The sequence below is a fragment of the Pseudomonas azerbaijanorientalis genome (genome assembly GCF_019139795.1).
In the GTDB taxonomy this organism is placed as follows: domain Bacteria; phylum Pseudomonadota; class Gammaproteobacteria; order Pseudomonadales; family Pseudomonadaceae; genus Aquipseudomonas; species Aquipseudomonas laurylsulfatiphila.
The window spans coordinates 1,705,854-1,763,524 of record NZ_CP077078.1 but is presented as its reverse complement, the minus strand read 5'-3'; the positions used below and the strand labels follow the sequence as shown (position 1 = coordinate 1,763,524).

General features: G+C 59.2%; 41 protein-coding genes (2 of these 41 cut by a window edge). 13 read left to right on the top strand and 28 right to left on the bottom strand.

What is annotated here, in order from left to right; genetic code table 11:
• From tviB to mtnA, 12 genes are all read right to left on the bottom strand, one after another.
• Positions 1–1,210 carry the 5' portion of a Vi polysaccharide biosynthesis UDP-N-acetylglucosamine C-6 dehydrogenase TviB gene (gene tviB, locus KSS91_RS07750; protein WP_217837515.1) on the bottom strand. The gene continues 68 nt to the left of window position 1, outside the view, so only the first 1,210 of its 1,278 coding nucleotides appear in the window; the start codon lies at positions 1,208–1,210; its stop codon lies off the left edge, out of view.
• Between the two features lie 472 nt (positions 1,211–1,682).
• Positions 1,683–2,723: an LPS O-antigen chain length determinant protein WzzB gene (locus KSS91_RS07745; RefSeq protein ID WP_217837514.1), complete on the bottom strand. Its 1,041-nt coding sequence runs from the start codon at positions 2,721–2,723 to the stop codon at positions 1,683–1,685.
• A gap of 413 nt (positions 2,724–3,136) precedes the next feature.
• Positions 3,137–3,451 (bottom strand): integration host factor subunit beta, encoded by a 315-nt coding sequence (gene ihfB, locus KSS91_RS07740; RefSeq protein ID WP_104448966.1) that lies wholly within the window; start codon positions 3,449–3,451, stop codon positions 3,137–3,139.
• A 150-nt stretch (positions 3,452–3,601) separates the two neighbouring features.
• Positions 3,602–3,883, bottom strand: coding sequence for a lipoprotein (locus KSS91_RS07735; protein ID WP_015093984.1), 282 nt, complete (start codon positions 3,881–3,883; stop codon positions 3,602–3,604).
• Positions 3,884–4,093: 210 nt separating this feature from the next.
• On the bottom strand, positions 4,094–5,785 hold the full coding sequence (gene rpsA / locus KSS91_RS07730; protein ID WP_007973639.1) for a 30S ribosomal protein S1: 1,692 nt from the start codon (positions 5,783–5,785) through the stop codon (positions 4,094–4,096).
• 120 nt (positions 5,786–5,905) lie between these two features.
• Entirely contained in the window at positions 5,906–6,595 is a 690-nt protein-coding gene (gene cmk, locus KSS91_RS07725) for a (d)CMP kinase (protein ID WP_015093983.1), read from the bottom strand.
• Positions 6,592–8,799, bottom strand: a complete 2,208-nt coding sequence (locus KSS91_RS07720; protein WP_263986911.1) for a bifunctional prephenate dehydrogenase/3-phosphoshikimate 1-carboxyvinyltransferase — start codon at positions 8,797–8,799, stop codon at positions 6,592–6,594. Before KSS91_RS07720 ends, cmk begins: the two co-directional genes overlap by 4 nt.
• A 28-nt stretch (positions 8,800–8,827) precedes the next feature.
• On the bottom strand, positions 8,828–9,940 hold the full coding sequence (gene hisC / locus KSS91_RS07715) for a histidinol-phosphate transaminase (RefSeq protein WP_095966352.1): 1,113 nt from the start codon (positions 9,938–9,940) through the stop codon (positions 8,828–8,830).
• Positions 9,941–9,952: 12 nt separating this feature from the next.
• Positions 9,953–11,047, bottom strand: a complete 1,095-nt coding sequence (pheA, locus tag KSS91_RS07710) for a prephenate dehydratase (protein ID WP_007939916.1) — start codon at positions 11,045–11,047, stop codon at positions 9,953–9,955.
• A complete protein-coding gene (gene serC / locus KSS91_RS07705) occupies positions 11,047–12,132 on the bottom strand; it encodes a 3-phosphoserine/phosphohydroxythreonine transaminase (protein WP_015093980.1) in 1,086 nt (361 codons plus the stop codon). Before serC ends, pheA begins: the two co-directional genes overlap by 1 nt.
• Positions 12,133–12,439: 307 nt before the next feature.
• Positions 12,440–15,094: a DNA gyrase subunit A gene (gene gyrA / locus KSS91_RS07700; RefSeq protein ID WP_126049925.1), complete on the bottom strand. Its 2,655-nt coding sequence runs from the start codon at positions 15,092–15,094 to the stop codon at positions 12,440–12,442.
• A 437-nt stretch (positions 15,095–15,531) separates the two neighbouring features.
• The gene (gene mtnA / locus KSS91_RS07695; RefSeq protein WP_015093978.1) at positions 15,532–16,608 is read right to left on the bottom strand and encodes an S-methyl-5-thioribose-1-phosphate isomerase; all 1,077 of its coding nucleotides are present in this window, start codon (positions 16,606–16,608) and stop codon (positions 15,532–15,534) included.
• 108 nt (positions 16,609–16,716) lie between these two features.
• Between mtnA and KSS91_RS07690 the strand changes: the two genes are divergently transcribed.
• The 5 genes from KSS91_RS07690 to KSS91_RS07670 all read left to right on the top strand — a co-directional run bounded on the left by KSS91_RS07690 (position 16,717) and on the right by KSS91_RS07670 (position 21,674).
• A complete protein-coding gene (locus KSS91_RS07690; protein WP_217837512.1) occupies positions 16,717–18,051 on the top strand; it encodes a TRZ/ATZ family hydrolase in 1,335 nt (444 codons plus the stop codon).
• Positions 18,052–18,109: 58 nt separating this feature from the next.
• A complete protein-coding gene (gene ubiG / locus KSS91_RS07685) occupies positions 18,110–18,808 on the top strand; it encodes a bifunctional 2-polyprenyl-6-hydroxyphenol methylase/3-demethylubiquinol 3-O-methyltransferase UbiG (RefSeq protein ID WP_007973655.1) in 699 nt (232 codons plus the stop codon).
• Positions 18,809–18,812: 4 nt separating this feature from the next.
• Positions 18,813–19,484: an N-acetylmuramic acid 6-phosphate phosphatase MupP gene (mupP, locus tag KSS91_RS07680; RefSeq protein ID WP_015093976.1), complete on the top strand. Its 672-nt coding sequence runs from the start codon at positions 18,813–18,815 to the stop codon at positions 19,482–19,484.
• A 155-nt stretch (positions 19,485–19,639) separates the two neighbouring features.
• Positions 19,640–20,380, top strand: coding sequence for a YciK family oxidoreductase (locus KSS91_RS07675; RefSeq protein WP_217837511.1), 741 nt, complete (start codon positions 19,640–19,642; stop codon positions 20,378–20,380).
• 367 nt (positions 20,381–20,747) lie between these two features.
• The gene (locus KSS91_RS07670; protein ID WP_217837510.1) at positions 20,748–21,674 is read left to right on the top strand and encodes a GGDEF domain-containing protein; all 927 of its coding nucleotides are present in this window, start codon (positions 20,748–20,750) and stop codon (positions 21,672–21,674) included.
• 135 nt (positions 21,675–21,809) lie between these two features.
• Here KSS91_RS07670 and KSS91_RS07665 read toward each other — a convergent pair whose 3' ends face one another.
• Positions 21,810–22,571: an iron-containing redox enzyme family protein gene (locus tag KSS91_RS07665; protein WP_437179729.1), complete on the bottom strand. Its 762-nt coding sequence runs from the start codon at positions 22,569–22,571 to the stop codon at positions 21,810–21,812.
• A 76-nt stretch (positions 22,572–22,647) separates the two neighbouring features.
• Positions 22,648–25,107: an EAL domain-containing protein gene (locus KSS91_RS07660; RefSeq protein WP_217837508.1), complete on the bottom strand. Its 2,460-nt coding sequence runs from the start codon at positions 25,105–25,107 to the stop codon at positions 22,648–22,650.
• A gap of 182 nt (positions 25,108–25,289) precedes the next feature.
• Here KSS91_RS07660 and KSS91_RS07655 point away from each other — a divergent pair, with 182 nt between their 5' ends.
• Positions 25,290–29,933 carry a deaminase domain-containing protein gene (locus KSS91_RS07655; protein WP_225923724.1) on the top strand — a complete coding sequence of 1,548 codons (4,644 nt, stop codon included), beginning with the start codon at positions 25,290–25,292 and terminating at the stop codon, positions 29,931–29,933.
• 2 nt (positions 29,934–29,935) lie between these two features.
• On the opposite strand, the gene KSS91_RS07650 is transcribed toward KSS91_RS07655, so the two are convergent.
• From KSS91_RS07650 to KSS91_RS07630, 5 genes are all read right to left on the bottom strand, one after another.
• Positions 29,936–31,753 (bottom strand): ABC transporter ATP-binding protein, encoded by a 1,818-nt coding sequence (locus KSS91_RS07650; protein WP_015093970.1) that lies wholly within the window; start codon positions 31,751–31,753, stop codon positions 29,936–29,938.
• Positions 31,746–32,348: a DsbA family protein gene (locus KSS91_RS07645; protein ID WP_217838369.1), complete on the bottom strand. Its 603-nt coding sequence runs from the start codon at positions 32,346–32,348 to the stop codon at positions 31,746–31,748. Before KSS91_RS07645 ends, KSS91_RS07650 begins: the two co-directional genes overlap by 8 nt.
• A 36-nt stretch (positions 32,349–32,384) precedes the next feature.
• Positions 32,385–33,326 carry an oxygen-dependent tRNA uridine(34) hydroxylase TrhO gene (trhO, locus tag KSS91_RS07640; RefSeq protein ID WP_015093968.1) on the bottom strand — a complete coding sequence of 314 codons (942 nt, stop codon included), beginning with the start codon at positions 33,324–33,326 and terminating at the stop codon, positions 32,385–32,387.
• Positions 33,327–33,497: 171 nt separating this feature from the next.
• Entirely contained in the window at positions 33,498–33,797 is a 300-nt protein-coding gene (locus KSS91_RS07635) for a BolA family protein (RefSeq protein ID WP_007973667.1), read from the bottom strand.
• A 12-nt stretch (positions 33,798–33,809) separates the two neighbouring features.
• Positions 33,810–34,334: a DUF2059 domain-containing protein gene (locus KSS91_RS07630; RefSeq protein WP_015093967.1), complete on the bottom strand. Its 525-nt coding sequence runs from the start codon at positions 34,332–34,334 to the stop codon at positions 33,810–33,812.
• A 191-nt stretch (positions 34,335–34,525) separates the two neighbouring features.
• Between KSS91_RS07630 and KSS91_RS07625 the strand changes: the two genes are divergently transcribed.
• Positions 34,526–35,920, top strand: coding sequence for a class II fumarate hydratase (locus KSS91_RS07625; protein ID WP_217837507.1), 1,395 nt, complete (start codon positions 34,526–34,528; stop codon positions 35,918–35,920).
• Between the two features lie 129 nt (positions 35,921–36,049).
• On the opposite strand, the gene KSS91_RS07620 is transcribed toward KSS91_RS07625, so the two are convergent.
• From KSS91_RS07620 to pap, 3 genes are all read right to left on the bottom strand, one after another.
• Positions 36,050–37,009 (bottom strand): DMT family transporter, encoded by a 960-nt coding sequence (locus KSS91_RS07620; protein ID WP_015093965.1) that lies wholly within the window; start codon positions 37,007–37,009, stop codon positions 36,050–36,052.
• A 232-nt stretch (positions 37,010–37,241) separates the two neighbouring features.
• On the bottom strand, positions 37,242–38,426 hold the full coding sequence (locus tag KSS91_RS07615) for a thiolase family protein (protein ID WP_217837506.1): 1,185 nt from the start codon (positions 38,424–38,426) through the stop codon (positions 37,242–37,244).
• A gap of 102 nt (positions 38,427–38,528) precedes the next feature.
• Positions 38,529–40,052, bottom strand: coding sequence for a polyphosphate:AMP phosphotransferase (pap, locus tag KSS91_RS07610; RefSeq protein WP_217837505.1), 1,524 nt, complete (start codon positions 40,050–40,052; stop codon positions 38,529–38,531).
• Between the two features lie 348 nt (positions 40,053–40,400).
• On the opposite strand from pap, the gene mnmC reads away from it, so the two are divergent.
• From mnmC to KSS91_RS07585, 5 genes are all read left to right on the top strand, one after another.
• The gene (gene mnmC, locus KSS91_RS07605) at positions 40,401–42,380 is read left to right on the top strand and encodes a bifunctional tRNA (5-methylaminomethyl-2-thiouridine)(34)-methyltransferase MnmC2/FAD-dependent 5-carboxymethylaminomethyl-2-thiouridine(34) oxidoreductase MnmC1 (RefSeq protein ID WP_217837504.1); all 1,980 of its coding nucleotides are present in this window, start codon (positions 40,401–40,403) and stop codon (positions 42,378–42,380) included.
• Positions 42,381–42,550: 170 nt separating this feature from the next.
• Positions 42,551–44,323: an N-acetylglutaminylglutamine amidotransferase gene (locus tag KSS91_RS07600; protein WP_217837503.1), complete on the top strand. Its 1,773-nt coding sequence runs from the start codon at positions 42,551–42,553 to the stop codon at positions 44,321–44,323.
• Positions 44,324–44,326: 3 nt separating this feature from the next.
• Positions 44,327–46,075, top strand: a complete 1,749-nt coding sequence (gene ngg, locus KSS91_RS07595; RefSeq protein WP_217837502.1) for an N-acetylglutaminylglutamine synthetase — start codon at positions 44,327–44,329, stop codon at positions 46,073–46,075.
• A gap of 156 nt (positions 46,076–46,231) precedes the next feature.
• Positions 46,232–47,422 carry an osmoprotectant NAGGN system M42 family peptidase gene (locus KSS91_RS07590; RefSeq protein WP_217837501.1) on the top strand — a complete coding sequence of 397 codons (1,191 nt, stop codon included), beginning with the start codon at positions 46,232–46,234 and terminating at the stop codon, positions 47,420–47,422.
• A gap of 210 nt (positions 47,423–47,632) precedes the next feature.
• Positions 47,633–47,860: a YheU family protein gene (locus KSS91_RS07585; protein WP_003199186.1), complete on the top strand. Its 228-nt coding sequence runs from the start codon at positions 47,633–47,635 to the stop codon at positions 47,858–47,860.
• 4 nt (positions 47,861–47,864) lie between these two features.
• On the opposite strand, the gene csrA is transcribed toward KSS91_RS07585, so the two are convergent.
• From csrA to KSS91_RS07570, 3 genes are all read right to left on the bottom strand, one after another.
• On the bottom strand, positions 47,865–48,050 hold the full coding sequence (gene csrA, locus KSS91_RS07580) for a carbon storage regulator CsrA (RefSeq protein ID WP_104448987.1): 186 nt from the start codon (positions 48,048–48,050) through the stop codon (positions 47,865–47,867).
• Between the two features lie 154 nt (positions 48,051–48,204).
• Positions 48,205–48,537, bottom strand: a complete 333-nt coding sequence (locus tag KSS91_RS07575) for a YnfA family protein (RefSeq protein WP_008004345.1) — start codon at positions 48,535–48,537, stop codon at positions 48,205–48,207.
• 64 nt (positions 48,538–48,601) lie between these two features.
• Positions 48,602–49,417, bottom strand: a complete 816-nt coding sequence (locus KSS91_RS07570; protein WP_095966328.1) for an SDR family oxidoreductase — start codon at positions 49,415–49,417, stop codon at positions 48,602–48,604.
• 284 nt (positions 49,418–49,701) lie between these two features.
• Between KSS91_RS07570 and KSS91_RS07565 the strand changes: the two genes are divergently transcribed.
• On the top strand, positions 49,702–49,854 hold the full coding sequence (locus KSS91_RS07565; protein ID WP_018606531.1) for a DUF3309 family protein: 153 nt from the start codon (positions 49,702–49,704) through the stop codon (positions 49,852–49,854).
• 72 nt (positions 49,855–49,926) lie between these two features.
• Here the strand turns inward: KSS91_RS07565 and KSS91_RS07560 are convergent, their stop codons facing one another.
• The 3 genes from KSS91_RS07560 to KSS91_RS07550 form a co-directional block, all read right to left on the bottom strand.
• Positions 49,927–51,291: a DUF1552 domain-containing protein gene (locus KSS91_RS07560; RefSeq protein WP_217837500.1), complete on the bottom strand. Its 1,365-nt coding sequence runs from the start codon at positions 51,289–51,291 to the stop codon at positions 49,927–49,929.
• Positions 51,292–51,293: 2 nt separating this feature from the next.
• Positions 51,294–55,412 (bottom strand): DUF1592 domain-containing protein, encoded by a 4,119-nt coding sequence (locus tag KSS91_RS07555; protein ID WP_217837499.1) that lies wholly within the window; start codon positions 55,410–55,412, stop codon positions 51,294–51,296.
• Positions 55,413–55,856: 444 nt separating this feature from the next.
• Positions 55,857–57,671, bottom strand: the 3' portion of a protein-coding gene (locus KSS91_RS07550; RefSeq protein WP_015093954.1) for an LTA synthase family protein. It continues 279 nt past the right edge of the window; 1,815 of the gene's 2,094 nt are visible here — the last part of the coding sequence; the start codon falls outside the window, past its right edge — the gene reads right to left on this strand; it ends in the stop codon at positions 55,857–55,859.

The window sequence follows — 57,671 nt, the reverse complement described above, 5'->3', positions numbered from 1 at the left end:
TACCCAGGCTGCGAATTTGTTCAGCCCCCATCGCAGAGAACTCATTGTGTGCGACAGCCAGGATGATACCGTCGTAAGAATCGACCTGTGGTTGACCGATAGGAGTGATTGAATACTCGTGCATTGCTTCCGCCGCATCTACCCACGGATCATAAACGTCAACAACAATATTGAATTCAGCGAGTTCATTCACAATATCGATGATTTTAGTGTTACGCAGGTCCGGGCAGTTCTCTTTGAACGTCAACCCCATGATCAAAACGCGAGCACCATCAACATGAATCTTGCGCTTGAGCATTGCTTTGACAAGTTGAGATACTACATAGGCTCCCATGCTGTCATTCAAGCGACGACCCGCCAAAATTATCTCGGGATGATATCCGATGGACTGTGCCTTGTGAGTCAAGTAATAGGGATCTACACCGATGCAGTGACCGCCAACCAGTCCCGGACGGAAAGGCAAGAAGTTCCACTTTGTCCCCGCTGCCTCCAGAACCGCCTGAGTATCGATACCCATTTTATTAAAAATAAGTGCCAACTCATTGATCAGGGCAATGTTCAAGTCGCGCTGTGTATTTTCAATAACCTTTGCCGCCTCGGCAACCTTGATACTCTTGGCCTTATGAGTTCCGGCGACGATTATTGTATTATACAAAGCATCAACCAGATCAGCGACCTCAGGAGTGGATCCGGCAGTTACCTTCTTGATGGTAGTAACACGATGCTCTTTATCGCCAGGATTTATCCGCTCCGGGCTATAGCCTGCATAAAAATCGACATTGAACTTCAGTCCGGATACTTTTTCCAGCACTGGAACACAGTCTTCCTCAGTAGCACCAGGATAGACCGTTGACTCATAAATAACGATATCACCCTTTTTCAAAACACGCCCAATCGACTCACTGGCTTTAACCAAAGGAGTCAGATCCGGTCTCTTATGCTCATCAATAGGGGTTGGGACGGTAACAATATATATATTGCAGGCAGACAACTCGTCCAATACAGAGCTAAAACTTAAACCCAACGCAGAACGCAATTCAGAATCCGACACTTCGAGAGTAGCGTCATGACCTGCTTTGAGCGCTTCGATTCGACGCTGGCTGATATCAAATCCGACGACTTGCATTTTTTTGCCAAACTCAACCGCCAGCGGCAAGCCCACATAACCGAGACCCACTATGGCCAACTTCACATCTTCGAGTTTAAGCATTGTTTTCCCTTGCCATTCATCAATATTAAGTCGATCGTAAAAAGCGCGCCAAATCTTGCGCTTTAGAAACAAACATCACGGCCGCGTAAATTAGAAATTATACCGAAAGCGCCTAAGGGAGCCATAAGAATTTTCAGAAAGCCAACGACGAGCCCGAACGCCCTCCTTTCCACCTGCACACACTCAAAACCACGGCTGCAACGCAAGCCGCTGCAACGCAATTGCCAGTTTTTGATCGCACTCTGCCTAGCACGGTGCCGGGCACACATTCAACTCAGCACATGAAAAAATATGCAAAACCCGGAAAGCGGCGTTCAGCCTGTAAAAATCCCTGTCAGAACTGACAGCAGCAAGGTCACTGAAATCAATGTTCCAACCAGAACCCGACCCGTTTCGCCCAGACAGGCAGACAACCTGTTACTGACCCAAAGATAGAAATGCCCCCTCCCAAGGTGATTTCCTACAAACTCAGCTATTCCGGCCTCACGACAAACAGCCCGCGAAGCAATACGAAAGCAATGCCTGTGATCAGGCCAGTAATAACACCCAATACAAGGATCAGAGCCTTGTTAGGCTTCACCGGGTTATCTGGCAACTCCACAACCCCGTCTTGCCGATAGACGGATACCACCGCCGGCTCTGTTTTAAGCCCCTTGAAAAAGTTGTATCGATCCTGAAGATCACGCAAGTGATCCGTAAAAGGGTCATCGGACTCGCGAACCTTTAAACTTTCAATTTCCGCCTTTAGCGCTTTCGAGCCACGCATATACGTAAGCTGACCTGCCTCCCCACCCGCAATGACCGATTGACTCACCGTGATCGCCGGCGGCTTTTCAAGACCGATTGACTCGGCGATCCGCAGCGCCTCACTCAATCTGGCAATCGAATCTTCTCTGGCCCTGCTGCTTTTCTCTCTGGCGGAACTTATCTGCTGCTCCAAATTACGAGCCCGAACCTCAGACTCAATTGAAACGTTCTTGATCATTTCGTTCTTGGCCAACTCGCCAGCCTGAGCCACATATTCAGCAACCCACTCTTTGGCCTTCTCAGGATTGGTAGTCTGCACGACAACCGAATACCTGTCAGAGTTTTCCCTGAGCGGCGGAACCACACGCAACACCTCGGAAAACTTCGAATACAGGACATCCCGGGACTTTTTTTGCTCCTCCAGGGGCAAACTCGGCACATAAATCTTGCTAAAAAAATCTAGACGGAGAGACTCTGCCTGTAAATATCGAGTGTAAATATCATAGACATCCTTAACTGTGTAAGGAATCAACTCTGACTCTTTCATTCGACCGTAGTTAAAATTGGATATATCACTCTGAGACGGCGGCATCACAAAAGCTTTCGCCTCATAGACGGGAGAAGCCAGGAAAGCATAGCTCGCTGCAAGAGCAGCCCCCAAAACAGCAAAACCGACAACAACAAGTTTCTGCCTTAAAATCGCACGAACAAACCTTTGAAATTCAAAATCTTCCAGCCCATTATCTTTTTTTGAATCAACATGCATATATTGTTAGCCTTTTTCACTAAAGCGGTTACGTTAATTACATAAACCCGACCACTTGAGAAGAATCAACGTAAACCAGGCAGAAAAGAAGGAAACGCTCCCCCCCTTTTTCTCAACTCACGCAAAAATACTTTATTACATCTACGGGCGCGCAGATTAAAAACACCAGGCAAAATCAATGCTCGGCCTATCGTCCACGCCTCCTCCCCAGGAAATGAGCCACCACGACCCCGCCACCAAAAATCATCCCCATCAGGAACGAAGCAACTCCGAACATCGAGATCTGTAGCTGGGGCGACGAAAAACCGAAGAGGGAAACAACGACAAGCTGCTGGTTTTCCAGCACGAAGAGCAGGCTTGTAATTGATATTAACAAGACAAGCCCAGTGATCATGAATCGCTTGATGCGACTCTTATCTCGCCAACTCATCGCCACCTAAACCCTCCTCTTCCTCATTTACACGATCACGCAATTCTTTACCCGGCTTGAAATGCGGAACGAATTTGCCGTCGAGACTGACAGACTGACCGGTTTTCGGATTACGGCCAACCCGTGGAGCACGGTAGTGCAGAGAGAAGCTGCCAAACCCCCGGATCTCGATACGGTCTCCGGTAGCCAGACATTGGGACATTTGCTCAAGCATGGTCTTGATGGCCAGCTCCACATCCTTGGATGAAAGCAGCCCTTGATGGGTGACAATTCGTTCGATCAACTCCGACTTCGTCATATTTTTCCCTTCTTTTTCAAGCAGCTAGATCAGCGCTCCAAAGGTTTTAGCACGCCGGCATGATTTTGAACAGCCCGAGTTTTGCCATACATCCCACCACCCCGGAATGCCTGATTCCTGGACCGAGGAGACCTCCGGGCCATCACTGCCTCATCGGCAAATCACCAGCATAGTGCGCGTCAGGAAACCTGCGGGATTGAAGCCGAAGGGGAAGCCATCTTCCTCTTCCTTGACATCGTCAGACCTCGCCACCACTTTATAGCCCGCCCCCCTGCACTCCTTGGCCGCGCGTTTGTAACACTTATCCCATTTCGAACCGAGCCCCGAACAATCAACCTCAATGCCGCTCACCCCGCGCACTGCGTGAGTTTTGGCATTGGTGGCACAACCCGCTAGCGCCAGCACTGCTACTGCGACAATTAGCTTGTTCATTCACGTCCTTTTGCCAGAATGCACAATGGGCGATCATTAGTCTCAAGCTAAAGACTAGCCGCAAATAAGCACTTGATCCGACTAAACAATCAGACATTTTCTCAGCAGCTTTGGTTCACGACCCGAGCAACCAAAGCCGAGCGCGACTCACCAAATTCCAGGCAAAAAAAAGGGTGACCGAAGTCACCCTTTTTTAAAGAAAGCCAGAACTTAGTTCTGTTTTTCCATTTGTGCACGCAGCAGGTCACCCAGAGTGGTGGCCACAGGAGCATCAGTAGCTACTGGCTTGTCGCGCAGGCTCTGGATTGCTTCTTTCTCGTCTTCAACGTCTTTCGACTTGATCGAGAGCTGGATTACACGGCTCTTGCGGTCAACGCTGATGATCTTGGCTTCTACTTCTTCGCCCTCTTTCAGAACGTTGCGCGCGTCTTCAACGCGGTCACGGCTGATTTCGGAGGCTTTCAGAGTCGCTTCGATATCGTCGGCCAGAGTGATGATGGCGCCTTTAGCGTCAACTTCCTTCACGATGCCTTTAACGATGGCGCCTTTGTCGTTCTCTTGAACGTACTCGGAGAACGGATCGCTTTCCAGTTGCTTGATACCCAGGGAGATGCGCTCGCGCTCTGGGTCAACCGACAGGATAACGGTGTCCAGCTCGTCGCCCTTCTTGAAGCGGCGTACGGCTTCTTCGCCCACTTCGTTCCAGGAGATGTCGGACAGGTGAACCAGACCGTCGATGCCGCCGTCCAGACCAATGAAGATACCGAAATCGGTGATCGACTTGATGGTGCCGGAGATTTTATCGCCCTTGTTGAACTGGCCAGAGAAATCTTCCCATGGGTTAGATTTGCACTGCTTGATGCCCAGGGAGATACGACGACGCTCTTCGTCGATGTCCAGAACCATGACTTCCACTTCGTCGCCGACTTGTACGACTTTCGAAGGGTGGATGTTCTTGTTGGTCCAGTCCATTTCGGAAACGTGCACCAGACCTTCAACGCCTTCTTCCAGCTCAGCGAAGCAGCCGTAGTCGGTCAGGTTGGTTACACGAGCGGTAACGCGAGTGCTTTCCGGGTAACGAGCTTTGATAGCAACCCATGGATCTTCGCCCAGTTGCTTCAGGCCCAGGGAAACACGATTGCGCTCGCGATCGTACTTCAGAACCTTGACATCGATCTCGTCGCCAACGTTGACGATTTCGGAAGGATGCTTGATACGCTTCCAAGCCATGTCGGTAATGTGCAGCAGGCCATCGACGCCACCCAGATCGACGAATGCGCCGTAATCGGTGAGGTTCTTGACGATACCTTTGACTTGCTGGCCTTCCTGCAGGGATTCCAGCAGAGCTTCGCGCTCGGCGGAGTTCTCGGCTTCCAGGACGCTGCGACGGGAAACGACAACGTTGTTGCGCTTCTGGTCCAGCTTGATGACCTTGAATTCCAGCTCTTTGCCTTCCAGGTGCGTGGTGTCGCGCACTGGACGGACGTCAACCAGAGAACCTGGCAGGAACGCACGGATGCCGTTAACGTCGACAGTGAAGCCGCCTTTAACCTTACCGTTGATAACGCCCTTGACCACTTCTTCGGCTGCGAAGGCTGCTTCCAGAACAATCCAGCATTCAGCGCGCTTGGCTTTTTCACGGGACAGCTTGGTTTCACCAAAGCCGTCTTCAACCGAGTCCAGAGCAACGTGAACTTCGTCACCGACGTTGATGTTCAGTTCGCCAGCGTCGTTGTAGAACTGCTCAAGCGGGATGAGTGCTTCAGACTTCAGGCCAGCGTGAACGGTTACCCAGCGAGCCTGGTAATCGATATCAACGATAACACCGGTGATGATGGAGCCTGCCTGAAGGTTCAGGGTTTTTAGGCTTTCTTCAAAGAGTTCCGCAAAGCTTTCGCTCATTTTAATTCCTGTTGATGAGGGCGAAGAAAACGCCCATCTCCACACCCCAGACGGTGTGGGTTAGTTTCATTTAAAAGAAGCCACCGCAGGACTATGACTGGTCCCCTGCGGCCCTCTTGGTCACCCGGCGATATCGCGAATGGCGATCTCGCTCATGATGCGTTCCAACACCTGGTCGATGGACAATTCCGTGGAATCCAGCTGTATGGCGTCAGCCGCCGGTTTGAGCGGGGCTACAGCTCGCTGGGTGTCACGCTCATCGCGTGCACGTATCTCATCTAGCAGACTCGACAGACTAACACCCTCGACTTTGCCCTTCAACTGCAAATATCGACGGCGCGCCCTCTCCTCGGCACTGGCGGTCAGAAAAATCTTCAGCGGCGCATCAGGAAAAACCACCGTTCCCATGTCGCGACCATCCGCCACCAGGCCCGGCGCTTCCTGAAAAGCACGCTGGCGCTGCAACAGCGCCTCGCGCACAGCGGGCAACGCAGCCACCTGGGACGCGCCGGAACCGACGCTTTCGGTGCGAATGACATCGCTGACTTCATCACCTTCCAGAATGATGCGTTGCAGCTGACCGTCCGTCGCCGCGATGAACTGCACGTCCAGATGAGCGGCAAGTTTCTTCAGCAACTCTTCGTTGGTCAGGTCGACGCCATGGTTATGCGCGGCGAAAGCCAGCAGGCGGTACAACGCACCGGAGTCCAGCAGGTTCCAGCCCAGGCGCTTGGCCAGAATCCCGGCTACCGTGCCCTTGCCCGAACCGCTTGGCCCATCGATGGTGATGACCGGTGCAATGTTTTTCACGACTGCGCCTCTTGTGCCACACGAATGCCGACCTGCGCGCACAGCGCCAGGAAGTTCGGGAACGACGTCGCGACGTTGGCGCAATCATGAATGCGGATCGGCGCACTGGCGCGCAGCGAAGCAACGCTGAACGCCATGGCGATACGGTGATCACCATGACCGTGCACTTCACCGCCGCCGATCTGGCCGCCGTCGATGATGATGCCGTCCGGGGTCGGTTCGCATTTGACGCCCAGTGCCAGCAGACCGTCCGCCATGACCTGGATGCGATCCGACTCCTTGACCCGCAGCTCTTCGGCGCCGGTCAGCACGGTGCGCCCTTCGGCACAGGCAGCGGCCACGAACAGCACCGGGAACTCGTCGATGGCCAACGGAACCAGCGCTTGCGGAATCTCGATACCTTTGAGTTTAGCTGCCCGCACACGCAGGTCAGCCACGGGTTCGCCGCCGACTTCACGCTGGTTTTCCAGAGTGATGTCCGCCCCCATCAGACGCAGGATGTCGATCACACCGGTACGGGTCGGATTGATGCCGACATGCTCGAGCACCAGGTCCGAACCTTCGGCGATCGATGCAGCCACCAGGAAGAACGCCGACGACGAAATGTCGCCCGGAACTTCGATGTGGGTCGCGGCCAGCTTGCCACCGGACTCAACCGATGCCGTGGCACCGTCAACGCTCACCGGGTAGCCGAAACCGCGCAGCATGCGCTCGGTATGGTCGCGGGTCGGAGCCGGCTCGGTAACGGTGGTCTTGCCTTCGGCGTACAGACCGGCCAGCAGCAGGCAGGATTTAACCTGGGCGCTGGCCATCGGCATGGTGTACGTCAGGCCCTTGAGCTTGTTGCCGCCACGGATGGTCATCGGTGGACGACCTTCGGCGGCAGTCTCGATCACCGCGCCCATTTCACGCAGCGGATTGGCCACGCGATTCATCGGGCGCTTGGACAGCGAGGCGTCGCCGGTCAGGGTGCTGTCGAAGTTCTGCGCAGCCAGCAGGCCGGACAGCAGACGCATCGAAGTACCGGAGTTGCCCAGGTAGATCGGGCCCGGTGCCGGCTTCAGGCCGTGCAGGCCAACGCCGTGAATGGTCACGCGTCCGTGGTGCGGACCTTCGATGACCACGCCCATGTCACGGAACGCCTGCAAGGTCGCCAGGGCATCTTCACCCTCGAGGAAGCCTTCGACTTCGGTGACACCTTCAGCGAGGGAACCGAGCATGATCGAACGGTGGGAAATCGATTTGTCACCCGGTACGCGAATCCGACCGGACAGGCGGCCACCAGGTTGAGCCAGGAAAATCAGATCGTTGGAATTCATAGCGTCCACATAGGCCCTGCGGGCCAGGATTTTACTGAAATGCTCGCGGGCAACCCGGGCGCGAGTGAAAACGCCCAACAATTGGTGCCCATCCCCTGCATCGACCGCGTCGCGCAAGGCGTCGAGATCGCTGCGAAATGTATCGAGTGTGCGCAGGACAGCTTCGCGGTTGGCGAGGAATATGTCGTGCCACATGACCGGGTCGCTACCGGCGATTCTTGTGAAATCGCGGAAACCGCCCGCAGCGTAACGGAAGATCTCAAGATTTTCATTGCGCTTTGCCAACGAATCGACCAGGCCGAACGCCAGCAAGTGTGGCAGATGACTGGTTGCGGCCAATACTTCGTCGTGACGTTCGACTTGCATGTGCTCGACATCGGCACCCAGCGCGCGCCACAAACGGTCGACCACTGCCAAGGCTGCCGGATCGGTCTGATCCAGCGGCGTCAGGATCACCTTGTGCCGACGGAACAGCTCGGCGTTGGAGGCCTCGACCCCACTCTGCTCGGAACCGGCAATCGGATGCCCCGGCACGAAGCATGGCGGCATCTTGCCAAATGCTTCAGTGGCAGCGCGCACCACGTTGCCCTTGGCGCTACCGACATCGGTCAGGATCGCCTGCCCCAGGTCCATGCCAGCCAGGCGCGCGAGCACTTTCTCCATGGCCAGGATCGGCACCGCCAGCTGAATGACGTCGGCGCCCTGACAAGCAACGCCCAGGTCTTCTTCGCAGCGATCCACCACACCCAACTCGACCGCGAGCTTGCGCGATTGTGCATCGAGATCGACCCCGACCACTTCGCGACACATCCCGCTTTCGCGCAACCCCTTGGCAAACGAACCGCCGATCAACCCCAGACCGACCACCACCAGGCGACCGATCATAGGTTCAGCAGATTGCAGTGCAGTGACATCAACCACGAGCCAGAACCTTGGTCAGCGCATCCAGGAAGCGGCTGTTCTCTGCCGGCAGACCAATGGTGACGCGCAGGTGATTCGGCATGCCGTAGTTGGCCACCGGGCGTACGATCACACCTTCACGCAGCAAGCCCTGGAACACCGGGGCCGCGACTTGACCGAGATCGACGCAGATGAAATTGCCTTTGGATGGAATCCAGCTCAGCCCCAGTTCACGGAAACCGGCTTCCAGTTGCTGCATGCCGGACTCGTTCAACTGACGGCTTTGCGCCAGATACTCGTCGTCCTTCAATGCCGCACAGGCCGCGGCCAGGGCCAGGCTGTTGACGTTGAACGGCTGGCGCACACGGTTCAGCACGTCTGCGACTACTGACGTGGACAAGCCATAACCCACGCGCAACGCCGCCAGACCATACGCCTTGGAGAAGGTGCGGGAAACCAGCAGGTTCGGGTAGGCCGCCAGGAAGTCCAGGCCATCCGGCAGATCGCTGCCTTCGGCGTACTCGATATAGGCCTCGTCCAGTACGACCAGCACATGCTCCGGAACATCCTGCAGGAATTCGTCCAGCGCCTCGGCGTCGAACCAGGTCCCGGTCGGGTTGTTCGGGTTGGCGATGAAGACCACGCGGGTATTGGCGTCGATGGCTGCCAGCATGGCAGGCAGATCATGCCCCCAATCCCTGGCCGGAACCACCTTGGCCTGTGCGCCGACCGCCTGAGTGGCAATCGGGTAGACCGCGAACGCATGCTCGCTGAACACGGCGTTCAGGCCCGGCGCCAGATAGGCACGCGCGACCAGTTCCAGGATGTCGTTGGAACCATTGCCCAGCGTAACCTGATCAAGTTCGACGCGGCACTGCTCGGCCAACAGACTCTTGAGGGCAAAGCCGTTGCCGTCCGGATAACGGGTCAGCTCGGCCAGCGCATCGCGGATGGCCGCCAACGCCTTGGGACCGGGGCCCAGCGGGTTTTCGTTGCTCGCCAGCTTGATGATGCTGGCTGGATCGAGGTCCAGCTCGCGAGCCAGTTCGTCCACGGGTTTGCCCGGAACGTAAGGCGAAAGTTGTTGCACGCCCGGCTGTGCCAGAGCGAGGAAATTACCACTCATTTGCTACCGCCCTTAGAGAACTGCTTTCGGGTAGGAACCCAGCACTTTGAGTGCCACTGCTTCCTGACTGATTTTTTCCAGCACACCTTTTACCAGCGGATCGCGGTGGTGGCCGACAAAATCGATGAAGAACACGTAGGTCCATTTGCCGCTGCGCGACGGACGGGTCTCGATTCGCGTCAGGTCGATGCCGTTGTCGTGGAACGGCACCAGCAACTCATGAAGCGCACCCGGCTTGTTGCTCATCGAGACGATGATCGAGGTCTTGTCGTCGCCGGTCGGCGGCACTTCCTGGTTGCCGATCATGAGGAAGCGCGTGGAGTTATCCGGACGGTCCTCGATTTTTTCGGCCAGACGGGTCAAGCCGTACAGGCCGGCCGCCATGTCACCGGCAATCGCCGCCGAGTTCCACTCGCCCTTGACCCGCTTGGCCGCTTCGGCGTTGCTGGACACCGCCACGCGCTCGACATTCGGGTAATGGGCGTCCAGCCACTTGCGGCACTGGGCCAGGGACTGGGCGTGGGAGTAGATGCGGCTGATGCTGTCGGTCTTGGTGTTTTCACCGACCAACAGGTGATGGTGGATACGCAGCTCGACTTCGCCGCAGATCACCATGTCATGCTCGAGGAAGCTGTCGAGGGTGTGGTTGACCGCGCCTTCGGTGGAGTTTTCCACCGGCACCACGCCAAAGTTCACCGCCCCTGCCGCCACTTCACGGAACACTTCGTCGATCGCCGCCATCGGCTTGCTGATCACCGCGTGACCGAAGTGCTTCATGGCCGCCGCCTGGGTGAAGGTACCCTCAGGGCCGAGATAAGCCACTTTCAACGGCTGCTCGAGTGCCAGGCAGGAAGACATGATTTCGCGAAACAGCCGCGCCATCTCTTCGTTGCCCAGCGGCCCCTGGTTACGCTCCATGACACGTTTGAGCACCTGAGCCTCACGCTCAGGACGATAGAACACCGGCACTTCGCCTTCGGCCAGCGAGGCCATCTTTACTCGCGCGACTTCCTGGGCGCAGCGCGCACGCTCACTGATCAGCTCCAGGACCTTTTCGTCCAGGGCATCAATGCGCAGGCGCAGTGCCTTGAGTTCTTGCTCAGACATTAGCCGTGTTCCTTCTCGAACTCTGCCATGTACGAAATCAGCGCATTGACGGCGTTGATGTCGACGGCGTTATAGATGGAGGCGCGCATGCCACCCACGGAACGGTGGCCCTTGAGGTTCAACAGGCCACGCTCGTCGGCACCGGCCAGGAACGGCTTGTCCAAGCGATCATCAGCCAGGCGGAACGGCACGTTCATCCACGAGCGGTCCGACTTGTTGATCGGGTTGCTGTACAGGCCGCTGGCATCGATGAAGCTGTACAGCGTGCGCTGCTTGACTTCGTTGAGCTTGCCGATGGCCTCGACACCGCCCTGCTCTTTGAGCCACTCGAACACCAGGCCGGACAAATACCACGCCAGGGTCGGCGGGGTGTTGTACATCGAGCCGTTGTCGGCCGCGACCTTGTAATTGAGCATAGTGGGGCAAATGGAGCGGGCCTTGCCCAGCAGGTCTTCGCGAACGATATTGACGACGATACCGCTCGGGCCGATGTTTTTCTGGGCACCGGCGTAGATCATGCCGAAACGCGAAACATCCACCGGGCGCGACAGGATGTCCGAGGACATGTCGGCCACCAGCGGAACGTCACCGGTTTGCGGAATCCACTGGAACTCCAGGCCGCCGATGGTTTCGTTCGGCGCGTAGTGAACATAGGCCGCGTCTTTCGACAGCTTCCACTCGTTCTGACCGGGAATGGCGAAATAGTCGTAGGGCTTGGCGGTGCCGGCAACGTTGACCTGGCCGTAGCGCGAAGCTTCTTCGATGGCTTTCTGCGACCAGATACCGGTGTCGATATAGTCGGCCGAGCCGTTTTCCGGCAGCAGGTTCAGAGGAATCTGCGCGAATTGCTGGCTGGCGCCACCTTGCAGGAACAGCACTTTATAGTTCGAAGGGATATTCAGCAGATCACGCAGATCCTGCTCGGCCTTGGTGGCGATGGACACGAACTCATCACTGCGATGGCTCATTTCCATGACCGACAGACCCTTGCCGTGCCAGTCGAGGAGTTCACCCTGGGCGCGCTGCAGGACAGCTTCGGGAAGCGCCGCAGGACCGGCACAGAAGTTATAGGCTCTCTTGCTCACATCCAATCTCGCTCTGATTTGGGGGTATCACGCAATAAATAATCAGTTGACACAGACCTCATGCAGGAGCGCGCTTACCTGTGGCGAGGGGGCTTGCCCCGTTCGATTGCGTAGCAATCGCAAACCTGTCACCGCCGCCTCACGCAAGTTTGCGGTGACTGGTTTCAGGGGCGCTTCGCACCCCAACGGGGGCAAGCCCCCTCGCCACAAAAGCCCGGCACCCAGACAAGGTCGCCATGAGTGTCAAAATTTTCAAAAGGGACAAACAACAAGGGGGCGAATTTTCATCCGCCCCCTGCTTACCCGCTTATTCCTGTGGCTCTTCATCAGCAGCGGCGTCGAGTTGCTGGTCTTCGGCAACGTCGTCGATCACGACTTCACCATCGAACACCGCACCCTCTTCACCCTCCAGCTCTTCACCTTCGATTTCCGAAGGTTCCTGAACCCGCTCCAGCCCGACCAGGGTTTCATCCTTGGCCAGTTTGATCAGGGTCACGCCCTGGGTGTTACGACCCAGGCTGGACACTTCGTCGACACGAGTACGCACCAGAGTGCCCTGATCGGAAATCAGCATGATTTCCTCGCCGTCGAGCACCTGGACGGCGCCGACCAGGCGGCCGTTACGCTCGTTGCTGACCATGGCGATAACGCCCTGACCGCCACGCTTGTACTCAGGGAACTCGGTGATCGCCGTGCGCTTGCCAAAACCACGCTCGGAAGCGGTGAGGATCTGACTGCCTTCTTCCGGGATCAGCATGGAAATAAGCTTCTGGCCTTCCGGCAGACGCATACCGCGCACACCGCGGGCAGTACGACCCATGGCGCGAACGTCGGATTCCTTGAAGCGGGTAACCTTGCCGCCGTCGGAGAACAGCATCACTTCACGCTCGCCATCGGTAATGGCGGCAGAAATCAGCACGTCGCCTTCGTCCAGCTCCAGCGCGATCAGGCCGACGCTGCGCTGACGGCTGAAGGATTCCAGCGGGGTCTTCTTCACGGTGCCGTTGGCGGTGGCCATGAAGATGTAGTGACCCTCGGTGTATTCCTCGACCGGCAGCATGGTGGTGATGTATTCACCGTCATCCAGTGGCAGCAGGTTGACCAGCGGACGACCACGGGCAGCGCGGGACGCTTCAGGGATTTCGTAGGTCTTCAGCCAGTACACCTTGCCCTTGCTGGAGAACAGCAGCAGCGTGGTGTGACTGTTGGCAACCAGCAGGTGAGCGATGTAGTCCTCATCCTTGACGCCGGTCGCCGACTTGCCTTTACCGCCACGACGCTGGGCCTGGTACGCAGCCAGCGGCTGGGTCTTGGCATAGCCACCGTGGGAGATGGTCACGACGCGCTCTTCTTCCGGGATCATGTCACCCAGGGTCAGGTCGAGACGGGCATCGAGAATCTCGGTGCGGCGCACGTCGCCATACTCGGCGCGAATCACTTCCAGCTCTTCGCGGATCACTTCCATCAGGCGCGTGGCGCTATTGAGGATGCGGATCAGCTCGCCGATCTGGTTGAGGATCTCTTGATACTCGGCCAGCAGTTTTTCGTGTTCCAGACCGGTCAGGCGGTGCAGACGCAGTTCCAGAATGGCTTGCGCCTGTTCCGGCGACAGGAAGTACTTGCCGTCACGCAGACCGTATTGCGGATCGAGGTTTTCCGGACGGCACGAATCGGCGCCGGCACGCTCCACCATCGCCACCACCGCCGAGGACTCCCAAGGGGTGCTGACCAGCGCTTCCTTGGCTTCCGACGGCGTTGGCGAAGCCTTGATCAGGGCGATGACCGGGTCGATGTTCGACAGGGCAACCGCTTGACCTTCAAGAATGTGACCACGCTCTCGGGCTTTGCGCAGTTCGAACACGGTACGACGGGTCACCACTTCGCGACGGTGACGAACGAAGGCTTCCAGCAGGTCCTTGAGGTTCAGGATCCGCGGACGGCCGTCGATCAGCGCGACGATGTTGATGCCGAACACCGCTTGCAGCTGGGTCTGGGCGTAGAGGTTGTTGAGGATCACCTCAGGCACTTCGCCACGACGCAGCTCGATCACGACGCGCATACCGTCCTTGTCGGACTCGTCGCGCAGTTCGGTGATGCCTTCGAGCTTCTTCTCTTTTACCAGCTCGGCGATCTTCTCGATCAGACGCGCCTTGTTCAACTGGTAAGGGAGTTCGGTGATGACGATCTGCTGGCGGCCACCGACCTTGTCGATGTCTTCGATCATCGAGCGGGCGCGCATGTAAATGCGGCCACGGCCAGTGCGGTAGGCTTCGATGATGCCGGCGCGACCGTTGATGATCGCAGCGGTCGGGAAGTCCGGACCCGGGATGTATTGCATCAGCTCGTCGACAGTCAGCTCGGGATTGTCGATGAGCGCCAGGCAACCGTCGATGACTTCACCGAGGTTGTGTGGCGGAATGTTGGTCGCCATGCCCACGGCGATACCGCTGGAACCGTTGACCAGCAGGTTGGGAATACGGGTCGGCATGACCGCCGGGATCATTTCGGTGCCGTCGTAGTTCGGCACCCAGTCCACGGTTTCCTTATGCAGGTCGGCCAGCAGCTCGTGCGCCAGCTTGGTCATGCGCACTTCGGTGTATCGCATGGCCGCGGCGTTGTCGCCGTCCACCGAACCGAAGTTGCCCTGGCCGTCTACCAGCAGGTAGCGCAGGGAGAATGGCTGCGCCATCCGAACGATGGTGTCGTACACCGCGGTATCACCGTGCGGGTGATACTTACCGATCACGTCACCGACAACACGGGCAGATTTCTTGTACGGCTTGTTGAAGTCGTTGCCCAGCTCGCTCATCGCGAACAGCACGCGCCGGTGCACGGGCTTCAAGCCATCGCGCGCATCCGGCAGTGCCCGCCCGACAATTACGCTCATCGCGTAGTCGAGGTAGGACTGCTTCAGCTCGTCTTCGATATTGACCGGGAGGATTTCTTTGGCCAGTTCGCCCATGAGAAGCCTGATTCCTTTTTCTGGTGAAACTTCGTCAGGACCAACGAAGCTCGCCGCTGCAGGCTCGGTGCCATGCAGTGGCTTACGACAAATCAACGAGTTATGCCATGGATCTGCGCAGTAAAGGTCACCCCGCAGGGTAACCATGGAAACCGCCGAATGTTATCACAAGAGCCGCCACGCACCTATCCCCCAGATGCGCATGGAGAGTAGTTAGTTGACCGGTGACAGGCTGAAAAGGGAACAGGGAGGCTTAGAGCCGTGTTGAATGGAGAAATGGGGCTGGATTTTGGGTTGTTCGGTGCCTGTGCAGGCCTCTTCGCGGGCAAGCCCGCTCCCACAGTGGTTCTTTATTGTGCCGACGATTGCGGTCACACCTCGATCAACTGTGGGAGCGGGCTTGCCCGCGAAAGCGATTGAACAAACGCCAACGATAATTAATGCAGACGCTTGCGGCACATCAACTGCGCCATCTTCGCCGTGTCCGGGCGTTCGACAATGCCTTTTTCGGTGACGATCGCATCGATCAGATCCGCCGGCGTCACGTCGAACACCGGATTGAAGGCATCGACATCGGCCCCGACGCGCTTGCCACCAACTTCCAGCAACTCGCGACCATCACGCTCTTCAATCGGAATGTCGTCGCCACTGGCCAGGTTCATATCGATGGTCGAACTCGGCGCCACCACCATGAAGCGCACGCCGTGGTGCATGGCGTTGACGGCCAGCTGATAGGTGCCGATCTTGTTGGCCACATCGCCATTGGCGGTGATCCGGTCAGCGCCGACGATGACCCAGGTAGGGCCTTTGGTCTTCATGATATGCGCAGCGGCGGAATCGACATTGAGGGTCACGGGAATGCCTTCATTGGCCAGTTCCCATGCGGTCAGCCGCGAGCCCTGCAGCCATGGGCGGGTTTCGTCGACATAGACCTGCTCGACCATCCCCTCGATGAATGCAGCGCGAATCACGCCCAGCGCCGTGCCAAAGCCGCCCGTGGCCAGTGCGCCAGTGTTGCAGTGGGTCAGGATGGCCTGGGCGTTGCCCTGATGCTTGCGGATCAGGTCGACACCCAGTTGCGCCATGGTCAGATTGGCTTCGCGATCACTTTCGTGAATGGCAATGGCCTCGGCCTCCAGCGCCTCCAGCGGATCGGCATTGTCTTTCAGGCGATCAAGCCGGTCGTGCATGCGACCCAGCGCCCAGAACAGGTTGACCGCAGTAGGACGGGAATCGGCCAGCAGCATGAAATCCTCTTCCAGCGCCGCATACCAGTCGCCACCTTCGGCAATCCGGGCACGGGCCGCGAGCACAATGCCATAAGCGGCGCTGATGCCGATGGCCGGCGCGCCACGCACCACCATCGAGCGAATGGCCTCGGCCACACCAGCTGCACTGGTGTAGGCGATCCAGGTTTCCTCGAACGGCAAAATACGCTGATCCAGCAGATGGAGAGCGCCATCACGCCAATCGATGGCCTTTACCTTTTCCGCAGCCAACAGTCGATCGCGCATCCCTCACCCCGCACTCATGAACAAAAGCCGCCGATTATAGCGATCCCCCCGCGAAGACGCTCGGGTATACTTCGCCATTCTTTACAAAAGCACTGGAACCGACCCTCGATGCCGAACACTGCCGCTGCGCTCGACCTGTTATTGCTGCCGACCTGGCTGGTACCCGTCGAACCCGCTGGTGTCGTCCTCAAGGAACATGGCGTGGGCATCCGTGATGGACGCATCGTGTTTATCGGCCCACGTTCCGCCGCACTGAAGCTTAACGCAACCGAAATCCGCGAATTGCCCGACATGCTGCTCAGCCCCGGCCTGATCAATGCCCACGGGCACGCGGCGATGACACTGTTCCGCGGCCTGGCCGATGACCTGCCATTGATGACCTGGCTGGAAAACCACATCTGGCCCGCCGAAGCCAAGTGGGTCGACGAAGACTTCGTGCGCGACGGCACCGACCTTGCCATCGCCGAGCAAATCAAAGGCGGCATCACCTGTTTCTCTGACATGTACTTCTTCCCGAAGGTTGCCAGCGAGCGCGTGCACAACAGCGGCATTCGCGCGCAGATCGCGATTCCGATCCTCGACTTCCCCATTCCGGGCGCCGGCTCCGCGGATGAGGCCATTCGTCAGGGCGTTGAACTGTTTGGCGATCTCAAGCACCACGAACGCATCAAAATCACCTTCGGCCCCCACGCACCCTACACCGTGGGCGACGAAAACCTGGAAAAAATCCGGGTGATCGCCGAGGAACTGGACGCCTCGATCCACATGCACGTGCATGAAACCGCCTTCGAAGTGCAGCAGTCGGTCGAGCAGCGTGGTGAACGCCCGCTGGCCCGCCTGGCGCGCCTGGGCTTGCTGGGGCCGCGATTCCAGGCGGTTCACATGACCCAGATCAGCGATGAAGACCTGGCACTGCTGGTAGAAAGCAACAGCAATGTGATTCATTGCCCGGAGTCGAACCTGAAGCTGGCCAGTGGGTTCTGCCCGGTCGAGCGCTTGTGGCAGGCGGGGGTCAATGTCGCGGTCGGCACCGATGGCGCGGCGAGCAACAATGACCTGGACCTGCTCGGCGAAACCCGCACCGCAGCCCTGCTGGCCAAGGCTGTCGCCGGCTCGGCCACCGCGCTGGATGCCCATCGCGCCTTGCGCATGGCCACCCTCAACGGTGCCCGTGCCCTGGGTATCGAAGCCGTAACCGGCTCGCTGGAAATCGGCAAAGCGGCGGACATGGTGGCGTTCGATCTCTCCGGTCTGGCCCAGCAACCGGTCTACGACCCGGTTTCGCAGCTTATATACGCCACCGGCCGGGACTGCGTGAAACACCTTTGGGTTGCCGGCAAGCAACTGCTCGACGACCGTCGCCTGACTCGCCTTGATGAACAACAGCTTTGCGCTGTCGCGAAGGCCTGGGGCCAGCGCATCAGCGGCCGTACCGAATCGTAAGCACCCCGGAACGCCATCCGGGGCAACAGGATTTTTCAAGTTTTAGAGGACTTAGACCATGAGCAACGTCGACTACGCCGAAATCGCCAAATTCGAGGCCCTGGCCCATCGCTGGTGGGACCGCGAAAGCGAATTCAAACCGCTGCACGACATCAACCCGTTGCGGGTCAACTGGATTGACGAGCGGGTCAATCTGGCCGGCAAGAAAGTTCTCGACGTGGGTTGCGGCGGTGGCATCCTCAGTGAAGCCATGGCCCAGCGCGGCGCGACCGTGACGGGTATCGACATGGGCGAAGCGCCGCTGGCGGTTGCCCAGTTGCATCAACTGGAATCGGGCGTCAACGTCGAATACCGGCAGATCACCGCCGAAGCCCTGGCCGAGGAAATGCCGGAGCAGTTCGACGTGGTCACCTGCCTGGAAATGCTTGAGCACGTGCCGGACCCGTCGTCGGTCATCCGCGCCTGCTTCCGCATGGTCAAGCCCGGTGGCCAGGTGTTCTTCTCGACCATCAACCGCAACCCGAAGGCGTACCTGTTCGCCATCGTCGGCGCCGAATACATCATGAAGCTGCTGCCGCGCGGCACCCACGACTTCAAGAAATTCATCCGCCCTTCCGAACTCGGTGCCTGGAGCCGCATGGCCGGCCTGACCGTCAAGGACATCATCGGCCTGACCTACAACCCGCTGACCAAGCACTACAAGCTGGCCGCCGACGTGGACGTCAACTACATGATCCAGACCCTGCGCGAGGAATAAGCCGATGCCAATCAGAGCAGTTCTTTTCGACATGGACGGCACCCTGCTCGACACCGCGCCAGACTTCATTGCGATCTGTCAGGCGATGCGTGCCGACCGCGGCTTGCCACCGATGAACGACAAGCACATCCGCGACGAGATTTCCGGCGGTGCCAAGGCGATGGTCGCCGTGACCTTCGCCATGGATCCGGAATCGCCGGGGTTCGAAGAGTTGCGCCTGGAGTTCCTGGAGCGCTACCTCGTCGGTTGCGCGGTGCACAGCAAGCTGTTCGACGGCATGGCCGAGTTGCTCGCCGATATCGAGAAAGCCAACCTGATCTGGGGCGTGGTCACCAACAAGCCACTGCGCTTTGCCGAACCGATCATGCAACAACTGGGGCTGTCCGAACGTTCGGCGCTGCTGATCTGCCCGGATCACGTGAAGAACAGCAAGCCGGATCCGGAGCCGCTGATCCTGGCGTGCAAGATGCTCGACCTGGACCCGGCCAGCGTGCTGTTCGTCGGCGACGACCTGCGCGACATCGAGTCGGGCCGTGATGCCGGCACCAGGACGGCTGCGGTGACCTTCGGCTACATCCACCCCGACGATAACCCGCGTCACTGGGGTGCGGACGTGGTGGTCGATCATCCGCTGGAGTTGCGCAAAGTGCTCGATAGCGCGCTCTGCGGCTGCTGAATCTCTTTACTGAGCTCGCCCACTGTAGGGGCGAGCTAGCTCGCGAAAAACCTGAGAGCGCCGCGGGGTGCCAGGCTCGTCGTGTAATCGTTGACGACCATCGCGAGCAGGCTCGCTCCTACAAGGTTCGCTCGTTCTGATCTGTTGAGGTTTTTATGTTTGATTATTCCGCCCGCCCCGAACTGCTCAAGGATCGGGTCATCCTGGTCACCGGTGCAGGACGCGGCATCGGCGCCGCAGCGGCAAAGACCTACGCCGCCCACGGCGCAACAGTATTGCTGCTGGGCAAGACCGAAGCCAACCTGACCCAGGTCTACGACGAAATCGAAGCCGCCGGCCATCCACAACCAGCGGTGATCCCGTTCAGCCTCGAAACCGCCCTGCCCCATCAATACGATGAGCTGGCAGCGATGATCGAAAACGAATTCGGGCACCTCGACGGCCTGCTGCACAATGCCTCGATCATCGGCCCGCGCACGCCGATCGAACAGCTTTCCGGCGAAAACTTCATGCGGGTCATGCAGGTCAACGTCAATGCGATGTTCATGCTCACCAGCACATTGCTGCCGCTGCTCAAGCTGTCACAGGACGCCTCGGTGGTGTTCACCTCCAGCAGCGTCGGCCGCAAGGGGCGTGCGTACTGGGGGGCTTACGGCGTCTCCAAATTCGCCACCGAAGGCCTGATGCAAACCCTGGCTGACGAAGTCGACACCGTGGCCCCGGTACGCTCCAATAGCATCAACCCGGGCGCTACCCGCACCAGCATGCGCGCCCAGGCTTACCCGGGTGAAAACCCGCTGAACAACCCGACGCCCGAGGAGATCATGCCGGTCTACCTGTACCTGATGGGCCCGGACAGCACCGGTATCAATGGTCAGGCGTTCAACGCCCAATAACGACCGTACGTCGCTTTTTCGATGCCGCGCCGGCTTCCCGACGCGGCAATCGAAGACCCCCCATGCACCTGTCAAACAAACGTCACACGCTGCGCCACACAGGTAGTAGATGAAGCACAACCATTTGATTTAATACGAATTTTATTCGGATGAACCGAATGGCACGACTTTCGCTCTAAGTTTGCTCAGACACGCAACGTGAAAGCAGACGGGGTGAAGCATGGGCGCAGAAGTTACTCATCTTCCACAAAGCAGATTAAACTTGTACGAAATGTCCTACGGGACTGACGGACCAGTACGACGCGCAGCCCTAAGCCGCTCTCACCCTGCTTGTAAGACAGCCTTACTGCTCAGGGGCGCACGCCTAATGAAACCACCTTCCCAGACCAACGCAATTGACTTCGATAGCGCCAAATTGCAGCGACTGGGCTTTGGTCAGCAACCGCCTCTTCTGGAACGGCCCGTCAGCCTTGCGCAAATGCGCCAGCAACTGGGCCTGCAACTGCAAACCAGTCTGGAACCGCAGCGCATTCTTGGGACTTTCTATCGCGAGATTCAGCGATTGGTGCCGCTGGACGCCTTGTGTTACCTGCACAAGAGCAGTGATCTGCGCCTGGAGTTCGGCCAGCGTGGTCACCATTCCATCAGTTACAGCCTCAGCCACGATGGCGAACACCTGGGTGAAATGATTTTCCGCCGCAATCAGCGTTTCAGCGAACAGGAACAGGGCAATCTCGAATCACTGCTGGCTACGCTGCTGTTTCCGATGCGTAATGCGCTGCTTTACCGTACCGCCACCCAAAGCGCACTGCGCGACCCGCTGACGGGCACCGGTAACCGCATCGCCATGGACCAGACGCTGCAAAGGGAAATCGAGCTGTCCCGGCGCCATCTGCAACCGTTATCGGTGTTGATGCTGGACATCGATCATTTCAAGCTGGTCAATGACACCCATGGCCACAGCACGGGTGATCACGTGCTCAAGGCGGTCGCCGCCTCGATCAAAAACCAGTTGCGCAATGTCGACATGGTGTTCCGCTATGGCGGTGAAGAGTTTCTGATATTGCTGTCCAATACCAGCCGCGAAGCCGCGGCCATGGTGGGGGAACGGCTGCGGTTTGCAGTGCAGGCTGAGGAGTACCTGGCCGACGGTCATACGATCTTGCTGACAGTCAGCCTCGGCTGTTCGACCCTGTTGCCCGGCGAGTCCGCCGACAGCCTGTTGCGGCGGGCAGACAGTGCACTGTATGTGGCCAAGCGCGAAGGTCGTAACCGGCTGGAGATGGCGGGCTGATTTTTCAGCCACCACATAAACCAATGTGGGAGCGGGCTTGCTCGCGAAGGCGGAATATCAGCGACATCCATGCCGCCTGATACACCGCTTTCGCGAGCAAGCCCGCTCCCACAGTTGTTTCAACCAGACTTTGAATCAGCCTTCGGCCAATGCCATCCGCTCACGCACGACCGGCGCCCGCTCTGCGTGCTCCAATTGCATGCAACGCTCGAGAAACAGGTACATGTAGTCGTAACTCTTGCAAACGGCCTGGCGCAATTCCACCTGCAGGGATCTGCTCGGATTGGTGCCCGCCAACGTGCAGATGATTTCCAGGGCTTCCCACGGATGGGCATCGTCGTACTGGGCATGCATCTTCAGCCACTTCATCGCCCGCTTGCGATCCTCCTCGGGGAACGAGGCGGCGTAGATACCGTTGGAACAGACGAGTGCCGACCATTCCCCGGTCGCTCCTTCGATGGCGTAGTTGGTGGCGGCAATCGCAACGATCAGCGAGTCGGCCGAACTGGTGTGCCAGCACCAATGGCTCAACGCGTGAAGCTCCGGTGCAACCTGCTGTGCCTGCAGGTCCTCCAGGCTGACACCATGCGCGCGACTCCAGTGCACCCAGTAATCGGCGTGGTTCAATTCGACGCGGATGTTGCGCATCAGCCAGCGACGAGCCATGTCTTCGCCGGGATGACGGGCGAAGCGGGTCTTGGTCAGGTTTTGTGCCATATACAACGCGAACTGTTCGACCACCGGCCAACCACCGATCAGGTATTGGCGCATGGTCTTCGCACTGAGCTTGTTGTCTCGCATGCGTTGGTACAGTTCGTGTTCGACAACCCGGCGCTTGCTCTCGCTGCAATCCTGGATCAGGCGCTGGGCCCAGGCAGGGTAACTTGCAGCTTCCATGAGCGGTCCGGTTCGGTTGAATGTGTCGATCACTGTCGAGCTCCTTTTGATTGTGATTGTAAGACCGGCAGGAATTTCAACGGAACGTGCCAGGGGCCTTGAACAACATCGGCTGGGGCCTGGCAGGACGACTCAACAAGCTATCGCTGGTAAACAGATGCGGGCGTTCAATCACATACCCTTGAGCGTAATCAACCCCGATCTCCAGCAATGCCTGCTCGATCTGGGGCGTTTCGACAAACTCGGCAATCGTGCGCTTACCCATGACATGGCCGATGTGATTGATCACCTCGACCATGGCGCGGTTTATCGGGTCGTCCAGCATATCCTTTACGAAACTCCCGTCGATCTTCAGGAAGTCTACAGGCAAATGTTTCAGGTACGCGAATGAGGACATTCCGGCACAAAAATCGTCAAGTGAAAAATGGCATCCTAAGCCTTTGAGTTCATTAATGAATCTAATGGCGCTGCCAAGATTTGAAATGGCACTGGTTTCAGTAATTTCAAAACAAATCATTTCAGGCGGAATCGAATAGGTCACAAACTGTTCACGCAGGAAGTCCAGGAACGCCTCATCCCCGATCGTCGTGCCTGACAGATTAATCGCACACATGGCCAGCGGCCCTTGGCCTCGCTCGGCCCGACATTGGGCAATGATCTTGAACACGTTCTGCACCACCCAGCGATCAAGCGAGCTCATCAGGCCATAACGCTCGGCAGCCGGAATGAAGCTGTCGGGCAAGATCATCCGCCCGGCTTCATCATGCAATCGCAGAAGAATTTCAATATGCCCGCCGTCCTGCTCGACATGACCCAAGGGGACGATTTCCTGGGCATACAGGCAGAAGCGGTTTTCCTCCAGCGCCATGTGCAAACGTTGCACCCAGGCCATTTCGCCGAAACGCAGGGACAGTTCCGAGTCATCCGGATGATAGACCTGGACCCGGTTTCGGCCCTTTTCCTTGGCCATGTAGCACGCCATGTCAGCAGCACGCAGCGAGACTTCGAGCGTCGTCGGATTCTGCGCGACATGAACCAGCCCGATACTGACAGTGGTGACGAAAGGCCGGCCCTTCCAGACAAAATGCAGATTCTGCACAGTCTGGCGCAGGCTCTCGGCAATTTTCTCCGCCGCTTCCGGCGCACAGTTTTCCAGCAGGATGCCAAACTCGTCGCCGCCCAGGCGCGCCAGGGTATCGCCTTCGCGCAGCCCCGACTGCAGCAAGGCGCAGATATGCCGCAACAGTTCGTCGCCCGCCGCATGGCCGCAGGTATCGTTGACCAGCTTGAACTGATCCAGATCGAGGAACATCAGGGCATGACGCCCCGAGTAGCGGGTCAGGTTGTGCAGCGCCTGTTCCAGGCGATATTCGAATTCACGGCGGTTGGCGAGTCCGGTCAAGGCATCGTGGGTCGCCTGCCATGACAGATTGGCGATGTATTGCCGCTCCTGGGTCATGTCATGCAGCACCAGCACCGTACCGCTGACTTTGCCGGCATTGCGGATGGGCGCGCCCACCAGTGTGACCGACACCGTGCTGCCGTCCAGGCGTTGAATCAGCTTGGAGTGCTCGCTGCCGCCACTGAGCTGGCCGCTGAGAATATGTTCGATAAGGGTGAAGCCATCGGTCTGGGCCTCTTCATCCAGCAGGTTGAACAGCGCTGCCAGCGGCAAGCCTGTCGCCTGCTCGGCCTTCCAGTGGGTCAATGCCTCGGCCGCCGGGTTCATGTAGGCAATCGCACCGGAAACATCTGTGGTGATCACGCCGTCGCCAATCGATTGCAGGGTGATCTGCGCCCGTTCTTTCTCCAGCTGCAGTGCATCGGCGAAGGCATGGCGCTGCTTGAGCAGCTTGCGGGTGCGCATCAGCGCCAGCGCAATCAATCCAAGCGCAGTGGCGAGGTTAGTCAGCAGCAGCAGACGAAGAATGACCCGCGACCCTTCCCCCAGTGCATCACTGAAGGCTTTCGCCGCCGGAGTCACTTCATCATTGATCGCGAAGATCTGCTCCTTCCAGCGCTGGATATCCGCATCAGAGGCAGGGCGGGTATTGATGTGCTGATGCATGTCCCTGGCAACGTCATCGAGCTTGGCCAGATAGGCATCCCCCACGGTCCACAGGTCGATGGCTTTTTCGAGGTAACTGAAGTGACGAAAGTTGAGGTATAGCCAGATCAGGCTGGCAACGTCGTCCGGGTGGTTGCCCCCCTTGAGGATCGCCAGCCTCGCCGCTTCGATGTTCGGCGGTTGCTGATCCAGCGCCACACGCAATTCATGCCCGCCTTGAGGCACGGAAATGGCGCTCTGGTACTTATCAAATATCCCTTCGTCGCCGCTGTCGGCGTAGAGGTTCAGGTAATAGATGGCATCTTTCTGGCCCTTGGACCAAAGGCTTTCGCCGGCAACATAGCCACGAACAGCCGACAGCACATAAAGGCTAACGCCGCCCAGCAAGGCTTGAAACAACACAACGGCGATAAATGGCCAGACAATGCCCAACAACCGTGGCGTTCCGAGAGTCCGCGTTTGATTCATGAGGTCCCTTGCATTAGCACTGCTTGCTCGTCTTCCGGACGTAATCGCTTTAGCCAGACTAGGGCGCGATTGCGCTTCCGGCAAGCCGGACACTGTACATCGTGCGACACATATGTACCGCATGCGCAAAGAACGAAACTCCGACACTGCCGGCTCTCATCCATTTCCAGAGCCGCTATCTCATGCAATCTCCAACTTCAACGCCCACCCCGTTGCAGCGACATGCCAGCCAACAGGCCGAATACGAGGCGTTATTGACCGCCTTGTCAGCCGTGCAAACGGCATCTTCCGAAATCAGTGGTTATTACATGCCTCCCCAGGCGGACTCCCCCCTGGGCATTGAGCACAATCACGCGCAAGCCCTGCTGCTGGCGCTTTTCGAAGATGCCGGTGACAAGGTGTTGTCTGAGCATCTTCGCCCCATTGAAGGACTGCTGACCGAAGTGAACGGCGTCGCCGATCAGTGTGTTTTCTCAACGACCCGCAAAGATGGCTCCGTCGCCCTGCACAGGATCAATGACGTAACAGATTCCGCCAGCGCGATTCGAGCCTTTCAACGGGCGCTGGTGAGTATAGGGGGGTACATACGCACCGACAGGTTGCTGCCCTTGCCGCAGTGCCTGAAGTTTTACGGCCTGACATTGCCAGCCGCAAACAACACAGAGTCCCTGACCCGACTGATTGAAGAGGTGCAGGAAAAACGCGCCATTCACCGATTGAACCTGGAACAGGGGCTGCAAATCAGTGAACTGATAGAACCGCACCATCCCCCCCTGATTCTCAACGTCATCAGCGAAATCGTCACAACTGAAGCCAGCTCCGTCATCGACACCCTGGCCAATGACGTCACGCCGCCGATGACGCCACAGCAACTGAACACCCAGCCTACGGCCTGCCTTGAGCGTCTGCTCGACACCCCGAAGGCACAAAACGTGGCCAGGCGCCTGCTCGAAACACTCGACTGGTACGGCGGCGAACCCGACGAAGAAACGGTTCCAGACATTGGCGCAAAACTGCTGCTGGAAGCGTTGCGACTGTGGTACGACCTGACGCATACCGATGCGCCACACAGCATTGCCGGCTACTCATTGCAACAACGCGGCAACCACGGCAAAAGCTACGCGGATATCCTCGAAAGCTTCCGGAAACACCTGAAGGACTCACATTACGCGACAACGCCAACCGAAAGAGCGTTGCTGGGAAGGCTCGGTCAAGCCGGGTTTCCAGTTGAATTCCAGGTGCGCGATATTCCCCACGACTTGCCCTATGCCACGTCTATCGTCTGGGTCAACTTCGTTCACGGCGCCCATCTCGCTCATGCACTGGACCCGACCCTGCTGCAACGACTGACCTTCCAGCAACTGACCGATCTACCCTTGAAAAAAAGCGAGAACGCCACAGACGCTCTGCTCCAGTTGATCGCGCTAACGCGAATTCCAGCCGCGTTGACCTGGACGCAGGCAACCGGGGTGTTGGCCCATAGCGCGCAAGCCAGCGACTCCCGGGAAAGCAAAATGGAAGCCCTGAAAGCGCTGGAAGACCACACACGGCAATTGAATGATGCGATCGTCCAACTCGATACCGCCCCCCCACAACGACTGAAGCTGGCGGAACAGCAGCTGAAGGTGGCATTGACCAACGATATTTCGATCGACCCCCTGAGCATCCGCCTTATGCGCGACCTTTATCGGTCAGGCAGACGCGTTGAACGCGGTATCCTGGATACCCCGGTTGTGCCGCAGGCAACCTGGCCGCTGCTCGAGGTGTATGCCTCAGGTGGCTTGAAGCCCGGCAGCAAGTGGTACATCAGCAGGGACGGCAAGACCGCGAGCTTTTGGATCAGATTGTCCGCTGATCGCAAGTTTGAATCGGGTTTGGCAAATCCTGACACCCCTGCTTCCCGGATCTTGTTGCTACAACACAACCGCACACTGCCTGATATCGATGAACTGTTCGACAAGCAATTCAAAAGCTACCTCGACGAGACAAAAAAAGCCTACGAAGTCCTGATCAAAAGCCTGTTGGTCACACTGCCGTGGGCCGATCGCAAGGCGCTGGAGCATGGCGAAGTCAGGATTCTCAGCCTTCGGGATGAAACCGGGCGCAAAGCCGATGAAGAAACCGCAGCACACACCCTGCCGCTCAGGGCGCGCATGGGATTTGTGCTGCAAGCCGCTTACGGGAAAGACGTGCTCTTCTATGAGTGCCTGCCCCGTGCTGGTGTCATAAGGCCGCGCACTGATGTGACAACCGCCCATGTCGGAGGCGTTCGTGACAAGTTTTTTTTCGTCAACCGCTGGGCTGAAGAGGACTATGACTTCTATATCGCCATACGCCCACATCGCCTGCCATTCGATCGCGATGCCCATACATCCGGCACGCCCCCGAGAGCAGGAACCACCTGTCGCGCGATTCTTGATCCGCTAGGCAACGCCCTCCCCCCTACTCCAACTCCGCCGGCACATCATGACTATTCGCCCAATTTCACGCTGACGTCTCCCCGTACGCAGCAAATCGCGTCCTTTATTGCAACCCAACTGTTTTTTCTTGATGAACAGGAACTGCGCCGCGAAGCCCGGGGTGCCACACAATACGAACGCGACCTCGACGAAAAACCCTGGATCAACAACCTCAAGGGATTCGTACCCTTCTGGGGCAGCCTCGAAGACCTTCAATCGGACCAGTTCGGTGATCGCGTGCTCGGCGTAATCGGCCTGGCGCTCGATATCGTGTCGTTTGTGATGCCCTTGGGTAAGTTCGCTGCCGGGAGCATCCGCTTGGCCGCCCGAGCCGGCAGGATGGGAATTCGTGCGACTTTGCCGCGAATGGCAGATCTGTCCAGAATCCTGGTGACTTCGAGCTTGAAAAACCTCAACCCTCTGGACGGTGCGAGCGACTTGTTACGGCTCATCGGACGGGGAGTGAAAGGCGCAGGACGCGCAGCGGTCCATCTCGAGAGGCGGGCGATGTTCCAATTGAAAAAACTCGCCGGCAAGGCCGATAGTTATGACTTTGTCAGCAGCCTGCCCCAGGCAACCGAACCGGGACGCTGGAAACCGCTGATGAATGCCGACCAACTGGGTGTCGTCAAAGGCATCGAAGATGTTCCGCTGCGAAAGATCGACGGCCACCATTACTTGATTGACCCGCTGTCTACTCGCCCCTACGGCCCGCGGCTCACTGCCCTGGATCATGAGTTGTCACTCGGGCGCTCCAGTTACAACCGAGTGAATAAAACCGACGACCTGATTCTCTTTGAACTCCCGGATCAGGCTCACGTTCGCTATCAGTTCGATATCGATGGGCGCACGACAGCCTTCATCGACGACGCTCCCTACCGCCTGGATGGCGAAGACCTGCGCCGCGTCGAAATGATCGATGACAGCGGCGCATTGACGTCAGTCCCCTGTCGGCCACGCCGCGCGCCAGACAACGGCAGCGAATGCCGCAGCAGTTTTGTGACAGGAACGCCCGCCCCGACGCCGGAAGTCGGCTCATTCGACGAAACCAAAGGTTACGCACCCTGGTTTGGCGACAGGATGTCCGAAGCGGTTATCCGGCCAGGTCATAACGGTCAGTTTGTCACCCATGAGGGAAATCTTTATCAGGTCATCGACAACAAACCGACCCTTTACCCTGGTGACATCACCGAACTTGGCTTTGCCAGGAAGTGGCTGGTGCCCCGCCGCGAGATGCCGGCCAACCTGATGTTCCGCAAAGGCATTTATGGCCGTATCGAAGTCAAGGGGGTTTACGAGGGCGCCGAGGACCCGCACCAGATCGGGGCCATTCTGGTGCCATCCATCGATGAATCGAGCACTTATGTTTTCAGCCGAATCAACACCGACAAATATTACGTCGCGACAGTGCCCAAGGGACAAAACCTGAGCGAGCCACTGACGTTGAAACGCCTGTTCAAGGCTGACATGGCTGAAGACACCCTGGGTGCGGAACTGCTAACGGTGTACACCGGGTCATTGAGCGCCAATAACATCGCGCGCATCCACGGCGAGGAAGCCCTTGAGCTCGCGATGAAAACCATGGACGAAATCGCCATTCCCATCGGAGCGGCCCCTAACCCACCGGGCAACATGAAATTCCTGAAGGTCGACACCAGTCCTGGAGAAGCGCTGATGTTCGATCATGCAACCCGAATGATCGTCACTCGAATGCCTGAAGGCGCCACGACCTGGAGCAGGAGCAAGGATGCTCCGGAGGACTTGCGTCAAAGCACCGCCAATATTTTCGATGCCTTGTTCATGGAGCCGACGATCGACGCCAGTAATGCCAACAGCGCGCTGAGGATCAACCAGACCATGCAGAAGCTGCACCAGTTGATACCCAGACGCCAACGCTCCTTCAATCCAAGAAACATTGCCTACGCCGACGTCATGACAAGCAGTGGACAACGGGAAATCTACGTCAGCGTTTCCGGCGCCCAGCAAGCAACCGATCACTTGCCGCTGTTCAAACAGCATCTTGGAGCGGATTCAGTTCAGGTTGGTGAATCGACCTACTTCAACATCGACATGAATCAGCGCTTTCCCTACACCTCTCTCGATATGACCGCTGAGGGCAAGTTGCTGGCCGTGCCGACGACCATCAAGGACATCGGCACTTACAAGCCAGCGCAGTCGAAAAAACCGACATCACTGGACAGCGAAAGCAAGTTGATCCGCGTGATCCGGGAAAAATACCCCGACCCCAAGGCAATCAAGTCCGTCAACATCGCCACAACGATGCCCCCTTGCGAGTCGTGCTCGATCGTGATGAAAGAGTTCGGCTACGACGGTGGGGAAAACGCGCTCCAGGTGCTGTGGAGTTAAACCTACAACCGCTGCAAATGCCCATACAGCTTGGCATACAGACCACCATCGGCAATCAGCTGCTGGTGGTCGCCGTCCTCGGCCACTTGCCCGCCGTCAAATACCAGCACTCGATCAGCCTGTTTCACCGCCGAAAGGCGGTGGGCAATGATCAACGTGGTGCGGTTGCTCAGAAACCGCGCCAGCGCCTGGTGCAGGTTGTATTCGGTGGCGGCATCCAGCGCGGAGGTGGCTTCGTCGAGGATCACCACCTTGGGCTCGGCGAGCACCATCCGGGCGATGGCCAGGCGTTGGCGCTGTCCGCCGGACAAACGCACGCCGGAGCGCCCGACGATGCTGTCCAGGCCATTGGGCAAATCCCGCACCGTGCCGTGCAACTGGGCGATTTCCAGTGCATGCCAGCAAGCCTCGTCACTGCGCTCACGGCCCATGGTCAGGTTGGCCCGGATGGTGTCGTTGAACAGCGCCGGATGTTGCAGGACCACGGCAACATTTTCCCGCACGGTTTCCAGGCCGATCTCCTGCTGGGTCGAACCGCCAAATCGAATGGTTCCGGACAACGGCGTGTACAAACCCAGCAGCAGTTGCACCAGCGTGCTCTTGCCCCCACCACTGGCGCCGACGATCGCGACCTTTTCGCCGGGGGCGATGGACAGGTTCATCTGATTCAGGACCAGTTCATCGCCATAACCGAAGCTCAACCCTTGTACTTCCAGCCCGACGGTCTCGCGCCCGATGAACGGGTCGACGCCGCCCGGGTATTCAGGCTCATCATCACGCGACAGCAGCTCATTGATCCGCGACAGCGCACCGCCGGCAGCGTAGTAGGCATATTGCAGGTTCAGCAGCTGTTCGACCGGACCGATCATGAACCACAGGTAGCTGAACACCGCGAGCATCTGGCCGATGGACAAATCGGAGAACAACACCGTGAGCATGGCCGCGGCGCGGAAAATATCGATGCCGAACTGGAACAACAAACCGCTGGCCCGGTTCGACGCATCGGTTTTCCATTGCGAATTCACCGCATAGTCGCGCACGTCACGGGCGCGTTGCCCCAAGCGACCGAGGAAAAACCCCTGCCGGTTGCCGGCGCGAACTTCCTGGATGGCATCCAGGGTTTCGGTCAGCGCCTGGGTAAAGCGCGAAGTGCTGTCGTTCTCGAGTTTTTTCAGGTGCTTGACCCGTTTGCCCAGTTGCACCGTGGCGTAGATCACCAGCGGGTTGAACAGCAGGATCAGCAATGCCAGTTTCCAGTGCATCCACATCAGAATGCCCGCCGTACCGACCAGGGTCAGCATGGCCACGAGGAAACGACTGAGGGTTTCACCGACGAATTTGTCCAGCGTGTCCAGGTCGGTGACCAGATGCGTGGTCACCGTGCCACTACCCAGGCTTTCGTATTCACCCAGCGAGATACGCTTGAGCCGTTCGATCAGACGTATGCGAATGCGGTAGACGATGTCCTTGGCCAACCCGGCGAACAATTTCGCCTGCACCACGTTGAACAGCAACGCCGTACACCTCAGGGTCAAGGTCACCAGCAGCATCAGGCCGATGTAGCCCGCCGCTTTTTGCCAGCCTTCGGGCAGCGCGTGGTTCATGATCTTCAGCGCGGCGTCACCGTGCCCCAGCAACACCTCGTCCACCAGCAACGGCAGGAGCAAGGGAATCGGCACGCTGCACAAGGTCGCCAGCACGGCCACGCCGTTGGCGATCCACAGAGACTTCTTGTGATGCAGGGCCAGGCGACGGATTTCCGCCCAACTCAGACGGTCGACACGTTTAGCGGTGGCGACGTCATCGGGCAGGTCATGCACAGGCAGCGCGCTCCAGCCAGCGGCCGAGCAGCGGGGACAGCACACTCAGAGGCTGATAGCCGTTGGTCAGCAATGCCAATTGACCATTGCGTTCAGCGAGCAATGTAGGAAAACCGGCGATACCCAGGTCCTGGACCCAGGTGAAATCGGCGGCGGTGGCTGCGTGCATATCAGCCCGATCGAAAGCACCGGCGAACTCGATGCGCGGCAGACCGGCCTGTTCCGCCAACTCGACCAACACGCTGGCCTGGGTGACATCACGGCCTTCGGCATAAAATGCGTGTTGAATCAGCCCGAGCAGTTTCAACGCGCAATCCGGCGCCAGGCTGCGCGCCGTCACCAAGGCCCGGCAGGCAGGTTCGGTATCGTAGACAAAACCGTCGGGCAGCGCGCCTTCGAACTTGAACGGCTGGCCGGTGGCCTCGGTGACCGCCTGCCAATGCTCAAAAATATAGCGTCGGGTGGTCGGCTCCAGAGCCGCACCGCTACCGGTGCGCAAGCCACCCACGATCAGATGCACATCCACACCCGCGGCTTGCGCCTGCTCGACCAGTGCCTTGGCCACCGGGGCAAACCCCCAGCACCAGGAACACATCGGGTCCATCACATAGAGCAGGCGCGCAGACATGGTTCAGGCCTCGGTGGATGCTTGCTTGTAGTTGTAGCCGATCGGGTGAGGCTGGTTACGAGCCTTGGCCAGCTCGATCTGCTTCTGCCGGTCGATGGCGCTGCGACGGGTCTTCTCACTCAGCTTATCCCAGCAATGCGGGCAACTGATGCCGGCCACGTAATGCTCGGACGCGCGGTCTTCGATGCTGACCGGAGTGCGGCAGGCATGACATTGATCGTAGTCACCTTCGCTCAGGTCGTGTCGCACGGTCACGCGGTTGTCGAACACGAAGCAGTCGCCCTGCCACTTGGTTTCTTCCTGCGGCACCTCTTCGAGGTACTTCAGGATGCCGCCCTTGAGGTGGTAGACCTCACCGAAGCCCTCGCTGAGCATGTAGCTCGACGCTTTCTCGCAGCGGATGCCGCCGGTGCAGAACATCGCGACCTTCTTGTGCACTGCCGGGTCGAAGTTGGCTTTGATGTAGTCGGGAAATTCGCGAAAACTGGTGGTTTTCGGGTCGATGGCGCCTTCAAAGGTGCCAATCGAGACTTCGTAATCGTTGCGGGTGTCGATCAACAGCACTTCCGGGTCGCTGATCAGCGCGTTCCAGTCTTGCGGGTCGACGTAGGTGCCGACCTTTTTGTTCGGGTCCACGCCTTCCACACCGAGGGTGACGATTTCTTTCTTGAGTTTGACTTTGGTGCGGTAGAACGGCTGCTCATCGCAGTACGACTCTTTATGGTCGATGTCGTCCATGCGTGGGTCGTTCTTGAGCCAGGCCATCAGCCCGTCGATGCCTTCGCGGCTGCCGGACACGGTGCCGTTGATGCCTTCTTCGGCAATCAGCAGGGTGCCTTTGATGCCGTTGTCGACCATCGCTTGCAGCAGGGGCTCGCGCAGGGCGACGTAATCTTCCAGGGTGACGAACTTATACAGTGCCGCCACGACAATCTGTTGTGTCATGGGTAAATCTCCAGGTGGCTACCCTCGTAAGGGGTGAACCGGATGCGAAAAAAAACGCGCCGGGTGAGCGGCGCGTTGGGCATTCTAACAAAAAAGATCGCAGCCTGCGGCAGCTCCTACATGGGAATACAATTTCCTGTAGGAGCTGCCGCAGGCTGCGATCTTTTGATCTTAATGCTTGCTGCCGCCAGCACAGGTCGGCGAGGCCGGAGCCGCGTCGATCTGTGCCCATTCCTCTGGCGTGTAGGTATGCAGCGCCAACGCATGGAACTCGCCCATCAGCTCGCCGAGCGTGCCGTAGACTTTCTGGTGGCGCTTGACCCGATTCAGGCCATCGAACTGCGCGCTGACCACCACGGCCTTGAAATGGGTTTGCAGCCCACGGCTGTGCATGTGGCTCTCATCCAGCACTTGCAGATGCTCGGGCTGAAGCAGGGCGAGCGTCGATTCGATGCGTTGTTGCATAGTCATACCGAACTCCGCTTAAGGCTTTTTCTTGGCGGGTGCAGCCGCGTCTTTCGGGGCCAGCTCGGCCGTCATGTCAGCCAGCAGCTTGTTGACCACCGGCACAGCGCTTTCCAACTTGGACTGGGTCATCTGGGCCGATTGCTGGGTCAGCTGGGGCATTTTTTCCATGACTTTCTTGCCCAGTGGCGACTGGTAGAACGCAACCAGGTCCTTGAGCTCGGATTCGCTGAAGTTGCTGGTGTACAGCTTGACCATGTCCGGCTTCAGCTTGTTCCAGCCAATGGCCTGGTCCAGAGCGGCGTTAGCCTTGGCCTGGTAGGTTTCCAGTACGGCTTTTTTCGATTCAGGGGCTTTGGACTGTTCGAAACGCTGGGCAAACATCTGCTGTACTTGCATGTACACCGGAGTGCCCAGTTTGTCAGCGTGCGCCATGGTCAGGAAAGCCTCGGCACTGGCGTTATGGCTGGCGGTGTCGGCGAGAACCTGGCCGCTGGCGCAGACCAAAGCAACGGCGGTACAGATGGCACGAAGACGAGTCATCGAGTTTCCTTTTCTAGCTGGCGAGGTAAGACCCCAAGGGCATCCATTCTGCGCCTAAAAAAGTGTGTCGCTCAACCCCAAGCCTTGTCGCACCTGATTTAGAGGGGTTGAATGGACAAATTCAGACTGATGGAACCACGGCCGTCGATCACGGCCTAAACTGCGCAATCGGACCTACAGGAGTGAGCAAGATGAGCCGTATCGAAACCGACAGCCTCGGCCAGGTTGAAGTCCCGGATGAAGCCTATTGGGGTGCTCAGACGCAACGCTCGCTGATCAACTTCGCCATCGGCAACGAACGCATGCCGCTGGCGGTGTTGCATGCCCTGGCGCTGATCAAGAAAGCCGCGGCGCGGGTCAATGATCGCAACGGCGACCTGCCCGCCGATATCGCCCGTCTGATCGAGCAGGCCGCCGACGAGGTGCTCGCCGGCGACCACGACGACCAGTTTCCGCTGGTGGTCTGGCAAACCGGCAGTGGCACCCAGAGCAACATGAACGTCAACGAAGTCATCGCCGGTCGCGCCAACGAGCTGGCTGGCAACCCCCGTGGCGGCAAGTCCCCCGTGCACCCCAACGATCACGTCAATCGCTCCCAGAGCTCCAACGACTGTTTCCCCACCGCCATGCACATCGCGGCCGTGCAGGCGGTGCAGCAGCACTTGCTGCCGGCAATCAGCGAATTGTCCGGCGGCCTGGCCGAGCTGGCTGCTCGCCATATGAAGCTGGTCAAGACCGGCCGCACCCACATGATGGATGCGACACCGATCAGCTTCGGTCAGGAAATCTCGGCCTTCATCGCGCAACTCGATTACGCCGAGCGGGCGATCCGCAGCGCACTGCCCGCGGTCTGCGAGCTGGCCCAGGGCGGCACAGCGGTCGGCACCGGGCTGAATTCGCCCCACGGATTCGGTGAAGCCATCGCCGCCGAACTGGCCGCCCTCTCCGGTTTGCCGTTCATCACCGCGCCGAACAAGTTCGCTGCACTGGCCGGTCATGAGCCCCTGACCACGCTGTCCGGCGCGCTGAAAACCCTCGCCGTGACCCTGATGAAAATCGCCAACGACCTGCGCCTGCTGGGCTCCGGTCCCCGCGCCGGCTTTGCCGAAGTCAGGCTGCCGGCCAATGAACCGGGCAGTTCGATCATGCCGGGCAAGGTCAACCCGACCCAGTGCGAAGCGCTATCGATGCTGGCCTGCCAGGTGCTGGGCAACGACGTCGCTATCGGCTTTGCGGCCAGTCAGGGCCACTTGCAGTTGAACGTGTTCAAACCGGTGATCATCCATAACCTGCTGCAATCGATCCGATTGCTCGGTGATGGCTGCAGCAACTTCCAGCAGCACTGCGTGGCGGGTCTGGAGCCGGATGCGGGAAAAATGGCTGAACACCTGGAACGTGGCCTGATGCTGGTGACGGCACTGAACCCGCACATTGGTTACGACAAATCGGCGGAGATCGCCAAGAAGGCCTACAGCGAAGGGCTGACCTTGCGTGAAGCGGCGTTGCAGTTGGGGTATCTGACTGATGAAGAGTTCGATGCCTGGGTAAGGCCGGAGAATATGCTGGAGGCCGGGGCCAAGGGCTGAATCTGTAGCGCCTGATAGTCCGTCTTCGCGGGCAAGCCCGCTCCCACAGGTTTCGAGTCGTCCATGAACATTGTGGACGACGCAAAACCTGTGGGAGCGTGGCTTGCCCGCGATGAACGATGACACAGTCTAACTGGCTGCCATCCGCACTTTCCGCGCTTTCAACCCTGCAATCAATGACGGCCCCAACGCCACCAGCGCCGACCCCAGCACCACCAGCACCGCACCGCCATAACCCAACCCATTGATCGTCTCGGCATGCACATACTCGGGCCACAGCCATGCCGCCATGGCAACCGCCGCAAATGTCACCAACGGCGTGATGGCCAGCGTCGCGCTGACCCGGGAAGCTTCCCAGTGGGCCAGGGCCTCGGCAAAGGCGCCATAGGCAATCAGGGTGTTGAGACAGCACGCCAGCAGCAACCACCCCTGCAAGGGGTTCAATTGCAGCGCTTCAAGCGGATGCACCCAGGGCGTCAGCAGCGCCGCGCAAAACAGGTAGATCACCATCATCACCTGCAGCGAATTCCACACCGTCAGCAATTGCTTCTGCCCCAGGGCATAGAAGGTCCAGACCGTGGACGCCAACAGTACCAGCAGAACGCCGGCGGTGTAGTCGGTCAACGACGTGAGCAATTCACTCAAGCGCTGGTTGAAGAACAGCGCAAAGCCGATCAGCAGCACCAGCAGGCCAATCCCCTGCCCCAGGCTGAAGCGCTCCTTGAACACAAACAGACTGGCGATCAGCAGCATGATCGGCCCCATCTGCACTACCAGTTGCGCGGTGCCGGGGCTGAGCAGGTTCAGGCCCATCAAATACAAGACATAGTTGCCCACCAGGCCAAGCACGGCCATCAGCACCAGCCAGCCACCGCGAGGACCGAGCACTTTGCGGCTGGGCAGGCGCCTGGTGGCCGCCAGGTAAATGAACAGGCAACCGCCAGACACCAGCAGGCGAAACCAGGTCACCGTCACCGGGTCCATCACCAGCAACACTTGCTTGAGCTTGATCGGCAGGATTCCCCACAACAACGCGGTCAGCAAGGCCAGGAACAGACCGTAAACCCAGCGACCCGATGAAATGTGCATGTGAACCCCGAAGCCAACTGACAGGAGCCGTCATTCTAGGCGCAGAGCTGTGGCGTACACAGGCACAGTTGCCTACTGGCCGCGATTGAAACTGTGCGGGTCGCAATGTGAAAGACCGCGGCGCCTGCATTCGCGAGCAAGCCCGCTCCCACAGTGAACGGTGTACGCGGTCAAATGTGGGAGCGGGCTTGCTCGCGAAAGCTATCTGGCAGACAACGCAAAAAACCGGGGTTTACCTCACCGCTTCAAACAACCCGGTAGCCCCCATCCCCCCACCCACACACATGGTGACGATGCCGTAACGCAGATTGCGCCGCTGCAGTTCACGCACAAGGTGCCCGACCTGACGCGAACCGGTCATGCCGAACGGGTGGCCGATGGAGATCGAGCCGCCGTTGACGTTGTACCGGGCGTTGTCGATTTCCAGGCGATTACGGCTATAGAGGCACTGCGAAGCGAACGCCTCGTTGAGTTCCCACAGATCGATATCGGCAACGTGCAAGCCTTTGGCCTTGAGCAGTTTCGGCACCGAAAACACCGGGCCGATGCCCATCTCGTCCGGCGCGCAACCGGCCACGGTAAAACCGCGGAAGAACGCTTTCGGCTTGAGTCCCAGTTCCAGTGCCTTTTCCAGGCTCATCACCAGAGTCATGGACGCCCCGTCCGACAGTTGCGACGAGTTGCCGGCCGTGACCGAGCCATCTTCAGCGAACACCGGTTTCAAGCCGGCCAGGCTTTCCAGGGTGGTGTCGGGGCGGTTGCAGTCGTCGCGGTCGACGATGCCGTCGAGGATCTGCGCCTGGCCGGTCGCCTTGTCTTCGACGCGGTACTTCACCGCCATCGGCACGATTTCATCAGTGAACAGCCCGGCGGCCTGAGCCTCGGCGGTGCGCTGCTGGCTTTGCAGCGCGTACAGGTCCTGCTCTTCACGACTGACGTTGTACCGACGTGCGACGATTTCAGCCGTCTGGCCCATCGGGAAGTAGATACCCGGTACCTGCTCCTTGAGCAGCGGGTTGATCAGGTTGTCGGTGTTGACGCTTTTCATGGTCAGGCTGATGGACTCGACGCCACCGGCGACGATGATGTCGCTGCAACCCGAAGCGATCTGGTTGGCGGCGATGGCGATCGCCTGCAAGCCCGAGGAACAGAAGCGGTTGAGGGTCATGCCGGCCGTGCCGATGCCCAGGCGCGACAGCACCGCGACGTTGCGCCCGATATTGAAACCCTGGGCGCCTTCGTTGGAGCCGGCGCCAACGATGCAGTCCTCGACGCTTGCCGGATCGATACCGGTGCGCGCCAACAAGGCATCGACACAGTGTGCCGCCATGTCGTCCGGGCGGGTCATGTTGAATTTGCCGCGAAAGGATTTGGCCAGGCCGGTCCGCACGCTGTCGACGATCACCACTTCACGCATGGCATACCTCATTGTTGTTGTCGGTTGAGAGTGGACCGAGCATAAGTCCAGCCCTTCACCGACCGCGACAATCATTCACCTCGCGTATGCGTAACCATCGCCTCAATCCTTGCCCTTCAGCTTCTTGCGCTCATGCCGGTCGGCTTTTTCGAAAGCCTCCTCCATTGCCCGATTGATGGTGCGCAAGACTTTGACTCGCGCCCAGCGCTTGTCGTTGGCTTCCACCAGGGTCCATGGCGCAATCTCGGTACTGGTACGGTCGACCATGTCGCCGACCGCCACGCGATAGTCATCCCATTTTTCACGGTTGCGCCAGTCATCTTCAGTGATCTTGAAGCGTTTGAAGGAAATCTTTTCGCGTTCCTCAAAGCGCTCCAGTTGCGTCTGTTTGTCGATGGACAGCCAGAACTTGACCACGATCACACCGGCGTCGGTGAGTTGTTCCTCGAAGTCGTTGATTTCACCGTAGGCACGCAGCCAGTCTGCCGGGCTGCAAAACCCTTCGATGCGCTCCACCAACACCCGGCCATACCAGGAGCGGTCGAACACGGTGAACTTGCCCCGGGCCGGGAGGTGCCGCCAGAAGCGCCAAAGATAGGGTTGCGCCCGCTCGTCTTCAGTGGGGGCGGCAATCGGCACGATGCTGTATTGGCGCGGATCAAGCGCCGCCGCCACCCGGCGAATCGCCCCGCCCTTGCCTGCCGCGTCGTTGCCTTCGAACACTGTCACCAGCGCATGGCGACGCATGCGCTTGTCACGCATCAACCCGGAAAAACGCGCCTGCTCGGTGATCAGCTGTTCTTCGTAATCCTCCTTGTCCAGGTGCAGGCTCAGGTCCAGGCTGTCGAGCAGGTTCACTTGATCGACACTGGGGAACACTGGCGCGGCGCTGACCTTTTCCGGATGAATCGTCGGCCGTTGCAATGCGCCCTGCAGGCCCGCCAGCAGAATCCGCCCCACGGCCAGACTGCGATAATGGGCATCCGCCCCGGCGATCACATGCCAGGGTGCATAGTCTCGACTGGTACGGCGCAGCACCCGCTCGCCATACTTCACGAACCTGTCATAGGTTTCCGATTGCTGCCAGTCCAGCGGGCTGATGCGCCAGCTGTGCAGCGGGTCGTCGGCCAACGCCTTCAGGCGTGCCTTCATCTGCTTCTTGGAAAGGTGAAACCAGAACTTGAAGATCAGCGCACCTTCATCGCAGAGCATCTTTTCCAGGCGCTCGGCGCCATTGATCGCCTGGTCCAGCCGCGGATCCTTGAACTCGCCATGGACCCGCCCCTGCAGCATCTGGCTGTACCAGTTGCCGAAGAAAATCCCCATGCGTCCCTTGGCCGGGAGCATCCGCCAGTAGCGCCAGGCCGGTGGCCGCGCCAGTTCTTCGTCGGTTTGCTGATCGAAGGTACGGACCTCGATCAGGCGCGGGTCCATCCACTCGTTAAGCAACTTGATCGTCTCGCCCTTGCCGGCACCTTCGATGCCATTGATCAAAATGATCACTGGAAAGCGGCGTTGCTGCTGCAATTCGAACTGCGCTTCGAGCAACGCCTCGCGCAGGGCCGGTTCTTCGGCGTCGTAGGTTTCTTTGTCGATGACGTGATCGATTTCGGCGGATTCGAACATGGATGGCTCCCTTCCAGATGTGAGCAAGACTAGCGGATTGAACTGAAGGCCAGCAGAGTTTTTCCCTAACGCCACCAACACCTGTGGCGAGGGGGCTTGCCCCCGTTCGGCTGCGAAGCAGTCGTAAAACCAGCCAACCGGATTTACCTGACAGACCCGGTTGGCTGATTTCAGGGCCGCTTCGCGACCCAACGGGGGCAAGCCCCCTCGCCACAACAGCCCTCTCGCCGCAAAAGGTTCGGGCAAGTCGAAGATTTTCTCCTACTCAGCCAATGCATGCCCTGCCACGGATCAAGCAACGCACCATCGATCGGCTAGAATGGCGACCTTGCCGTTGCCGAGCCTGCCATGAAACCTGTATTGCCCCACGCCCAGCTCGACTGGGACGACCAAGGTCGCCCGTATTCGCGAGTGTTCGATGATGTGTATTTCTCCGACAAATCGGGGCTGGACGAAACCCGCTACGTGTTCATCGAACAGAACCGTTTGGCGGAACGCTTTGCGGCCTTGCTCGAGGGCGGGCGGCTGGTCATCGGTGAAACGGGGTTCGGCACCGGGCTGAATTTCCTGTGCGCCTGGCAGGTGTTCGAGCAACACGCCGTGGCCGGTGCGCGACTGCATTTTGTCAGCGTCGAAAAGTACCCGTTGAGCCCGGCCGACTTGCAACGTGCCCTGGCACTGTGGCCGGAACTCAAGGTGTTTGCCGATCAACTGCTTGAGCAATACGTAGCCATCCATCAGGGCTTTCAGCGCCTGACGCTGGACCACGGCCGCATCACCCTGACCCTGCTGATCGGCGACGCGCTGGAGCAACTGCCCCAACTCGACGCCCGGGTCGACGCCTGGTTCCTCGACGGTTTCGCTCCGGCGAAAAACCCTGACATGTGGACCGCCGAACTGTTTGCCGAACTGGCGCGCCTGGCCGCTCCTGGTGCATCCATCAGCACCTTCACCAGCACCGGCTGGGTGCGGCGCCTGCTCAACGCCGCCGGTTTCAAGATGAAACGCACCCCGGGCATCGGCCACAAATGGGAAATCCTGCGCGGCGAGTTCCTCGGCTGGCCCCACGACGTACCCGCCCCCGCGCCCGACAAACCCTGGTTTGCCCGACCTGCACCGCCGAGCGGCGAACGCCGGGCACTGGTAATCGGCGCCGGGCTGGCCGGTTGTGCCAGCGCCGCCAGCCTGGCTGCACGGGGCTGGCAAGTGACGTTGCTGGAGCGTCACGACGACATCGCCCGGGAAGCTTCGGGCAATCCGCAGGGCGTGCTCTACCTGAAGTTATCGGCGCATGGCACGGCGCTGTCGCAAATGATCGTCAGCGGATTCGGCTACACCCGACGACTGCTCGAACACTTGCAACGGGGCCGCGACTGGGACGATTGCGGCGTGTTGCAACTGGCCTTCAATGCCAAGGAAGCCGAACGCCAGGCGCAATTGGCGGTGGCGTTTGCACCGGACCTGTTGCACCTGCTGGATCAATCCGGGGCGCAGGCTGTGGCCGGGATCGGGCTGGCACAAGGGGGCCTGTTCTATCCGCAAGGCGGCTGGGTCCACCCACCGGCGCTGTGCCAGTGGCAGGCCGGGCATCCGCGGGTTCAACTGCTCACGCATTGCGATGCGCTGGAACTGCGCAAGGTCGAGGATCAGTGGCAAGCCTGGAACGGCGAGCAATTGCTTGCCAGCGCACACGTGGTGGTCCTCGCCGGTGCAGCCGAAATCCAGCGTTTCCCCGAAAGTGCGGGGTTGCCGCTCAAACGCATTCGCGGGCAAATCACCCGCCTGGCGCAAACGCCGCAAAGCCAGGCCCTGAGCACTGTGGTGTGCGCCGAAGGTTATGTCGCTCCCGCACGCCTGGGCGAACACACTCTGGGGGCCAGTTTCGATTTCAACAGCGATGACCTGACGCCGACCACGGCTGAACACCTGGGTAACCTGGCCATGCTCGAAGAGATTTCCCACGATCTGGTCGAGCGCCTGGAGATCGATCGCCTCGACCCCGAGGGCCTCCAGGGGCGCGCCGCGTTTCGCTGTACCAGCCCCGACTACCTGCCAATCGTCGGCCCCTTGGCCGACACCCAGGCCTTCGCTCAGGCCTATGCCGCGCTGGGCAAGGACGCCCGGCAGGTGCCGGACGTCGAATGCCCGTGGCTCGACGGTTTGTACATCAACAGTGGCCACGGCTCGCGCGGCCTGATCACCGCGCCACTGTCAGGAGAACTGCTGGCCGCCTGGCTGGACAACGAGCCCCTGCCCTTGCCCAGGAGCGTGGCCGAAGCCTGTCATCCCAACCGGTTTGCGTTACGGCGCCTGATCCGCGGCAAATAGTCGATACCGCCGTCGAGAGCGCCCGCACAGCGGCTCTCGGCCCGGGTTTCGCCCTCTTATAACTCATCGATATAAAACTCCCCTTGCCGAGGCGGGTCAGTTTCTGAGTACCCGCCATTTTGGCGCAGTATCGATTGACCCTCCCCAACGGAAAAACCGGTAAGGAATTTATGTGCGGATTAGCTGGCGAGTTACGTTTTGATCATCAACCTGCAGACCTTGCAGCCGTTGAACGAATCACCCATCACCTGGCCCCTCGCGGCCCCGACGCCTGGGGATTTCATAGCCAGGGGCCGGTTGCCCTGGGCCATCGGCGCCTGAAAATCATGGACCTGTCGGACGGCTCGGCGCAGCCGATGATCGACCCGCAATTGGGCCTGTCCCTGGCCTTCAACGGCGCTATCTACAATTTTCCGGAACTGCGCGCCGAGCTTGAAAGCCTGGGTTACGCCTTCTATTCCGGTGGCGACACTGAAGTCTTGCTCAAGGGCTATCACGCCTGGGGCGAAGCCTTGCTGCCGAAACTCAACGGTATGTTTGCCTTTGCCGTTTGGGAGCGCGATGCCCAACGCCTGTTCATCGCCCGCGACCGTCTTGGCGTAAAACCCTTGTACCTGTCGCGCACCGGCCAGCGCTTGCGCTTTGCCTCAGCGCTGCCGGCATTGCTCAAGGGCGGCGACATCAATCCGCTCCTCGATCCGGTGGCGCTCAATCACTACCTGAATTTCCACGCCGTGGTCCCGGCACCGCGTACTTTGCTGGCCGGCATCGAAAAACTGCCGCCAGCGACCTGGATGCGCATCGAAGCCGATGGTCGCACCGAGCAGAAAACCTGGTGGACCCTGGCCTATGGCCCCCACGACGACGAGAAAAACCTGACCCTCGAAGACTGGCGCGACCGGGTGCTCGACAGCACCCGCGAAGCTGTCGCGATTCGTCAGCGTGCGGCGGTCGATGTTGGCGTGCTGCTGTCCGGCGGTGTCGACTCGAGTCTGCTGGTGGGCCTGTTGCGGGAAGTCGGCGTGGACAATCTGTCGACCTTCTCCATCGGTTTCCAGGATGCGGGTGGCGAGCGCGGTGACGAGTTCCAGTACTCCGACCTGATCGCCCGGCACTACGGCACGCAGCATCACCAATTGCGCATCGATGAAAAAGAGATCATCGATCAACTGCCCGCCGCATTCCGCGCCATGAGCGAACCGATGGTCAGCCACGACTGCATCGCGTTCTACCTGTTGTCCCGCGAAGTGGCCAAACACTGCAAGGTCGTCCAGAGCGGCCAGGGTGCCGACGAACTGTTCGCCGGCTACCACTGGTATCCGCAAGTGGACGGTGCAAGCGATCCCTTTGCCGCGTACCGCGACGCATTTTTCGACCGCAGCTACGACGAATACGCGGCGACCGTGCAGCCCAAATGGCTGACCGCCAATGACGCCGCCGGTGACTTCGTCAAAGCCCATTTCGCCCAGCCCGGTGCCGATGCAGCAGTGGACAAGGCCTTGCGTCTGGACAGTACGGTGATGCTGGTGGACGACCCGGTCAAACGCGTCGACAACATGACCATGGCCTGGGGCCTGGAAGCGCGCACGCCGTTTCTCGACTACCGCCTGGTGGAGCTGTCGGCCCGGATTCCGGGGCGTTTCAAACTGCCGGACGGCGGCAAGCAAGTCTTGAAAGAAGCCGCGCGCCAAGTGATTCCCAGTGAAGTGATCGACCGCAAGAAAGGTTACTTCCCGGTGCCGGGCCTCAAGCATTTGCAGGGCGATACACTGGAGTGGGTGCGTGAGTTGCTGCTCGATCCGAGCCAGGATCGCGGCCTGTTCAACCCGGCAATGCTCGACCGTCTGCTGACCGATCCCCAGGGACAGTTGACGCCGTTGCGCGGCTCCAAGCTGTGGCAACTGGCGGCCCTCAACCTGTGGCTCAGCGAACAAGGAATCTGACCGATGAAACCTCACGCCACGGCTTTCAGCCAACGCCTGTTGCGCGGCCAGTCGCCTTCCTACGAACGTTTACAGGCACGTCTGGCCGAGGATGGCAGTGAACTCGGCGCCGCGCCGATTGCCGTGCATTGCGGCTGGGGGCGCTTGTTGATCGGCCACACCTTTGCCGATGCGGCGAGCCTGGCCGCGGAGTTGCTCAACGAGCAGCCCGGCGAACGGGACATCGCGCTGTACGTCGCCGCGCCCCAGCAGGTGTTGGGGCTGGAGCCGGCGCAGCTGTTCCTCGACCCGTCCGATACCTTGCGCCTGTGGTTCAGCGACTACCGCCAGGCGACCCGGGTGTTTCGTGGATTTCGCATTCGACGCGCACAGAGCGACGCCGACTGGCAGGCCATCAACCAGCTGTATCAGGCGCGCGGCATGCTGCCGATCGATGCCACCCTGCTCACTGCGCGTCACCTGGGCGGCCCGGTGTACTGGCTGGCGGAAGACGATGACAGCGGCGCGGTCATCGGCAGCGTCATGGGCCTCAATCATGCAAAAGCCTTCAACGATCCGGAACACGGCTGCAGTCTCTGGTGCCTGGCGGTCGACCCGCATTGTGCGCGGCCGGGCGTCGGTGAGGTGCTGGTACGGCATCTGATCGAACACTTCATGAGTCGCGGTCTCGCTTACCTCGACCTGTCCGTGCTGCACGACAACCGCCAGGCGAAAAACCTGTACGCCAAGCTCGGTTTTCGCAACCTGTCGACCTTCGCCATCAAGCGCAAGAACGGCATCAACCAGTCGCTGTTTCTCGGGCCGGGCCCCGAAGCCGCCTTTAATCCGTACGCCCGGATCATAGTCGAGGAAGCACACCGTCGCGGCATCGATGTACAAGTCGATGACGCCGATGCCGGAATGTTCACCCTCAGCCATGGCGGGCGCCGGGTACGCTGCCGCGAATCCCTGAGTGACCTGACCAGCGCCATCAGCATGACCCTGTGCCAGGACAAGAGCCTGACCCACAAGGTGCTCAAGGCTGCCGGGTTGAACCTGCCCGTGCAGCAACTGGCGGGCAATGCCGATGACAATCTGGCGTTCCTTGATGAGCACCGGCGCGTGGTGGTCAAACCGCTGGACGGCGAACAGGGCCAAGGCGTGGCGGTCGACTTGCAGACCATCGAAGAGGTGCAGCACGCCATCGAGGCGGCCCGCCAGTTTGATAGTCGCGTGCTGCTGGAAAGCTTCCACCAAGGCCTCGACCTGCGAATCCTGGTGATCGGTTTTGAAGTGGTCGCGGCCGCGATTCGCCGGCCGGCCGAAGTGATCGGCGATGGCCAGCACTCCATCGGCCAGTTGATCGAAGCCCAGAGCCGGCGCCGACAAGCGGCCACGGGTGGCGAAAGCAAGATCCCGCTGGACGCGGAAACCCTTCGCACCTTGCAGGCGGCCGGATACGACTACGGCAGCATTCTGCCGGCCGGCGAGCATCTGTTCGTACGGCGTACGGCGAATCTTCATACCGGCGGCATTCTCGAGGACGTGACGGCGATCCTGCATCCGACGCTGCTGGATGCGGCTGTACGGGCCGCTCGGGCGCTGGACATTCCCGTGGTCGGTCTCGACCTGATGGTGTCCGCCGCTGACCAGCCGGACTACGTGTTTATCGAAGCCAACGAACGGGCCGGGCTGGCCAACCACGAACCACAGCCCACGGCGGAGCGATTTGTGGATTTGTTGTTTCCGCACAGCCAGCCGGCGGTTTCTTAGCTATGCGTTGTCTGGACCGGCCCCTTCGCGAGCAAGCCCGCTCCCACATTTAATTGCATTCCCCTGTGGGAGCGGGCTTGCTCGCGAAGACGGACTGATAAACAACACAACCCCCTCATCGAAACCATCGATGCGCTCAACTCATCAGGAGTTTCCATGACCAGAAAAATCCCCGAACCGGACCTCGCTTACCTGCAAAAAGTCCTGCTGGAAATGCTCGCCATTCCCAGCCCCACCGGGTTCACCGACACCATCGTGCGCTACGTCGCCGAGCGTCTTGAAGAACTCGGCATTCCCTTCGAGCTGACCCGTCGCGGCACCATCCGCGCCACGCTCAAGGGCAAGAAGAACAGCCCCGACCGCGCCGTTTCCGCCCACCTGGACACCATCGGCGCGGCAGTGCGTGCGGTGAAGGACAACGGCCGCCTGACCCTCGCGCCGGTCGGCTGCTGGTCCAGCCGCTTTGCCGAAGGCAGCCGGGTCAGCCTGTTTACCGACAACGGCGTGATCCGAGGCAGCGTCTTGCCGTTGATGGCGTCCGGGCACGCGTTCAATACCGCCGTGGATGAAATGCCGATCAGTTGGGATCACATCGAATTGCGCCTGGACGCCTACTGCGCCACCCGCGCCGACTGCGAGTCGCTGGGCATCAGCGTCGGCGATTTCGTCGCCTTCGACCCGTTGCCGGAGTTCACCGAAAGCGGCCATATCAGCGCCCGCCACCTCGATGACAAGGCTGGAGTGGCCGCGCTGCTGGCGGCCCTCAAAGCCATCGTCGACAGTGGCGAAGAACTGATGATCGACTGCCATCCGCTGTTCACCATCACCGAGGAAACCGGCAGCGGCGCCGCGGCGGCGTTGCCCTGGGACGTCAGTGAATTCGTCGGCATCGACATCGCTCCGGTCGCCCCAGGCCAGCACTCCAGCGAGCATGCGGTAAGCATCGCGATGCAGGATTCCGGCGGGCCGTATGACTATCACCTATCGCGCCACCTCCTGCGCCTGGCCAGCGACAACGAGCTGCCGGCCCGCCGCGACCTGTTCCGCTACTACTTCAGCGACGCGCATTCGGCGGTCACCGCCGGCCACGACATTCGCACGGCCCTGCTGGCCTTCGGCTGCGACGCCACCCACGGTTACGAACGCACCCACATCGACAGCCTCGCCGCCCTGAGCCGCCTGCTCGGTGCCTACATCCTCAGCCCGCCGGTGTTTGCCAGCGATGCGCAACCGGCCAAGGGCTCACTGGACCGGTTCAGTCATCAACTCGAACATGACACGCAGATGGAAAGCGATACGCGGGTGCCGTCGGTGGACAGCCTGGTGGGGCAGCGGTCGGAGAGTTGAGTCAGACTCTTCATTACCTGACAGATCGCCTTCGCGGGCAAGCCCGCTCCCACAGTTGATCGGTGGTGAACACAAATCTTCGGTTCGCCGCTGAACCCTGTGGGAGCGAGCTTGCTCGCGATGGCGTCAGTGCAGACAACATCAAATCCCAGGCTAGCCGATACCGGCCATACGCCGTAGCATCGCGCCATTGATCCAACCGAGGTGCCTATGCTGATCCCCCACGACCAACTTGAAGTCGACACCCTCACCCGCCTGATCGAGGATTTCGTGACCCGCGACGGCACCGACAATGGTGACGACACGCCGCTGGAAACCCGCGTTCTGCGCGTGCGCCAGGCGCTGACCAAGGGCCAGGCACTGATTGTCTTCGACCCGGAAAGCGAGCAATGCCAACTGATGCTCAAGCATGACGTGCCCAAGCACCTGTTTGACTGAAGCTTCAGCGTTCCTTGGTTTTCGCCAGTTTGTTCTGGATGCGCTCATAGATTTCGGAGCGGTGCACATTGACGTCCTGAGGCGCTTCGACGCCAAAGCGAACGTGGTTTCCGTTGATCGCGAGAACGCGCACGCAAATGTTGTCACCGATGGAAATGGTTTCGCCCACAACGCGACTGAGTACGAGCATAAGGAATGTCCTTCAGGGATTACTGGCCCCTGAAGATGCCCGGCCCCTCGTACGCCTACAATGCTCCGACAGCAAACCGGACTGGACTGACAGCCCTTGAAGCACCCCGCTGACGGAAAAGTCCGACAAGCCGGGTGATTGTAGGGACGAGCTGTCAGGACGCGGAGAATCGCGGCCCGAACAGGATGATACTCGCGCCAATCACACACAGCGCCACGCCGAGCCAGTCCGAACCCAGCGGACGAATCCGCTCGACCACGGCCAGCCAGCCAATCGAGGCAATGATGTAGATGCCACCGTAGGCAGCATAGGCGCGGCCGGCATAGGTGGCCTCGATACGGGTCAGCAGCAGGGCGAACAGGGTCAGGCTCAGGAGCGCTGGCACCACCCACCACATGCTTTTACCCTGGCGCAGCCACATCCAGAAGGCGAAGCAACCGGCAATTTCGAACAGCGCAGCGAGGAAAAACCAAAGGTAATTGAGCATGCAAGCGTCTCGCAAGGATGGCCGATGGCGGCCACCCTAACGACCGCGCTGCCTGCGGGCAAGATCAGCTTGCGGATTGCCTGGCCTTGGCGCGCATTTTGTCGGCCATGACGGTCATTTCGTTGTAGAGCAATTGCGGGTTCTTCTGCTTGATCGCCCAGGCCATGCGGCCCTGTTCGTGGGGCAGGATCATGAACTCGCCGGCAGCGACCTGCTGGTAGATGTAGTCGGCGATGTCGGCGGCGCTGATCGGCGAGCTTTCCAGCAGCTTGCCGACCTGGGCCTTCATGGCCGGGGTCGGGCCGCGGAAGGAGTCCAGCAGGTTGGTCTGGAAGAACGACGGGCACACCACATGTACGCCGACTTCCTGATGCGCCAGCTCGATCAGCAGGCTTTCGGACAACGCCACCACGCCCGCCTTGGCCACGTTGTAGTTGCTCATCGCCGGGCCTTGCATCAGCGCGGCCATGGACGCGATGTTGATGATCTTGCCTTTGCTTTGCTCCAGCAGCGGCAGGAAAGCCTTGCAACCCTTGACCACGCCCATCAGGTTGATTGCGATCTGCCAGTCCCAGTCCTCCAGGGACAATTCACTGAAGAAGCCGCCAGAGGCCACACCCGCGTTATTGACGATGACATCGATGCCGCCGAGCTTGACCTCACAGGCCTGGGCGAACGCCGTCAGTTGGCTGTAGTCGCGCACGTCGCAGCGCTGGATAAAACCATCGCCACCGGCTTCACGGACCAACTTCAGGGTTTCCTGCAAACCGGGCTCGCTGACGTCCGACAAGGCCAGTTGCCAGCCTTCACGCGCCCAGCGCAGCGCGATTTCGCGACCCAGGCCAGAGCCTGCACCAGTGATCATCATGCGATTTTGCATAGCAAACAGCCTTGTTGTTCTCGGAAGATGCATCGAGTGTAGCGAAGGAAGTTGCCCGACCCACGCTCCATCAGATTGCTGAATGGCCCGAGCAAACCGCGGGCGCGCCACAAGCAACTAAGGCCATCACAAAAGAAATAAGAACCTGTCCGAAATACTTCAAAAAAACTTGGAATTTTCCTGCAGTCGCATGAGTCGGAATTTTTAAGCAGCTCGAATTTACTTCATTCCCGCTGACCTGATTGGCATGGTCATTTCACTGCATTTTCGACAAGGAAAAAGACATGGGCACAATACTGATCATCATTCTGATCCTGTTACTGATCGGGGGTTTACCGGTCTTCCCGCACTCCAGAAGTTGGGGTTACGGCCCATCCGGAATCATCGGCGTCGTATTGGTGGTGCTGTTGATCCTGCTCTTGCTCGGCAAGATATGAAAGTCTGACAAGCAGATAGAAACCAGCGAAAAAGACGATGCCAGTCAATCTGACTGGCATCGTTGTTCGGATTCACACGTTAGTGAATATCCCGCTGAGGGGATTGATATTGCCGCCGTAAGGCACGCTGGTTCCGGCTGCCTTGGCTACGGTTGCCCAGATACGCTGCATGTCGACGAAATGCTGGCCGATCACCGGGTTCCCCGCGTGGTGCTTTTGATCGGCTTGCGACGTAACGTTGAAGTACCGTCCCGAACCGTCCCCGCTTTTCAACAATCCGCTCGCCCCCCCCATTAACAACATCGGCATATCGATCATGTGCTCAGGAGATCCATCGGCCATCTCGCTGGTGAGTACGACGAGTGTATGTTGGAGCAGATTGTCGCTGGGCACGTGCGGGTCCTGGTACCGGGCCAGTTCATCCAGAAACAGTTTGACCTGCCGAACGTACCATTGCCGCGTTCCCTTCCAGAGTTCTTGCCCGGAGCGTCGGTGAGCACAATCGTGGGGATTTCTCTCGGGACTGACATCAACGATATTCAGCGACTCCGCCGAGCGCCCGATCTGAAGGGTGGCGACCCGGGTTATCCCGCAACCCAAGGCGGTGGCCACCAATTTGTGGTGATCCGCCTGAATGCGGGTGCGGTGCGCTGCCGATCTGTAATCCAGAGGCTCGAGTGTCACCGGCTTACATGCCCCCACGGGCGGCCGTGTTTCCTCCAGGTCCTTGATGACCTGCTCCACCGAGTCGAGATGGGTATCAAGCTTCTGCCGCTCGCCGGTAGAAAGCCTGGCTTTGAGTTCCCGGATATCCACCAGGGATGCCTCCAGCAGCGCACGGGCCCCAGGCTGTAGTGCGCGCCGAGTCTGAGCGGGCGACTTGAACAATGATTCAGCCATCCGCATTGGATCACGGTAGGGGGTACGAATCGCACGTCCCTGAAACGACACAAACCAGGGGGTTCCATCGATTCCGGCGTGGGGGCCGGCAAACAGACTTCGGTGGGACGGCTCAGTGCCCGGCAGCGCTTGCCCCAGCAACACATCAATAGACGATTGACTCTTTTGACTATCACGCAATACCCAGTTCCAGCCATTATGACCCACGTTCCCCGGCCCCAGAATAATCCCGCGCAGGTACAACGACTGGTTGCGATAGGCGGCCAGCTCTGAACTGACTTCATTGAGCGTAAAGGCCGTGGTATCCGTCCCCTGTGCAGTGGGGTGCCACAATCCGCGCCCATCACCAAAAGCACCGCCATTGTAGGAGTCCACCGCCAGTCCGTCGGGGACCACCACAAACACGACTTTCAACCTGGCTTGCTGTGTTTGCCCGGCCAAAGCCATGCGCGCCAAACCGAATTGAGTCAGAGGACCGAAGACACCTGCCGCAGCCAGGCCCGCGAGAAAACGCCGACGACTTTTCAAAATGCCCATGATCAATTCCTCTCGGTTTTGTAGATGAACGCCTTGGAAGTCCCCAGGGTTCGCAACATTTCTGCCAGGGAGCCTGAAGTTTTCAAGCCATCGGCAATCGCCTTCACTGTCCCGGAGGTCGATTCATCCGATTTGTTGCCGAACACAAACCGGAAGTAACTGTCGGCCATGCAGAACTGTGATGCCGGGTTACGCGAGACAATTCTTGCGACATCCCGGACATCATCGACCTGCTCGGTGCCGGCCAGACTGATGAACGGACCGGAGGCCTTGATCGGCAACATCTGCGGATACTGGTTATAGTTGTGGGCCTTTTCCTGAGTGCGATAACGACCAGCCGCGTCGTAATGCTCCATCGACGACCCTGTGTCATTCATGTATTGATGGCACTGCCAGCAGCGTCCACCTGAGGCTTGCTCGCCGTTGACCAGGTCCCAATGCTCACGGGTGGTAATGGCGCGAGGCGGATAAACCGGTTCTGTCGGATCGGCCTCCACCGGAGCACCGAACTCACGGCAGAACATCTGCTCACGAATCATGATTCCACGCTTGACCAATGAGGTACTCACCAAGTCTGACGTGGCAGCTTGAGTCAGCCCCAGATGCAACAACCCTCCCCGTTTTTCGTCCACCACGACCTTTTGCATCGTGCTGCCCGTGACACCGCTGATGCCATAATGCGCGGCCAGGTCCTGATTCAAATAGGTGTAGCCGGGGTTGAACAACTCGTTCAGGGTGCCGGAACCCAGCAGCATATTTTTGCTCAGCAGATACTGCTCCTGCGTCATGAGCTCAATCATGTGTCTGGTCAGTCCCGGTTTTTCCTGGACGCCTCGAACCGTTTTGACGTAATAGCTGACGAAGCGGTTGAACTGCTCTATGCCGCGATCGGTTTGCATCATTCGCTGAATTTCTGCAGCGATCTGTTGTGAGGTCTGCAGTTCGTTGCGCTGCGCCTTGGCCAGCAGCTCAACATCCGGCGTCGTGCCCAGGAACCCGTAAGAGAGCGCAGTGGCTACCTCGAACGGTGTGAGCTGATACACCTTGCTTGCCGATGCTGACTCCACTCCCAACTCCGAGCGATAGAGAAAGTTCGGCGACATCATCAGAGCGGTGATTGCAGCCGGCGCCCCTTGCTCGTCGAGGATTTTCTGGTACCGCAACCGCTCGGCGTCAGTGACAGGCCGTCGGAACAACTGATAGCCCAGGGAGGTGACCAGATCGGTGCCTGCCCGGGAGGTTGCCAGCGCGCTCAACCGCGACGGCGAAACCTTTTCTGCCACCGACAATGCCATGTCGTAAAACAGTTTGACGTCCTCTGCCTGCAGAACGCCCATGTTCGCTTCCCCAGGGTACTTGAAGTCTTTTTCGGACTTGTCGGCCGGCAGCTTCTCGGGATTGACTTCAACCCCCAGAATGTCCAGGACGGTGGCGGCATACTCATCTGGCGTCAGCAATCGCAACTGCCGCGCGCCATAGGATTCGTCCTGATCCAGGTAAGGTTTCCAGACGACGTCGAACAAGTGATTACTGATTTCAGTCGCACAGGTGGTGTCGCAATGCCCTGAAACCGGCATGGTCTTGATTTGTTTGACCAACGCGTCCCGACCCGCCACGCTCCAGAGCAAGGCCTTACTCGCGCTGTTGAAGTACTCGACCGCATGGCACTTGGTACAGGCCCCCGCCAGGACCGTTTCGCCCAGGCTCTCGACATGATGGTAAGTGACGAGTGGCAGCTGCCGGTCCTGGCTGGACTCATCAATCACCACCGTCTCCAGTTCCGGCTGCGGTTTTTCCTTAGGATAAAACGGGTAGATAACCTTGTACTTGCCATAGTCGAGGAGCTGCGTCGTAGTCCCGCCCCATGGAATGTTTATGACCGGTGGCTCAGCATTACTCTGGTCCTCGTTAATCAGGCTGACGTGCCATTGGGCATCGGGGACGGAAGCAGGCCTGGTCGGTGCCTTGATCGTCACCTTGACCTCAAGCTTGATCGGCCGCTCGCGATAACGCAGGTTGATCGTATGAGTCTTGCTGGTTTCCGATAGCGTTAACGCTGTGTTGCGCACCTCGGGAATCCAGTTTTTCACATCATTGAGGCGCAACTGATACTCACCATACGCCAACCCATTGAGAACCAGCGCAGACTCATTGTTTAACGGATTCCATGAAATTTGCACCAGTCGACTATTGCCGTCGGGGGCAATCAGATAACCACTGATCATTTCGTTTTCCAGGCCGGGAGGTGACAGCATTGGACGTAACGCCAACTGCGTCTGCGGCAACCCGGTCGCGTCATAGCGCACGCGATAGATGACCCCGGCGACGTCATCGCTGATCAGCAGGCTGCCATCCGCCAGTTCAAGAAACTCGACGGGGCGCCCAATGCACGAGCTGTCCAGGCAATAGACATCAAATCGTTCCGGGGCCTGCACAAATCCATTGATCAGCGGGATCTGGTTGACCACGCGCGTACCGTCCTGGATGGTCAGCATTTGTATGTCCATGCCTGGACGGGCAGTGGAGCCCGCACCATGCACGGCAACCAGCAAACGTTGGGTCCTCTCGGTGGCCGGGTAACCTGACCAGAACTTGACCCCGAGCGGCGCCGTGTTGGTGCCCGACTCAAAAGCTGCCGGCACATAATCAGCGGGGTTGATCTGCTCGAGCGACTTGTCGGACACAATGGCACCGGGCACCAGCGGCGGCTGGATCACACCCGGGTTCAGGTACTCCTCCTGAGTGAATCCGGGCGTGTCCTTGCCAAACCGATAAGGCACGCCGAAATGCAACCCGGGGCTGCGGATAAAGTTGACCTCGTCAGGGTTGGGGAAGCCTTGGCGATTGTTGTCGCTGAACCATATTTTGCCGTCCTTGGGGTTCCAGTCGAAGCCGACAGAGTTACGCACCCCCGAGGCCAGAATCTCGGAAGCCCCCGTTTCCGGGGAGTAGCGCAAGACCGTCCCATAGCGCTTGTCGGCAGGAATCATGCACAAGTTGCACGGAATGCCGACCGCTGTATAAAGCCACTTGTCTGATGGATCGAGTGGATTGAAGCGCAAGGGGTGCTTCATGTGCCAGATGCGAGTGTTAGAACCGGACGACAGAGGGGGCAAGGGAAACAGGTTGTCGTCTGCCGGAAAGCTGAAGACCCGTTCGGGTTTCGGGTCTTTGTAATGATCGTCCGCGTTACGCAAGCGATACAGACCACCCGTGGTCGAGTAATAGAGATCACCGTCGCGATACGCCACGCCGTGGGGCTCTTCCAGACCGCTGGCAATGACATGAATGCCCGTCGGTTTACCCGCCCCATCCAGTGGCAACGCGTAGATCATGTCGCCGATTTTTCCGCCATAGACGTACGAAGGGATTGCACTGGAGCCGACATACAATACGTTCTTGCCCATGGCCATCTGCCTGGGTTGAACAAGCCCCTGGGCAAACAGCTCGATTTTCACCCCCGGCAAACCACTGAGCTTGCTCACATCCACCGGTGGGCGATACGTCACCGTCACGGCTTGCTCTGCCCCTTGCGCCTCCTTGAACGTGACAATGCGCGGCGTGTTCAGCGGGATGTATCCATCGGCGCTGTTCATCACCAATTGGTAGTCGCAGGCTTTCAGATTATCGAGGTGGATCGTTTCGTTGGCCTTCGCCCTGATCGAAATTTCTTCGGCCTTGCAGCGCAGAGTCCCGGTGACCATCTGATCAGCGCGAGCGACACCGGGCACCGCCGGTTTCAGGGGTGCTTTGCCGCCAAGGGTGGCAAAGCTCAGCGTAAGGCGATTGCCTTCGAAACCACCGCATTCACCGAGGTCCTTCCACGCGTCTGGCCAGTACTCGTTTTCGAGTGGCTTATAGGCCGGTTGCCTGCACCATTGCCAACTGCCGATGCCTTTCGGTGCCTCGTCGTCTTTCCAGCATTCAAACTGTTGGCCCTTGTGCTGTACCTGTTGCCCTTGTTCATAGAGCGTGCCCTCCGCATAAGCGGGTGCGGTACAGGACTGAGGTGAGGGCGTGGACTCTGATGTTCTGGTGAACGCCACCCAAGCGATGACAGCGGCGAGCGCCACCAGACACGCGAGCCACAGCAAACGAAGCACACCGACAGACTTGTTCATGAAGCGAGCCTCACTCGTTAGACAAGTGCTTCAACCCAGTGGACAAATCTGTTGATTCGATGTCCTGCGGCGAACCACCTGAACCGAAGCGGCAGGCCAGAAAAGCGCCAAAGCCACCCCCGGCGTTTCTATTGGAATGTCTTCCAGTGCGGTTCCACAGCATCACCAAGACATGGCACGAAAGCCAAAGAGACAGGAACAGACAGACACTCATCCTTGCGACACTGCCCGCTCTCAACGTCGCTGTTACAAACGTTGGATCAGGTACGAAGCACCTGTATGAAATCCCCAAACCCCAAGGGTGTCTACTGTCAGAGTTGACAGGTATTGCCCTTGGTTGCGGTTCTTCGCCACCCGGCAAACATAAAAAATCCGATGCCTGTGCAGGCATCGGATTCTGATTTTTTGTTGCCTGAGGTCAGGCAGCAAGACCTGACTGAATACTTAGTCCGGAGTGCCGTCAACGACACCCGCGGTGTTGTCCAGCAGGCTCTTGGTCGCTGTTTGCAGGAACGCTTCGAGCTTGAGTTTCAACTCGGCGGTACGCGGCGCGTCAGCAATGACTTCGGCGCGAGGCTTGGCACCCAATTCATACTGATACAACTTCGGCGCCATGTCCTTGTCCTTCGGCAGGACCAGAACCTGGTCGGCGGTGAGGATGGCCGTGGTCTGCTCGCTGCCCGACGGCTTGATCACACCAATACCGGCATCGCCCTCCGGCAGGTCAAGCAGATCGCGTCCCCAGCACTGATGGCGCACTTCGCCACCGATGCGGCCCATGATGGTCGGCACGATGTCGATCTGGGTGCCCACGGTGTGGTCACGCTGGCCGAATTTTTCCTGGATGCCCGGCGCGATCATCAGCATTGGCACGTTGAAGCGGCCCAGGTCCATCTCGGTGATCTGCTGTTCGTTACCAAAACCGTGGTCACCGACGATGACAAACAGGGTTTCCTTGAAGTACGGCTCCTTGCGGGCCTTTTCAAAGAACTGGCCCAGTGCCCAGTCCGAGTAACGCATGGCGGTCAGGTGTTCGTTCAGGTTGCCACGATCGGTTACGCGCTCGACCGGCAATGGCGTCGGCAAGGCGTAAGGCGTGTGGTTGGACAGGGTTTGCAGCAAGGCATAGAACGGCTTGCCGTTTTCCCGCGCCTTGAGCTCGACCAGGCCACGGTCGAACATGTCCTGGTCGGACACGCCCCAGGTCGGATCAGAGAACACCGGGTTCACAAAATCGTTACGACCGATGAAGTTGGTCATGCCCTGGTTGCTGAAGAAACCCGACTGGTTATCCCAGGCGAAATCGCCGTTGTAGACATACACGTCGTCGAAGTCACGGGCACTGAGCAACTGCGGCAGCCCAGACAGCTTGTGGCTGCCTTCCGGGGTCTGCATCAGGTATTCGAAGCCCGGCAGGTTCGGGAAGCAGGCCATGGTGGCGAACATGCCCTGGTGGGTATGGGTGCCGTTGGAGAAGAAGCGGTCGAACAGCAAGCCTTCCTTTGACAGTTTGTCGAGGTACGGCGTGATGTTGCCCGGCCCGCCCAGCGCGCCCACCGAGTGACCGGCCATGCTTTCCATCAGGATCACAACGACGTTCTTGACCGGCAGGGTCTTGTCGGCCGGCGGGGTGTAATCGCGACGTACCGCTGCGGTGTCGGCATCCACCAGTTTATCGGCCGGTACCACCAGCATGTCACGCACCACTTGCTGGGCTTGTGGCTGAGGCAGGGTCGCCTTCCAGATATTGTCGCGATCCTCGGACATCCGGCTCTTGGCGGCGGCGACCAGAGAAAGCGTACCGTTGAGACCCAACTGGTTGGCGAAGTTGGAATCTGTGGTGTAGACATCACCCCAGCGCATCGGCGGGCCTTGACGCAAGGTGCCACGGGCCGCGACGACGCAGATCAGCAGGCAAACCACGAACACGCCAACGCGTGCATACCACGGCGCAACCTGGCGAGTGCCGATGCTGCCGCCACTGAACGGGCCACGAGGGCGGGTCGCACGGTCTGCGCCCTTGAACGCCAGGCTCAGGATCCATGTGCCCACGGCCCATGCCAGCAGGTAGCGGACCACGGGGAAACCGTACCAGAGCATGCTCATCACGGTTTTCGGATCTTCCTTGACGTACTGGAAGACCAGGCCGTTGAGGCGCTGGTGGAACTCACGATAGAAGTCCATCTCCATCAGGCCCAGGAACAGCGCAATGCTGGAGACGACTGTCAGCCAGAGACGGAACAGCCCGCGTGCGGCCAT

Bases quoted from the DNA above. Each gene is read 5' to 3' on its own strand.
- KSS91_RS07720 (WP_263986911.1), bottom strand. From the start codon at position 8,799: ATGATCGGTCGCCTGGTGGTGGTCGGTCTGGGGTTGATCGGCGGTTCG.
- KSS91_RS07615 (WP_217837506.1), bottom strand. From the start codon at position 38,426: ATGCGTGAAGTGGTGATCGTCGACAGCGTGCGGACCGGCCTGGCCAAA.
- mtnA (WP_015093978.1), bottom strand. From the start codon at position 16,608: ATGCGCGATCGACTGTTGGCTGCGGAAAAGGTAAAGGCCATCGATTGG.
- pheA (WP_007939916.1), bottom strand. From the start codon at position 11,047: ATGTCTGAGCAAGAACTCAAGGCACTGCGCCTGCGCATTGATGCCCTG.
- hisC (WP_095966352.1), bottom strand. From the start codon at position 9,940: ATGAGTGGTAATTTCCTCGCTCTGGCACAGCCGGGCGTGCAACAACTT.
- gyrA (WP_126049925.1), bottom strand. From the start codon at position 15,094: ATGGGCGAACTGGCCAAAGAAATCCTCCCGGTCAATATCGAAGACGAG.
- KSS91_RS07620 (WP_015093965.1), bottom strand. From the start codon at position 37,009: ATGCACATTTCATCGGGTCGCTGGGTTTACGGTCTGTTCCTGGCCTTG.
- trhO (WP_015093968.1), bottom strand. From the start codon at position 33,326: ATGACACAACAGATTGTCGTGGCGGCACTGTATAAGTTCGTCACCCTG.
- KSS91_RS07635 (WP_007973667.1), bottom strand. From the start codon at position 33,797: ATGACTATGCAACAACGCATCGAATCGACGCTCGCCCTGCTTCAGCCC.
- KSS91_RS07655 (WP_225923724.1), top strand. From the start codon at position 25,290: ATGCAATCTCCAACTTCAACGCCCACCCCGTTGCAGCGACATGCCAGC.
- KSS91_RS07660 (WP_217837508.1), bottom strand. From the start codon at position 25,107: ATGAATCAAACGCGGACTCTCGGAACGCCACGGTTGTTGGGCATTGTC.
- KSS91_RS07600 (WP_217837503.1), top strand. From the start codon at position 42,551: ATGTGCGGATTAGCTGGCGAGTTACGTTTTGATCATCAACCTGCAGAC.
- KSS91_RS07690 (WP_217837512.1), top strand. From the start codon at position 16,717: ATGCCGAACACTGCCGCTGCGCTCGACCTGTTATTGCTGCCGACCTGG.
- ihfB (WP_104448966.1), bottom strand. From the start codon at position 3,451: ATGACGAAGTCGGAGTTGATCGAACGAATTGTCACCCATCAAGGGCTG.
- KSS91_RS07665 (WP_437179729.1), bottom strand. From the start codon at position 22,571: ATGGAAGCTGCAAGTTACCCTGCCTGGGCCCAGCGCCTGATCCAGGAT.
- mupP (WP_015093976.1), top strand. From the start codon at position 18,813: ATGCCAATCAGAGCAGTTCTTTTCGACATGGACGGCACCCTGCTCGAC.
- rpsA (WP_007973639.1), bottom strand. From the start codon at position 5,785: ATGAGCGAAAGCTTTGCGGAACTCTTTGAAGAAAGCCTAAAAACCCTG.
- KSS91_RS07645 (WP_217838369.1), bottom strand. From the start codon at position 32,348: ATGTGTTCCTGGTGCTGGGGGTTTGCCCCGGTGGCCAAGGCACTGGTC.
- KSS91_RS07630 (WP_015093967.1), bottom strand. From the start codon at position 34,334: ATGACTCGTCTTCGTGCCATCTGTACCGCCGTTGCTTTGGTCTGCGCC.
- KSS91_RS07585 (WP_003199186.1), top strand. From the start codon at position 47,633: ATGCTGATCCCCCACGACCAACTTGAAGTCGACACCCTCACCCGCCTG.
- KSS91_RS07625 (WP_217837507.1), top strand. From the start codon at position 34,526: ATGAGCCGTATCGAAACCGACAGCCTCGGCCAGGTTGAAGTCCCGGAT.
- KSS91_RS07675 (WP_217837511.1), top strand. From the start codon at position 19,640: ATGTTTGATTATTCCGCCCGCCCCGAACTGCTCAAGGATCGGGTCATC.
- KSS91_RS07745 (WP_217837514.1), bottom strand. From the start codon at position 2,723: ATGCATGTTGATTCAAAAAAAGATAATGGGCTGGAAGATTTTGAATTT.
- KSS91_RS07590 (WP_217837501.1), top strand. From the start codon at position 46,232: ATGACCAGAAAAATCCCCGAACCGGACCTCGCTTACCTGCAAAAAGTC.
- mnmC (WP_217837504.1), top strand. From the start codon at position 40,401: ATGAAACCTGTATTGCCCCACGCCCAGCTCGACTGGGACGACCAAGGT.
- ubiG (WP_007973655.1), top strand. From the start codon at position 18,110: ATGAGCAACGTCGACTACGCCGAAATCGCCAAATTCGAGGCCCTGGCC.
- ngg (WP_217837502.1), top strand. From the start codon at position 44,327: ATGAAACCTCACGCCACGGCTTTCAGCCAACGCCTGTTGCGCGGCCAG.
- KSS91_RS07575 (WP_008004345.1), bottom strand. From the start codon at position 48,537: ATGCTCAATTACCTTTGGTTTTTCCTCGCTGCGCTGTTCGAAATTGCC.
- KSS91_RS07555 (WP_217837499.1), bottom strand. From the start codon at position 55,412: ATGAACAAGTCTGTCGGTGTGCTTCGTTTGCTGTGGCTCGCGTGTCTG.
- KSS91_RS07670 (WP_217837510.1), top strand. From the start codon at position 20,748: ATGAAACCACCTTCCCAGACCAACGCAATTGACTTCGATAGCGCCAAA.
- KSS91_RS07735 (WP_015093984.1), bottom strand. From the start codon at position 3,883: ATGAACAAGCTAATTGTCGCAGTAGCAGTGCTGGCGCTAGCGGGTTGT.
- pap (WP_217837505.1), bottom strand. From the start codon at position 40,052: ATGTTCGAATCCGCCGAAATCGATCACGTCATCGACAAAGAAACCTAC.
- KSS91_RS07565 (WP_018606531.1), top strand. From the start codon at position 49,702: ATGGGCACAATACTGATCATCATTCTGATCCTGTTACTGATCGGGGGT.
- csrA (WP_104448987.1), bottom strand. From the start codon at position 48,050: ATGCTCGTACTCAGTCGCGTTGTGGGCGAAACCATTTCCATCGGTGAC.
- KSS91_RS07570 (WP_095966328.1), bottom strand. From the start codon at position 49,417: ATGCAAAATCGCATGATGATCACTGGTGCAGGCTCTGGCCTGGGTCGC.
- KSS91_RS07560 (WP_217837500.1), bottom strand. From the start codon at position 51,291: ATGGGCATTTTGAAAAGTCGTCGGCGTTTTCTCGCGGGCCTGGCTGCG.